The sequence below is a fragment of the Rathayibacter sp. AY1B5 genome (genome assembly GCF_002932795.1).
In the GTDB taxonomy this organism is placed as follows: Bacteria; Actinomycetota; Actinomycetes; order Actinomycetales; family Microbacteriaceae; genus Rathayibacter.
This window is the reverse complement of sequence record NZ_PSWM01000010.1, coordinates 57,119-111,574: the sequence shown is the minus strand read 5'-3', so window position 1 is coordinate 111,574 and position 54,456 is coordinate 57,119. Positions and strand designations below refer to the sequence as shown.

Sequence of the window (54,456 nt, the reverse complement as noted above, 5' to 3'; positions counted from 1 at the left end):
TGCCGGCGCAGCCGCACCCCCCCTCCCCCGTGCTCCAGAGTGGCGCGGGTGCTGGAGGGGGCAGTCGCAAGGCGGAGGAGGAAGCGATACCGGCGGTATCGCGCCCGACGACAACGCCGCGAATGCCCCCTCCAGCGCCCGCGCCTAGCGGCGGGTGGCGTCGTCGACTTCGCCGACGAGCTCCTCGATGATGTCCTCGAGGAACAGCACTCCCGTGGCGCGGCCCTGCTCGTCGAACGCCCGGGCGAGGTGGGCGCCGGTGCGCCGCATGATCGCGAGGGCGTCCTCGAGGTCGGTGGCCTCGAAGATCGAGGCGAGCTGGCGGATGCGCTTGGCGGGGACGGGGAGGCGGAACTTGGCGCCCTCCGTGTCGCCGTCGAGGTCGAGGACGTCCTTGAGGTGGATGTAGCCCTCGGGGGTGCCGTCCTCGCCGAGGATCACGTAGCGCGAGAAGCCGTGCTTGGCGACGGCGCGCTCGACGTCGGCGGGGGTCGCTCCGCTGGGGAGGCTGACGATCCCGTCGAGGGGCAGGGCCACGTCGTGGACCTTCTTCTCGGTGAACTCGAACGCGGCGAGGAGGGTCCCGGTCGAGTCGCGGAGGGTGCCCTCGCGGGTGGACTGGTCGACGATCGTCTGCACCTCCTCGAGCGTGAAGGTGCTGTTCGCCTCGTCCTTGGGCTCCACCTGGAAGAGGCGGAGCACGCCGTTCGAGATCGCGTTGAGGGCGACGATGATCGGGCGGAGGACCCGGGCGATGGCGACGAGCGGCGGCGCCAGGAGGAGCACGGCGCGGTCGGGCATCGAGAACGAGATGTTCTTGGGGACCATCTCGCCGAGCACCACGTGCAGGAACGACACGATCAGCAGCGTGATGACGAAGGCGACGGTGCCGGAGAGCTCGTCGGGGACGCCGACGGCGTGCAGCGGTACCTCGAGCAGGTGGTGGATCGCCGGCTCGCTCACGTTGAGGATCAGCAGCGAGCAGACGGTGATGCCCAGCTGCGTGGTCGCGAGCATCAGGGTGGCGTGCTCCATCGCGGCGAGCGCGGTGATCGCGCTGCGGCGTCCGCTCTCCGCGAGGGGCTCGATCTGGGAGCGGCGCGCGGAGATGACCGCGAACTCCGCTCCGACGAAGAAGGCGTTCGCGGCGAGGAGCACCACGAGCCAGGCGATTCCGGCCCAGTCACTCATCGTCGGACTCCTTCCGGCCGCGGTGTCCGCGGGCGACGTCGGCGAGCGGGTCGGGGATCCCGTCGGGATCCGCGTCGGGGTCGGGCGTGAAGCGGAGGCGGTCGATGCGGCGGCCGTCCAGGCGCTCGACGCGCAGCGAGCCGCCCTCGACGTCGACCCGGTCGCCGACGGCGGGGAGGCGGCCGAGCTCGCTCATCACGAATCCGGCGACCGTCTCGTAGGGGCCCTCCTCGGGGATGTGCACGCCGGCGCGGTCGAGGACCTCGTCGGGGCGGAGCATGCCGGGGAAGGTGGTGGAGCCGGGGAGCTTCACGACGTCGGCCCGGGAGCGGTCGTGCTCGTCGGCGACCTCGCCGACCAGCTCCTCGACCAGGTCCTCGAGCGTGGCGACGCCCGCCGTCCCGCCGTACTCGTCGACGACGACTGCGAGCTGGAAGCCGCGTCCGCGCAGCTCCGTGAGCAGCACGTCGAGCTTCATGGTCTCGGGGACGCGGAGCGGCTCGGAGCGCAGCGCCGTGACGGGCACATCGGACCTCTTGCCGCGGGGCACCGCGACGGCCTGCTTGACGTGCACGACTCCGACGATGTCGTCGATGTCGTCGTCCGTGATCGGGAAGCGCGAGAACCCGGTGGTGCGGGCGAGGTCGAGCACGTCCTGCGCGGTGCTCGCGCGCTCGACCGTCGACAGGCGCAGGCGCGGCGTCATCACGTCGCCCGCGGTGAGGGCGGAGAAGCGGAGGGTGCGCCCGAGCAGGTCGGCCGTGTCCTCCTCGAGCAGTCCGGCGCTGGCGGAGTGGCGCACGAGGCTCGAGAGCTCCTCGGCGCTGCGGGCGCCCGAGAGCTCCTCCTTCGGCTCGATGCCGACCAGGCGCAGCAGGGCGTTCGCGCTGCCGTTCAGCAGGGCGACGGCCGGGCGGAACACCGTCGTGAACGCGGTCTGCAGCGGCACGACGAGCTTCGCGGTCGCCCGCGGCAGGGCGAGGGCGAAGTTCTTGGGGACCAGCTCGCCGAGGATCATCGACAGCAGGGTCGCGATGACGATGGCGACCACCGTCATCACCGGCGCGAGCGCCTCCTCCGGGATTCCGAGTCCGCTGAACGGCTCCTGGAGCAGCGTCGAGAGGGCGGGCTCCATCGTGTAGCCGGTGAGCAGCGTCGTGAGGGTGATGCCCAGCTGCGCGCTCGAGAGGTGCGTGGAGGTGACGCGCAGGGCGGCGATCGTCATGCCCAGGCGCGTCTCGCCGCGGTCGCGACGGGCTTCGAGGTCGGCCCGGTCGAGGTTCACCAGCGCGAACTCGCTGGCGACGAAGACGCCGGTTCCCAGGGTCAGCAGCAGGCCGACCCCGAGGAGGAGCCACTCAGTTCCCACGGTGGGCGCCCCCGGTCACGAGAGGGAGGTGCGAGGAGGGCCGGACGGTGCGGGCCGGCGGAGCGGCGGCACCGGAGCGGCGAGCGGGAGTCCGAGGAGCACGGCAGCGAGCGGAACGGTCCGGATGCGCAGAGGGAGGGTCGTCCATTGTGGCGCCGAGTCTACTCGCCGCGGAGCCCTGTCGGGCGTGCTCCGACGCGGCGGCTCAGAGCCACTTCTTCCGCTTGAACACCGCGTAGAGCGCGAAGCCGAACAGCACCATCAGGCCCAGCGCCCAGGGGTAGCCGAGCCGCCAGTGCAGCTCCGGCATGTCGTCGAAGTTCATCCCGTAGATGCCGGCCACCAGCGTCGGAGCGAAGAGGATCGCCGCCCACGAGGAGATCTTGCGGACCACGTCGTTCTGGGCGAGCCCGGTCTCGGTCTGCCGGCGCGAGACGAGCGTCGAGTGCACCGTGAGCGCCTTGTCGAGGATCGCGCGCAGGGAGTCGACCGCCTCCGTCACGCGGATGGTGTGGTCGAGCACGTCCCGGAGGGAGCGGCGCAGCTCGATCCGCTCCGGCGAGGGCGAGGGATCCCCCTCCACGGGCGTCGACTCCTGCAGCAGCTCGTGCAGCAGGGCGGTCAGCGGCTGCACCGAGCGCTGGAAGTGGATGACTTCGCGCGAGAGCCGGTAGATGCGCTCCGAGAGCCCGTCGTCCGAGTCGTCGCCGAAGAGCTGGTCCTCGATCTCGTCCACGTCGCCCTGGACGCCGAACACCACCGGCGCGTACTCGTCGACGACCTGGTCGAGGATCGCGTAGAGCACCGCTTCGGGCCCCCGGGCGAGGAGGGCCGGATCCTCCTCCAGCCGGCGGCGCACGCGGGCCAGGTCCGGGGAGTCGGCGTGCCGGATGGTGACCACGAAGTCGGGGCCGACGAAGACGTGCAGCTCGCCGAAGACGACGGTCTCGGCGGCGTCCGCGTAGCGCGCCGGCCGCAGCACCACGAAGAGCCCGTCGTCGTAGCGCTCGAGCTTGGCCCGCTGGTGCCCGCTCAGCGCGTCCTCGACCGCGAGCGGGTGGAGTCCGAACTCCTCGGCGACCGCCTCGACCTCCTCGCGCGTCGGGCGGTAGAGGCCGATCCAGGCCATGCCGTGCTCGTCGCGCATCAGCTCGAAGGTGTCCTCGAGCGAGTCGGGGTTCCGGATGCGGCGGCCGTCGACGTACACGGCGTTGTCGACGATGGTCATGGGCTCGGTTCTAGCACGCGGCGCCCGCTCACCAGCTGACCGGCAGCGCCTTGCCCTCCTCGTAGCCCGCCGCCGACTGCAGGCCCACGTGCGCCCGCTCGTGGAAGTCGGCCACGCTCCGGGCGCCGGCGTAGGTGAAGGACGAGCGGACCCCCGAGGTGATCATGTCGAGCAGGTCCTCGACCGAGGGCCGCAGCGGGTCGAGGTAGATGGTGGAGGAGGAGATGCCCTCGGCGAAGAGGCGCTTGCGGGCCAGCTCGTAGGCGTCGAGGCGGTCGAACCGCTCCTGCACCGCCTTGGCCGAGGCCATGCCCCAGCTCTCCTTGTAGACCCGGCCGGCCGCGTCGCTGCGCAGCTCCCCCGGCGCCTCGATCGTGCCGGCGAACCAGGAGCCGATCATCACGGAGGCGGCGCCCGCGGCCAGCGCGAGGGCGACGTCGCGCGGGTAGCGCACGCCGCCGTCGGCCCAGACGTGGGCGCCCAGCTCGTGCGCGCGCTCGGCCGTCTCGAGGACGGCCGAGAACTGCGGGCGGCCGACCGCGGTCATCATCCGGGTGGTGCACATCGCGCCGGGGCCTACGCCGACCTTGAGGATGTCCGCTCCCGCGTCGACGAGGTCGTGCACCGCGTCGGCCGTGACGACGTTGCCCGCCGCGATCGGCACTCCGAGATCGAGCGCGGAGACCGTCCGCAGCGCCCGGAGCATCCCCTCCTGGTGGCCGTGCGCGGTGTCGAGGACGAGGACGTCGACGCCCGCGGAGACGAGCGCGCGCGCCTTCGCCTCGACGTCGCCGTTGATGCCGACCGCCGCCGCGACCCGCAGACGCCCGTCCGCGTCGAGCGCCGGGTCGTAGACGGTGGAGCGGAGGGCGCCGGTGCGCGACAGCGTGCCGACCAGGGCGCCGTGGTGCAGCACCGGGGCGAAGTCGAGGTCAGCGGCGACCATGAGGTCGAAGGCGGCCCGCCCGGTGGGCACGTCGTCGGCGTCGATCGAGGGGGTGGCGGAGTGCACCAGGTCGCCCAGGCGCGCGTCCGGCAGCGCGGTCGCCAGGCGCGACGCCGGGACGCAGCCGAGGATCGCGCCGCCCTCCTCCTGCACCACGAAGCCGTGGCCGGCGACGGCGGGCAGGATGCGCAGCGCCTCCTCCACGGTCGTCGCCGGAGAGGCGGTGAGGGCGCCGGAGAAGGCGACCGGCTGGCGCTTCACCCAGCGGATCGCGGCGTCCAGCGCCTGCAGGGGCATGTCCTGCGGGAGGACGCCGAGGCCGCCCCGGCGCGCGAGCGTCGCCGCGAGACGCTGACCGGTGACCGAGTTCATGTTGGAGGAGACGACGGGGATCGTCGCCCCGGTGCCGTCGCCCGGGGCGAGCGAGACGTCGAGGCGGCTCGTCACCGACGAGCGGCCGGGGACGAGGAAGACGTCCGAGTAGGTGAGGTCGCCTGAGGGTGTTCCACCGGAGAAACGCATGGGGGAGACGCTACTCCGGCGCGGCCCCGGGTCGGCCGTGCAGGGAACGGGGCTAGGCTTGGCGACCGGGACGGGACCAGGCGACGGCACCGGTTCCCGCTGGTGCGAGGACGGACTCCTCCGCCGCGGTGGCAGGCGCCGAGGGATGCGACGGGCCCGTCCGGATGATCGAGGACGAATCTACGGAGAGAGTGGGCGATCGGCTGTGTCGAGCCAGTTGACCGGAGCAGGAACAGAGCAGGGCGCGGAGGACTTCGGAGCCAACGAGTGGCTCGTGGAGGAGCTGTACGAGCAGTACAGCGCCGACCGCGCCTCGGTGGACGAGTCCTGGTGGCCCATCCTGGAGCGCTACGGCGCCCAGCTCGCGAACTCCGGCAAGGACGCTCCGGCTCCGGCCGCCGCCGCGGCCCCCGCGCCCGCCGCCTCGAAGCCCGCCGCTGCCGCCGAGCGCGTCTCGTCGAGCGGCGGAGGCGCCGTGACCCATCCCGCCGCGGCCTCCTCCTCCGAGTCGACCCCCGCCTCCCGCACCACGTCGAAGCAGCCGAAGGCGCAGCCGATCCCGGCCGACGCTCCGGTGAGCAGGCCCTCCGCCGAGGAGTCGACGCCGGACGAGGACGTCGTCACCCCGCTCCGCGGCATGGCGAAGAGCCTCGCGACCAACATGGACGCCAGCCTCAGCATCCCCACCGCGACGAGCGTCCGCACGATCCCGGCGAAGCTGATGATCGACAACCGCATCGTCATCAACAACCACCTGCGCCGCACCCGCGGCGGCAAGGTCTCGTTCACGCACCTGATCGGCTGGGCGCTCATCCGCGCGCTCAAGGACTTCCCGAGCCAGAACGTGTTCTACGACGAGGTCGACGGCAAGCCCGCCGTCGTCGCCCCGGCGCACGTCAACCTCGGCATCGCGATCGACATGCCCAAGCCCGACGGCACCCGCGCGCTGCTCGTGCCGAGCATCAAGCGCGCCGACACGCTGAGCTTCACCGCCTACCTCTCGGCCTACGAGGACCTGGTCAAGCGCGCGCGCGGCAACAAGCTGGTCGCCGGCGACTTCGCGGGCACCACTCTCTCGCTGACGAACCCCGGCGGGATCGGCACGGTCCACTCCGTCCCCCGCCTGATGAAGGGCCAGGGCTGCATCATCGGCGCCGGCGCCCTCGAGTACCCGGCGGAGTTCCAGGGCGCGTCCGAGAAGACGCTGGTCGAGCTGGGCATCGGCAAGACCATCACCCTGACCTCGACCTACGACCACCGCGTCATCCAGGGCGCCGGCTCGGGCGAGTTCCTCAAGATCGTGCACGAGCTCCTGCTCGGCGGCCGCGGCTTCTACGAGGACATCTTCGCCGCGCTGCGCATCCCCTACGACCCGATCCACTGGTCCACGGACATCGCCGTCGACCTCGCCGAGCGCGTCTCCAAGACCGCCCGCGTGCAGGAGCTCATCAACTCGTTCCGCGTCCGCGGGCATCTGATGGCCGACGTCGACCCGCTGGAGTACGTGCAGCGCTCGCACCCCGACCTCGCCATCGAGAGCCACGGACTCACCTTCTGGGACCTCGACCGCGAGTTCGTCACGGACGGCTTCGGCGGCAAGCGCCAGCTCAAGCTGCGCGACATCCTCGGGATCCTCCGCGACTCGTACTGCCGCACCGTCGGCGTCGAGTACATGCACATCCAGGACCCGGAGCAGCGCGCCTGGATGCAGCAGAAGCTCGAGCGCGGCTACGAGAAGCCGGGCCACGACGAGCAGCTGCGCATCCTCGGCAAGCTCAACGAGGCCGAGGCCTTCGAGACCTTCCTGCAGACCAAGTACGTGGGCCAGAAGCGCTTCTCGCTCGAGGGCGGGGAGTCGCTCATCGCGCTGCTCGACGCCGTCCTGCAGGGTGCGACCGACGAGCACCTCGACGAGGTCGCGATCGGCATGGCCCACCGCGGCCGCCTGAACGTGCTGACCAACATCGCCGGCAAGACCTACGGCCAGATCTTCCGCGAGTTCGAGGGCACCCAGGACCCGCGCACGGTCCAGGGCTCCGGAGACGTGAAGTACCACCTCGGCACCGAGGGCACGTTCCGCGGTGCTGCGGGCGAGGAGATCCCCGTCTACCTGGCGGCGAACCCCTCGCACCTCGAGGCCGTGAACGGCGTGCTCGAGGGCATCGTCCGCGCCAAGCAGGACCGCAAGCCCATCGGCACCTTCACCACGCTGCCGATCCTCGTCCACGGCGACGCCGCGATGGCGGGCCAGGGCGTGGTGGTCGAGACCCTGCAGATGTCGCAGCTGCGCGCGTACCGCACCGGCGGCACGATCCACATCAACATCAACAACCAGGTCGGATTCACGACTCCCCCTCACGAGGCCCGCACCTCGATCTACTCGACCGACATGGCGAAGACGATCCAGGCGCCGATCTTCCACGTGAACGGCGACGACCCCGAGGCCGTCGTGCACGTCGGCCAGCTCGCGTTCGAGTACCGCCAGCGGTTCAACCGCGACGTGGTCATCGACCTGATCTGCTATCGCCGGCGCGGGCACAACGAGGGCGACGACCCCTCGATGACCCAGCCGCTGATGTACAGCCTGATCGAGGCCAAGCGCTCGGTGCGCAAGCTGTACACCGAGGCGCTCGTCGGTCGCGGCGACATCACCGAGGAGGAGTACGACCGGGCGCACCAGGACTTCCAGGACCGCCTGGAGCGCGCCTTCGCCGAGACCCACGCGGCGCAGACGGGTGCGATCCCCGTGATCAGCGCCGACGGCGACTCCGTGGCCGACCTCGAGCTGCCCGATGCGCAGCAGGGCGAGGACTATCCGGGCGAGCCGGAGGCGACCGGAGTGAAGAACGAGGTCGTCACCCGCATCGGCGACGCGTTCACTACTCCGCCCGAGGGCTTCACCGTGCACCCCAAGCTCCAGCAGCTGCTGGCGAAGCGCCAGGAGATGAGCCGTTCCGGCTCCATCGACTGGGCCTTCGGCGAGCTGCTCGCGCTCGGCTCCCTCCTGCTCGAGGACACCCCGGTGCGCCTCGTCGGCCAGGACACGCGCCGCGGGACGTTCGTCCAGCGCCACGCGGTCCTCCACGACCGCGAGAACGGCCAGGAGTGGCTGCCGCTGATGAACCTGTCCGAGCAGCAGGCCCGGCTGTGGATCTACGACTCGCTGCTCTCGGAGTACGCGGCGATGGCGTTCGAGTACGGCTACTCGGTCGAGCGGCCCGACTCGCTTGTGCTGTGGGAGGCGCAGTTCGGCGACTTCGCGAACGGCGCCCAGATCGTGATCGACGAGTTCATCTCCTCCGCCGAGCAGAAGTGGGGCCAGCGCTCGTCGCTCGTGCTCCTGCTCCCGCACGGCTACGAGGGCCAGGGCCCCGACCACTCGTCGGCGCGGATCGAGCGCTACCTGCAGATGTGCGCGGAGCGGAACATGACCGTCGCGCGCCCGTCGACCCCGGCGTCCTACTTCCACCTGCTGCGCCGACAGGCCTACTCCCGGCCGCGCCGCCCGCTGATCGTCTTCACCCCGAAGGCGATGCTGCGCCTGCGCGGAGCCTCGAGCCCGGTCGATGACTTCACCTCGGGCCGCTTCGAGCCGGTGATCGACGACGCGCGGATCCAGGACGCCTCCGCCGTGAAGCGCGTCCTGCTCCACGCCGGCAAGGTCCACTACGACCTCAAGGCCGAGCTCGAGAAGAAGCCCGACGACGGCATCGCGCTGGTCCGGGTCGAGCAGTACTACCCGGCGCCGATCGAGGAGCTGCGCGGCATCGCCGAGCGCTACCCGGACGCGGAGCTCGTCTGGGTGCAGGACGAGCCCGAGAACCAGGGCGCCTGGCCGTTCATGGCCCTCGAGGTCGCTCCGAAGCTGGGCCGGTCCATGCGGGTCGTCTCGCGGCCGTCCGCGGCCTCCCCCGCGGCGGGCTCGGCCAAGCGGCACGCCTCCGAGCAGGCCGACCTGCTGTCGCGGGCGCTCACCCGCTGACCCGCGGTCCTCGCGACGCGGTCGGGCCCGTCGGAACCTCGTGTTCCGGCGGGCCCGACGCGTTGCGGGGGGACCGTGCCGGACCGCAGGCCTGCGGGAGCTGCAGCAGGGCTCCCGCTGTGCGCGTCGGCGGCCAGGAGGCCGCCGGACACGACGGAGCCCCGGCCCCTCGAGGGGCCCGCGGTGCGCGGGACTCCTCGTCGGGCCGGGGCTCCCCGGGTCGTGCTGCGCCTAGAGGCGGGCGGGCGTCTGGGAGTGCGCGGCGTGCTCGTCGCGGAGCATGCCGAGAACCTGGGCGCGGAGGTCCTCCGGCGCCGTCTCCTTGCACGCGCGCTGCACGGCGACCGTCAGCACCACGCCGACCTTCGCCTCGTCGGCGCAGTCCACGCATCCCGCCATGTGCTCGCGGATGTCGGCGGAATCCTCCTTGCACAGCTCGTTGTGGAGGTACTCCTCGAGCTCGGCCTTCGCCTTCGTGCAGCCGCTGTCGGTCATTTCGTGCTCCCGGAAGTGAATGCGGCGCGGAATCCGCGCTCGCGTGCGTAGTCGGTGAGTCGTTCGCGCAGCATGCGCCGGCCGCGGTGCAGCCGGCTCATGACGGTCCCGACGGGGGTCTTCATGATGTCCGCGATCTCCTGGTAGGAGAATCCTTCGACATCGGCGAAGTAGACGGCGAGCCGGAAGTCCTCCGGGATCGCCTGGAGCGCCTCCTTCACCGCGGTGTCGGGGAGGTGGTCGATCGCCTCCGCCTCGGCCGAGCGGCTGGAGGTGGCCGTGGTCGACTCGGCGCCGCCCAGCTGCCAGTCCTCGAGCTCGTCGATCGCGCTCTGGTAGGGCTCGCGCTGCTTCTTGCGGTACGAGTTGATGAACGTGTTCGTGAGGATGCGGTAGAGCCAGGCCTTCAGGTTGGTGCCCTGCTCGAACTGGCGGAACGCGCCGAAGGCCTTGGCGAACGTCTCCTGCACGAGGTCCTGCGCGTCGGAGGGGTTCTTCGTCATCCGCAGACCGGCAGCGTAGAGCTGGTCGATGAAGGGCAGCGCCTGCTGCTCGAAGAGGGAGCGGAGATCCACGGGAGCCTCGACCGGGGCGTCGTCCAGCGACTCCTCGACGGTCTCCACGATCGTCTGCTCCGCGTCGGCGGGCTCGGGAGCCTCGTCGGCGGGGGTGGTGCGGGGTTCGTCGTCGCGAGTCATCACGAGCGATTCTAGAGCGGCGGCGCGGCGGACGACCGGGGTTGCGGCCCGAGGGCGCCTCCGGGCGACGGGCCTGCTGCTGGGGAGGACCGGGGGTGCTGCCGTCATGCTCCGCCTCCGTCACGCTCCTGACGACGCCCTGCGCGCCGACTATCCTGACAACCGATGGTCTTCTCGCGTTATTCCGCTCCCGAGTTCGATCCGTACGGCGACGCCCGTGCGCTCCCCGGCGACGACGCCTGGCCCGCACCCCTCGCGGCCGGCGCTCTCGACGCCGAGGTCGGCCTGCCCGGCTCCAAATCGCTGACCAACCGCGAGCTCGTGCTCGCGGCTCTGGCCGACGGGCCCTCCACGCTGCGGGCGCCGCTGCACTCCCGCGACAGCGCCCTGATGATCGAGGCGCTGCGCTCGCTCGGCACCACGATCCGGGAGTCGGGCTCGACCGGCGGCTTCGGCGCCGACCTGGTCGTGGAGCCCGCGGAGGAGCTGCTCGGCTCGACCACGATCGACTGCGGGCTCGCGGGCACCGTGATGCGCTTCGTCCCGCCGCTGGCCGGCCTCGCGCTCGGCCCCACCACCTTCGACGGCGACGCGTACGCGGCGAAGCGGCCGATGGGGGCGACCATCGCCTCCCTCCGCGCGCTCGGCGTCGACGTCGCCGATGACGGGCGCGGCGCGCTCCCCTTCACCGTCCACGGCTCCGGATCCGTCCGGGGCGGCGACGTCGTCGTCGACGCCTCGCGGTCGAGCCAGTTCGTCTCGGCGCTCCTGCTGGCGGGCGCCCGCTTCGACGAGGGACTCCACCTGCGCCACGAGGGCAGCGCCGTCCCCTCCCGGCCCCACATCGACATGACCGTCGCCGCGCTGGCGGCCCGGGGCGTCGAGGTCGGCACGCCCGCCGACGGCGAGTGGACCGTCGCGCCGCAGCCCATCGCCGGCGCCGACGTCCTGATCGAGCCCGACCTCTCGAACGCCGCGCCGTTCCTCGCCGCGGCCCTCGTCACGGGCGGCCGGGTCCGGCTGCGCCACTGGCCGGCCGTCACCACGCAGGTCGGGGCGCACCTCGAGCGGATCCTGCCGCTGTTCGGCGCCCGCGTCGAGCGCGACGGCGAGGACCTCGTGGTCACCGGCGGCGACGAGATCCTCGGCGTGGACCTCGACCTGTCGGAGGGCGGCGAGCTCGCCCCCGCCCTCGCCGCCCTCGCCGCACTGGCCTCCACTCCCAGCACCCTGACCGGGATCGGCCACATCCGCCACCACGAGACGGACCGCCTCGCCGCCCTCGCCGCCGAGATCACCGGCCTCGGCGGCCGGGTCACCGAGCTCGAGGACGGTCTGCGCATCGAGCCCGCCGAGCTCCACGGCGGCCGCTGGCGCACCTACTCCGACCACCGCATGGCTCACGCCGGCGCTCTGATCGGCCTCGTGGTCCCCGGAGTGGTGATCGAGGACGTCGCGACCACCGCGAAGACCCTCCCGCAGTTCCCGGAGCTGTGGACGACCCTCGCCGGATCGGTCTGACCCGTGTCGTGGTGGACGGACAGCGGCCTCGACGCCGACGGTGCTCTCGACGACTTCGACGGCTACGACGAGTCGGACGCGCGGGTGCGCCCGAATCCGAAAGGCACGAAACCCCGGACCAAGAACCGGCCCGCCTACGAGGACGCCGAGATCGCGATGGTGCTCGGCGTCGATCGGGGGCGCTACACCGTGATGATCGGCGACGGGACGCCCGAGGAGCACGAGTTCACGGCCGCCCGGGCTCGCGAGTTGCGGCGCCAGGCGATCGTGGCCGGCGACCGCGTCGACGTGGTCGGGGACTCCAGCGGCGACGAGGGGACGCTCGCCCGCATCGTCCGCATCCGCGAGCGGTCGACCCTCCTCCGCCGCAGCGCCGACGACACCGACGCGATCGAGCGCGTGATCGTCGCCAACGCCGACCAGATGCTCTGCGTCGTGGCCGCCGCCGACCCCGAGCCCCGGACCCGGCTGGTCGACCGCTACCTGGTCGCCGCCTTCGACGCCGGGATCACGCCGATGCTCTGCATCACCAAGACCGACCTCGCGGACCCGGCCCCGTTCCTCCGCAACTTCGAGGGGCTCGACCTCCGCGTGTTCCTCTCGAGCCAGGACGAGCCGCCGGTCGACGAGATCGCCGACGCCCTCCTCGGCCACGAGACCGTGGTCGTCGGGCACTCCGGAGTCGGCAAGTCCACCCTCGTGAACAAGCTCGTCCCGGACGCGCACCGGGCGATCGGGCGCGTCAACACCGTGACGGGACGCGGACGGCACACCTCCTCCTCCACCGTCTCGCTGCGCGTCGAGCGAGGCGACCGGCACGGTTGGGTGATCGACACCCCCGGCGTCCGCTCCTTCGGACTCGGCCACGTGAACACCGACAACATCCTCGGTGCCTTCACGACCCTCGCGGTGATCGCTCAGGACTGCCCGCGCGGCTGCACGCACCTGCCCGACTCCCCCGACTGCGCGATCATCGAGGCCGTCTCCGGCGGCCTGCTGGGCGCCAGCGGACCGGAGCGCCTCGACTCGCTCCAGCGCCTCCTGACCACCTTCGCCACGACCGACGGAAGCAGACGATGACCGATCTCTCCCCCCTCCCCGCCGAGGCGCGCCTCGCCGCCGGCGACTCCGCTCCGGAGTTCACGCTGCCGAACCAGGACGGCGACCCCGTCTCGCTCGCGGAGTACCGCGGACGGCGCGTCATCCTGTTCTTCTACCCCGAGGCCGACACCCCCGGCTGCACCACGGAGGCCTGCGACTTCCGCGACAACGCGGCGTCCCTCCGCGACTCCGGCTACGAGGTCCTCGGGATCTCGCGGGACGCGCCGGAGGCTCTGCGCCGCTGGGCCGACGCCCAGGGCATCGCCTACCCGCTGCTGAGCGACCCCGACATGACCGTGCACCGCGCCTACGCGGTGTGGGGCGAGAAGAGCCTCTACGGCAAGACCGTCGTCGGCGTGCTGCGCTCGACGTTCGTCGTCGGAGCCGAGGGCGCGCTGGAGTTCGCGCAGTACGGCGTCCGGGCGACCGGGCACGTGCAGGCGCTCCGCAAGAAGCTGAAGCTCGTCTGACCCCGGGCGCGCGGTGCGGGTCATCGCGCGCCACCGGCTCTCCGGACACCGATCGTCTGCGAGCAGCTCTCATGTCGACATGAGCGGCACCACCGGTGCCCCGTCGCGACGAGAGGTGGTCAGGATGCGCTCGAATGCTCGCAGGACGACGGCCGGAGCGGCGATCGCGGTCGTGGCCGCCGCGCTGGCGGGCTGCACGCCGCCGGTTCCGGCGCTCACCGCCGCCAGGGTGCTGCAGTCGGTGTCCGTCGCCGTCTCGTCCGACGGGGGCGTCCGCGCGATCGAGGGGACGGCCCTCGGCGTCGGTGACGATCCCTCCCAGCGGATCCCCGGCACTCCTCGCCGTGCCGCCCCCGATCCGAGCTTCCGTCGGCTTCGAGGGGAGGCGTAGTGGAGACCGCTCGGGCGGATCAGCGGTGGCGCATCGATCAGAACCCCTCGTTGAACCGCGGTGCGTAGTCGGCGCCCAGCGCCTCCAGCTCGTCGGCGGTCAGCTCCACGTCCAGCGACGCGACCGCGTCGTCGAGGTGGTGGAGCTTCGTGGCTCCGACGATCGGAGCGGTGACCGCCTCCTGCTGCCGGACCCAGGCGAGCGCCACCTGCGCACGGGGCACGCCGCGCTGCTCGGCGATGCGTGCGACGGTCGCGACGGTCCGCCGGTCGGCCTCCTCCTGCTGGCGGTAGAGGGTGCCGCCGAAGACGTCGGTCTCGGTGCGCGCAGTGGTCTCGTCCCAGTCGCGGGTGAGCCGGCCCCGGGCGAGCGGCGACCACGGGATCACGCCGACTCCCTGGTCGACGCAGAAGGGGTGCAGCTCGCGCTCGTCCTCGCGCTGGATCAGGTTGTACTGGTCCTGCATCGAGACGAACCGCGTCCAGCCGCCCAGATCCGCGGTGTACTGCGCCTTCGCGAACTGCCACGCCCACATGCTCGAGGCGCCGATGTAGCGCGCCCTGCCCGAGCGGACGACGTCGTGGAGCGTCTCCATCGTCTCCTCGATCGGCGTCTCGGGGTCCCAGCGGTGGATCTGGTAGAGGTCGACGTAGTCCGTGCCGAGTCGCCGGAGGCTGTCGTCGATCGCGCTGAGGATGTGCCGCCGCGAGAGGCCGCCGCCGTTGGGGCCGCGGCGCATCCGCCCGTGGACCTTCGTGGCGATCACGACCTCCTCGCGGACCGCGAAGTCCGCGAGCGCCCGGCCGACGAACTCCTCGCTCGTGCCGTCGGAGTAGACGTCCGCCGTGTCGAACGTGGTGATGCCGAGCTCCAGCGCCCGCCGGAGGAAGGTCCGCGACTCCTCCTCGCCCGTGCTCCAGCCGTGGGCCCCGCGCTCGGGAGCGCCGAAGCTCATGCAGCCGAGGACGATCGAGGAGATCTGCAGGCCGCTGGAGCCGAGTCGGGTGGAGTCCATGCGCGTCGCTTCCGTGTCGAGGAGGGGGTCCCTCCAGCGTCGCACCCGCGAGCGGCGGCGCGCCAGCCGTCCGGCTACACGGCCGGATCGCGACGAGTGGCGGCGACCACGCTCGGGAGGAACAGCGCGACGACGGCCACCCCGGCCGGCGCCAGCAGCGCCCAGCCGATGTCGGGCACGGCGTACTGGCCCTGGAAGGCGCCGAGCGCCACGGCCGTCATCACCAGCTGGATCGTCAGCGCCGACGCGCGCATCCAGCCGCGCCGTCGCACGGCGCCGAGCGTCGTCGCGGCGGCCCAGCACACGGCGATCAGCGCGAGGACGACGATGGCGATCCCGCCGCCGACCGTATCGGCCCTAGTCGTCAGCAGCTCGAGCACGAGCCACGCCGCGACCCCGGCGACGGCGAGCGTCTCGAGGGCCAGGACCGCGATCAGCACCATCAGACCGAGCGGCCGGGAGGCGGTCGGGCGGGGTCCGCGAGACCGGTTCGCGTCAGCGGTCACAGGCACATCCCATCCAGGACTCTTGATTCGGGCTCATCCCCGTGACAGGCTAGTCCAGTTCGTTTCACCGCTCACAGGGTCGTGGGTTTCCGCCGATGTGAACATCCGATCCCGCCGCGCCGTCAGGCACGGGGGCGAGCCGGATGACCAGCACTGGAGCCGGGTGGCCGACGCAGTGCTCGCGCATCGCGTCGAGTGCACCGGCAAGAACCGAGCGTTCTCCCGTCCACCACCCCGATCCACCCCGCGCTCCAGCACGGGGCCTCGTGGCGTGCGCCGGTGAGGGCGCGGAGGTCGAGTACTGGTCGGGATCGTCGGCGTGGATCGATCATCCCACCCGAACACTGCGTGGTTCCTCCACGCACGCCTTCACACAAGGAGCACCCGCATGGACTGGCGCGACAAGGCCGCTTGCCTCACCGCAGACCCCGAGCTTTTCTTCCCGGTCGGCAACACCGGCCCGGCCGTGGACCAGATCGAGAAGGCGAAGTCGGTGTGCGCACGTTGCACCGTCACCGAGGTCTGCCTCCAGTACGCCCTCGAGACCGGCCAGGACTCGGGCGTGTGGGGCGGCCTCAGCGAGGACGAGCGCCGTGCCCTGAAGCGCCGCGCCGCCCGCGCACGCCGCGCCTCCTAGGCGCACCAGCCGCTCGGCGGCACGAACGATCCCGACCCCCGTCGCCTCTCGGCAGCGGGGGTCGCGTCGTCTCCGGGCTCAGGAGCGGGCGCGCTCCAGCCACCGCAGCGGCACCTCGATGGTGACCTCTGTGCCGCGCCCGACCAGCGTGTGCCAGTCGATCGTGCCGCCGAGCTCGCCCTGGATGAGCGTGCGCACGATCTGCGTGCCCAGGCCCGATCCCACCTTGCCCTCCGGCAGCCCGACGCCCGTGTCGCGCACCTTCACCGTGAGCTCGTCGTCGCTGCGCGAGGCGACGATCTCCACGTCGCCCTCGCGTCCGGCCAGGCCGTGCTCGACGGCGTTGGTGACCAGCTCGGTCAAGGCGAGGGCGAGCGGAGTCGCGTACTCGCTGGGCAGGTTGCCGAAGCTCCCCGTCAGCTTCGGGTGCACCGTGGTGTTGTGGGTCGAGGCGACCTCGGCGATCAGCAGCAGCACCCGGTCGAAGACCGCGTCGAAGTCGACGTTCTGGTTCAGCCCCTCCGAGAGGGTGTCGTGCACGACCGCGATGGCGGCGACGCGGCGCATCGCCTGCGTGAGCGCCTCCCGGGCGAGGTCGGAGTGGGTGCGCCTGGCCTGGATCCGCAGCAGCGAGGCCACGGTCTGCAGGTTGTTCTTGACGCGGTGGTGGATCTCGCGGATCGTCGCGTCCTTGGTGATGAGCTCCCGCTCCTGGTGGCGCAGCTCCGTCACGTCGCGGCACAGGACGACGGCGCCGACCCGCTCGCCGCGGTCGCGGATCGGGATCGCGCGCAGCGACACCGTCACTCCGCGGGCCTCGATGTCGGTGCGCCACGGCGCCCGGCCGGTCACGACCAGCGGGAGCGACTCGTCGATGACGACCTTGCCGGCGATCAGCTTCGTGGTGACCTCGGCGAGCGACTCCCCCTCGAGCTCGTCGGCGAACCCGATGCGGTTGAACGCCGAGAGGGCGTTGGGGCTCGCGAACGTGGTGACGCCGTCGACGTCCAGGCGGATCAGGCCGTCGGACGCGCGCGGTGCACCCCGGCGAGGACCGGTCGGCGCGCCCAGATCGGGGAAGTCGCCCGAGGCGATCATCGAGAAGAGGTCGTTCGCGCAGTCGTTGAACGTCAGCTCCTGCCGGCTCGGCGTGCGCGTCTCGCTGAGGTTGGTGTGGCGCGTGACGACCGCGATGGGGCGGTCGGTCGTCCCGCCGTCGGAGGCGCCCAGGCGGCGCAGGACGGGCACCGCGCGCACGCGGGTGGGCGTCTCCTCGAACCAGTCCGGGGCGGAGGTGTCGACGATCCGAGCGGTCTCGAACGCCTCGACGACCTGGGCGCGCCACTCCGACTTGATCCTCTGCCCGACGAAGTCGCGGTAGAAGAGCGTCGCCGCGCTGCTGGGGCGCGCGTGGGCGACGGCGACGAAGCTGTCGTCGGCCGTGGGCACCCAGAGCACGATGTCGGCGAAGGCCAGGTCGGCGAGCAGCTGCAGGTCGCCGACCAGCAGGTGCAGCCATTCGACGTCCGCTTCGTCGGATCGGCCGTGGGAGAGGACGAGGTCACTGAGGGTCGACACCCGCCAAGCCTAGGGCGCGCTCGGGCGGCGCACGCCGCACTCGCTGTCCACAGCTCGGGGCGGCCGACGATTATCCACAGACTGCGCGTCTGCGCTCCATGAGCATCTCTCGACTGCTTCGATGAGGTCGTCCTCGCGTGCCGACCCGGCGCGCCCCGCCCGTCGAGCAGAGAGGTGACCCGGACCCGTGAACAGCTCGTCCTGCCCCAGGAGATCGCCGCATGAGCCTTCCCCTCCACGCCTTCGACTACCGCACCCTCCCCCTCGACCCCGAGGCGGCCGTGGAGCCGCTCACTCTCGCGGAGTTCTTCGCCCCTCAGCCCGCGACCCGCGCGGAGCTGCCCGATCCGGAGCCCCTGCTCGCCCGCCTCACGCACCTCGTGATCGAGATCCTCGAGGGCTCGCGCGAGATCGACCAGATCGCGCGATGGCTGAGCGACGAGGTGTACCACCACCTGCAGAAGCGGGTCGTGCTCGCGGCCCGCGCCCGCAGCCTGCGGAAGCGGACGGCCCAGCGCGTCCCGTTCACGGTCGGACGAGTGATCGTCACCGAGCCTCGGGACGGCGTCGTCGAGGGAGTGGTCCTGGTGCATCACCGCGCACGGAGCCGAGCCGTCGCGATCCGGCTCGAGGGCACGGATGCGCGCTGGCGGGCCACCGCGATCACCGTGCTGTGAGGAGCGGATCAGCGCTCCCGGGCGGCGGGGCGTCGGTGACGAGAGAGTCGGCGCGACCGAGCTCCGCTACCTCCTCGGGGACGGCTTCGCAGTCGCCGACTACGACCGCGTCGGCGGACTCCCTCCCCAACCCGGGTCGGAAGCGGTCTGCGCAGCGGTGGAGTCGACGCTCGAGGCCTGCTGCGTCCCCGGGCTCGTCCTCGAGACGGACCGGCCGACGACGATCGGCCTCGGCGACACCTTCGCCGGCGGCTTCGTCTCGGCCCTCGCGCGCGGCGAGTCCTGACGGTGGGAGGGAAAGGGATCCGAAGCCTCCGCAGGAACGCCGACGGCCCCGGACCCCGCTGCTGCGGGGTCCGGGGCCGTCGGCGTCGTCCGGGAATACTCAGCGGCGCTTGGACTGCGCGCGGCGCTCCTCGCGGTTGGCGGGAGGGGCGTCCGAGCCGCCCGGCTTCTGGCCGAAGGCGCCGGTCGTCGGAGTCTCCTCCGCCTCGCCCTCGGGGAGCGCCTTGCGGGCCTCCTCGGCGCGGGCCTTCGCGGTGGCCGCCTGCTGCACCTGTCCGCGCTGGTTGCGGACCTCGACGCCGCCGGTGTCGCTCGGCGCCGAGTAGCTGAGCTTCTCGGCCGGAGCCACCGGCTGAGCGAGCCCCTTGGCCGCGACCCCGGCGACCTCGCCCTGCTTCTGGGTCACCTCGACCTCGAGGTTGAAGAGGAAGCCGACGGTCTCCTCGCGGATCTGCCCCATCATCTGCTGGAACAGGGCGAAGCCCTCGCGCTGGTACTCGACCAGCGGGTCGCGCTGGGCCATCGCGCGCAGGCCGATGCCGTCCTTGAGGTAGTCCATCTCGTAGAGGTGGTCGCGCCAGCGGCGGTCGATCACCGAGAGCACGACGCGGCGCTCGAGCTCGCGCATGGCGGGAGAGCCCAGCTGCTCCTCGCGGCGCTGGTAGGCGAGCTGCGCGTCCGAGAGGATCTCGCGGCGCATGAACTCCTTGTTGATGCGGCCGCGGCTGCCCGCCTCCTGCACCACCTCGTCGATGGTGAGGCTGATCGGGTACAGCGTCTTCAGCTCGGTCCAGAGGGCGTCGAAGTCCCAGTCGTCGCCGTTGCCGTCGCCGGTGTGCACCTCGAGGATCTCGTCGATCACGTCGACGAGGAACTTCTGGGTGCGCTCGTGCAGGTCGTCGCCCTCGAGGATGTGGCGGCGGTCCGAGTAGATCGCCTCGCGCTGGCGGTTGAGGACGTCGTCGTACTTGAGGACGTTCTTGCGGATCTCGGCGTTGCGGGCCTCGACCTGCGACTGGGCGCTGCGGATGGCGCGCGAGACGACCTTCGACTCGATGGCGATGTCGTCCGGGACGTTGCCCCGGCCCATGAGCGCCTCGGCGGCGCCGGAGTTGAACAGGCGCATCAGGTCGTCGGTGAGCGAGAGGTAGAAGCGGCTCTCCCCCGGGTCGCCCTGGCGGCCCGAGCGTCCGCGGAGCTGGTTGTCGATGCGGCGCGACTCGTGACGCTCGGTGCCGAGCACGTAGAGGCCTCCGGCGGCCTGGACCTTCTCGGCCTCCTCGCCCACCTTCTCCTTGACGGCCGCGAAGACCTCGTCCCATGCGGCCTCGTACTCCTCCGGGGTCTCGGAGGGGTTGAGGCCCTTCGCCGTCATCTCGGAGACCGCGAGGAACTCGGCGTTGCCGCCGAGCATGATGTCGGTGCCTCGACCGGCCATGTTGGTCGCGACGGTGACGGCGCCGAGGCGGCCGGCCTGGGCGACGATGGCCGCCTCCCGCGCGTGGTTCTTGGCGTTCAGGACCTCGTGGCGCACGCCCTTCTTGGCGAGCAGGCGCGAGAGGTACTCGCTCTTCTCGACGCTGGTCGTGCCGACGAGGACCGGCTGCCCGGCCGCGTGGCGCTCCGCGATGTCCTCGACGACCTGGGCGAACTTGACCTGCTCGTTCTTGTAGACGAGGTCGGCGTTGTCGATCCGCTGCATCTTGCGGTTCGTCGGGATCGGGACGACGCCGAGCTTGTAGGTCGACATGAACTCGGCGGCCTCGGTCTCGGCCGTTCCGGTCATGCCGGAGAGCTTCGCGTAGAGGCGGAAGTAGTTCTGGAGCGTGACGGTCGCCAGGGTCTGGTTCTCGGCCTTGACCTGCACGCCCTCCTTCGCCTCGATGGCCTGGTGGATGCCCTCGTTGTAGCGGCGTCCCGCCAGGATGCGGCCGGTGTGCTCGTCGACGATCAGGACCTCGCCGTTCAGCACGACGTAGTCCTTGTCCTTCTTGAACAGCGCGCGCGCCTTGATGGCGTTGTTGAGGAACGAGATCAGCGGCGTGTTCGCCGACTCGTAGAGGTTGTCGATGCCGAGGTAGTCCTCGACCTTCTCGATGCCGGGCTCGAGGACGCCGACGGTGCGCTTCTTCTCGTCGACCTCGAAGTCCTCGCCCTCGTCGAGGCGCTTCGCGAGGTTGGCGAACTCCGCGAACCAGCGGTTCGCCTCGCCCGAGGCCGGTCCGGAGATGATCAGCGGCGTGCGGGCCTCGTCGATGAGGATCGAGTCGACCTCGTCGACGATGGCGTAGAAGTGGCCGCGCTGGACCATGTCCTGCGCCTGCCACGCCATGTTGTCGCGGAGGTAGTCGAAGCCGAACTCGTTGTTCGTGCCGTAGGTGATGTCGGCCGCGTACTGCTCGCGGCGCTGCTCCGGGGTCTGGCCGGAGAGGATCACCCCGGTCGTCATGCCGAGGGCGCGGAACACGCGCCCCATCAGCTCGGACTGGTACGACGCGAGGAAGTCGTTCACCGTGACGATGTGCACGCCGCGACTGGCGATCGCGTTGAGATAGGCCGGGAGGGTGGCGACGAGCGTCTTGCCCTCTCCGGTCTTCATCTCGGCGATGTTGCCCAGGTGCAGGGCGGCGCCGCCCATGAGCTGCACGTCGAAGTGGCGGAGGCCGAGCGTCCTGCGCGAGGCCTCGCGGACGGCGGCGAACGCCTCCGGCAGCAGGTCGTCGAGGGACTCGCCGTTCGAGTAGCGCTCGCGCAGCTCGACGGTCTCGTTCTTCAGCTCCTCGTCGCTGAGGTGCGTGAAGTCCTCTTCGAGGGCGTTGACGGCCTTCGCGTAGTTCTCGAGGCGGCGGATGACCCGCCCCTCCCCGACGCGAAGGACCTTTTCGAGGACAGAGGCCACGGGGTACTCCAAAAAAGTAGAAGACAGGAGTCGCGCGCCGGAGCGCGGACCGCGACCAGCCTAGCCGGGGCGGGCGGTGAGCGGTCGGGGCGACGCGTCCGCCCTGGGCGGACTCCCTGCCTGGGCACGGGGAGGGCCCCGGAGCGGATACTCCGGGGCCCGGGGTCGGATCTCAGCCGGCGGCCTGCTCGGCGAGCTCGTCGGCCTCGTCGCCGAGGCCGATGACGCCGTAGTCCCAGCCCTTGCGGCGGTAGACCACGCTCGGGCGGTTCGTGTCGGAGTCGATGAAGAGGTAGAAGTCGTGTCCGACCAGCTCCATGTAGTCGACGGCGTCGTCGACGGTCATCGAGACGGAGGCGAAGACCTTCTTGCGGATGACGACGGGGCAGTACGGCTCCTCGGCCTCGTCCTCCACCGGCTCCGGCGCCTCCTGCACGGGGATCACACCCGTGCTCAACTGCTCCAGGACCGCGGCGTCGGCCGGCTGGATGGCGACGACGCTGAAGTCGTCGGCGGCCGCGTCGCGGAGCGAGGTCGGCCGATGCTGGCCCCGATGGACCTTCTTCCGATCCTTGGCCCGTCTCACCCGTTCGAGCAGCCGGCCGATGGCGACGTCGAACGCCGCGTACTTGTCGGCTCCGCTCGCCTCGGCCCGGACCACGGGCCCCTTGCCGATCAGCGTCAGCTCCACGCGGTCGCCGCCGGCCGAGCCCTTGCCCTCGGCGTGCCTGCTCGCCTTGATCTCGAGTGCGAGAGCACGATCGGCGAGGTGCGCCACCTTGTCCGACTTCTCCGTCGCGTACGCGCGGAAGCGATCGGTGATGTCGATGTTGCGTCCTGTGATGTCGATGTCCATGACAACCTCCCAGTCGAGTACGGCGTGCCGCCTTTCTCCGGGGCGGACCGTTCACGCCGTGCCCCCACCGTAGACCCCGGCCACCGGATCGTCACCGGGAGTTCGTCCGGATTCTGCTGGTACGTTCCCTCCTCGTTCCGCAGTGCCGGCGAGCGCTGCCGCCGCCCTGACGGTCCCGCCCGCCGCGCGCACGGCGCGCCGCAGCTCGAGCAGGGTCGCGCCCGAGGTGACCACGTCGTCGACGAGGACCACCGGCGGCCACGACGAGAGCGGCCGGCGGGCGCGGAACGCCCCGTCGAGATTGCCGCGCCGCTCGACGCGGCCGAGCCCGACCTGATCGCGGACCGTCCGCGACCGCCGGAGAGGACGCGCCGCCCGCCCTCCCGCCGCGGCGACCAGCTGCGCGACGGGATCGGCGCCCCGCCGCACGCGGCCGAGCCAGGAGCCGGGCGGGACGACCAGGATCGCGGGGCTGCCGGCGAGCGCCGCGCCGAGGGCCGGGCGCAGCAGCACGCCGAGCGGGGCGAGGCAGGCAGTGCGGCCCTCCTCCTTCAGCGCGACGACGAGACGGCGCACCGTGCCCTCGTACGGGGCCCCGGTGACGACGAGGAGCGGATCGTCCGGCGGCCCGACGACGCGGGTCAGCAGTGACGCCGAGGCGGCCGCGTCGGCCGAGCAGTCCGGGCAGGGCGCCCGGCTCGTCGGCTCTCCGCAGGCGGGGCACTCCAGCGGGAGGAGGACGGCGAGGGCGTCGAGCAGGTGATCGGAGAGCATTCCTCCACGCTCGCCGACCGGGCCGCGGCGCGGGGTGCGGATCCGTCGGACCGGGACGATCCGCCCGCTGGACGAACCTGGGGAGGAGCATCCGGAGCGCACCGCCGCCGTGGGTAGTCGCCGCCGGGGACAGGACCCGTCAGGACCCCATGCCGGTCTGCGCCGCGAGCAGCCGGATGTCCGTCGCGATCGTCTGCCAGGCCGAGCCCCGCTGCTGCCGGAGCTCCCCGCCCTCGGCGAGGATGCGGACCTGGGTCGAGGTGTTGCCCGCGGCGATCTGGACCGTGCCCGTCGTCGTGCCGAGCGCCGTGGCGCCTCCGCCGAGGAGGTTCATCGTGACCGCGTCCTCCCCCGTCGAGCCTCGGACGACCGAGACCACGTCGAGCTCGTCCGTCCAGGCCGCGGCGACCGCGGTCCCCAGGGTCGAGCGGAGGACGACCGGCTCGCCGACCGCCACCGGGTCGCCGTCGCGCGAGCGGGTGATGCCGGCCACCAGCACTGTCGCCTGCTGCCCGTCCTGGGCGAGCGCCAGCATCCGGGTGCCGTCGCGGGACACCGCGATCGAGGCGAGCGACTCGACCTCGCTCCAGGCCGTCGCGACCTGCATCGAGCGTGAGCCGTCCGCGGAGTACGCCACCAGCTGCCCGGGCGAGGCCGAGGGCACGGACCAGACGTACCCGAGCGGATCGATGGTCGGCGCGACGAGGCCCGAGCGCGCGTCGAGCAGGACGTCGCCGCCGTCCGGATCCACGAGGCTCACGCCCGCGGTGGTGAGCACGGCGGCGGCCGCGTCGGAGTCGGCCCCGCGCTGCTCGCCGAGCACCGCGGCCCGCGGCTGCAGCGCCTCGATCCGATCCGAGATCCCGAGGCCGGCCAGGCCGGAGGAGCCGAGGAAGCCGAAGGCGTCGTCGGTCAGCACGAGCGGCCGGGTGTCGACGCGGGGCGAGGTCGGCAGCCCGGTGACCTCGGAGGGGACGTCGATCGGGTTCTGCTCGACCGAGAGCGCGACGCCGGTGACGTTGGAGACGTTCGCGAGGCTCCGGTTCAGCTGCAGGGCCATCAGCCGCCACTGCGCCGGATCGGCCTCGAGCGCGGCCGGGTTCAGGTCGACCACGGCCCGCTGCGACTCGACCGGCACGGTCTCGGCCGCCAGCGTCGTCCCGGTCGGGAAGGCCGACACGACGGCGGCGGAGTCCCGCAGCCACGGTGTGGGGCCGCGCAGCAGCTCGGTGACGATCGTGGTGCTGGTGGAGCTGTCGGCGCGCGAGGCGAACCAGCGCAGGTCCGGCACGAGGTACTGGTATCCGGGGTCGAAGAAGTAGAGGGCGTGCGTCGAGAAGACCTGCTCGAACGTGGTGCGGTCGATCACGACACCGCTCGGCGGCGCGCTGATGCGCCACTCGCCGTTCTCCTGGACGAAGCCGTAGTCGAGGGTCAGGCCGGCCGTGGTGGCGAGGTCGGTGTAGACGCCGGTCGCGTCGACTTCGGCGACGGGCGTGATCGTCAGCGAGAGCGTGGAGCCCGACTGCGGCGAGGCGGAGCGCTGGCCCTCGTCGACCGTCACGTGCTCGCCCGGCGTCCAGTCGGCGCCGGTGGAGAGGAACTCCCGGGCGATCTTGTAGTTGCTCTGCGGGCTCGACGCGGCGTCGATGAAGCCGGTGAGGATGTCGCGCTGCGACGCACCGACGGCGGGTCCTGACGGGAGGAAGTCGTACTGGAGGTCCTGCGGCGCGGTGTCGGGCCGTCCGACTCCGACGTCGCCGTCCCTCGGGATGCCGGCGCACCCGGCCAGCCCGAGCGCGAGCAGCGCGGCGGCCGCGGCGGCACGGAGGACGCCGCGCCTCACGGGAGCACCCCCGCGGCCCCGACCGGAGGAGCCTGCAGCGGCGGGAGGACGATCGGCCCGCTGTAGGCCTGCTCGCCCGCGTCGACCGGGGGCAGCGGGAGCGGCGAGGCCTCGATCCGCTCGCCGCGGTGCCGGGGCACGGTGAGGCGGAAGCAGGCGCCGCGGTCCGGCACGGACCAGACCTGCAGCCAGCCGTGGTGCAGGGCCGTGTCCTCCTGCGCGATGGAGAGGCCGAGGCCGGTGCCGCCGAGCGTGCGGCGGCGGGACGGATCGGCGCGCCAGAAGCGGTCGAAGACGCGCACGACCTCCTCGCTGCTCATGCCGTGGCCGTAGTCGCGCACGGCGAGGGCGACCGCGCTGGCGTTGCTGTCGACGGTGACCACGACCTCGCGGCCGTCGCCGTGCTCGATCGCGTTGCCCAGCAGATTGCGGACGATCCGGCGGATGCGGCGCGGATCGAGGTCGGCGTCGAAGTAGCCGCCCGGGGCGGAGAGCGTGAGCCGGGAGCCGTTCGCCTCCGCGATCCCGCGCATCGCCTCGATCTCGTCACCGGCCAGCTTCACCAGGTTGACCGGCTCGAGCTCGAGCTCGGCCGACCCCGCGTCGTGGCGGGAGATCTCGAGCAGGTCGGCGAGGAGGCTCTCGAAGCGGTCGATCTGGCTGTGCAGCAGCTCGACCGTGCGCTCGGCGACCGGGGCGAAGTCCTCGCGCTGGTCGTAGAGCACGTCCCCGGCCAGCTTCATCGTCGTCAGCGGCGTGCGGAGCTCGTGCGAGACGTCCGAGACGAAGCGCTGCTGGACCCGGCTGAGCGTCGCGAGCTCGCTGATCCGGTCCTGCAGGCTGTCCGCCATGCCGTTGAAGGACCGGGCGAGGGTCGCGATCACGTCCTGGCCCCGCTCCGGGATCCGCACGTCGAAGTCGCCGGCGGCGAGGCGCTGGCTCGTCTCTGCCGCGACCCGCACCGGGGCGACGACGATCCGCACGACGACCCAGCTGACCGCTCCGATCAGCAGGATGAGCAGGATCCCCGCCACGTTGAGCACCTGCTGCACGAACTGGAGGGTGCGCTCCGCGTCCGCGAGGGAGTAGCCGATGTACAGCTCGTATCGCCCGGCCGAGCTCGGCAGCTCGAGGGTCGAGCCGACGAGGATGCCCGGCTGCTGCTGACCGGAGGCGTCGAGCGTCACCGACTGCCAGTACTGCCCGTCGGAGCCCGCCTGCACCCGCTCGCGCAGCGCGTCGCTGATCACGCCGTTCTGCAGCTCGCGGTTGTAGATGTCCTGGGGCGCCAGCGACGACGCCTCCTGGTCGGGCGAGCGCACGACGGCGATGAGCGCGGAGGAGGAGGCGTCCCGGACGGCGGTGCGCACCGAGCTCATCACCTCCTCCATGTCCTGGCGGGTGGAGACGGTGGCGGCGTCGAGGTAGCCCTGCGCGGCCCGGGTCGCGCGCGACGTGTCGCCCGTGACCTGCGTCAGCCGCGACTGGAACAGGTTGTCGCTGATGCTGTACGAGAGGTAGACGCCGGTCGAGCCGATGGCGATGCCGCTGAGCAGGACCGTGATCGCGACCGCGCGGAACTGCAGCGACGTGCGCCACACCCCGAGCACGCGGCGGGGCCACCGGCGCACGTCGGGAGCGGCGAGGCGGCGCACGGTCAGCTCGGGAGGACGGCGCCGGCGCGGTAGCCGACGCCGCGCACGGTCATCACGATGCGGGGGTCGTCCGGGTCCTTCTCGACCTTGGCGCGCAGGCGCTGGACGTGCACGTTCACGAGGCGGGTGTCGGCCTTGTAGTGGTAGCCCCAGACCTGCTCGAGCAGCATCTCGCGGGTGAAGACCTGCTGGGGCTTGGAGGCGAGGGCGAGGAGGAGGTCGAACTCGAGCGGGGTCAGGCCGATGCGCGTCTCGCCGCGGCGGACCTCGTGGCCGGCGACGTCGAGGCTCAGGTCGCCGACCTGCAGCACCGCGTTCGCGGCGGCGGTGGCGGGTCGCAGGCGCGTCTTGATCCGCGCGACGAGCTCCTTGGGGTCGAACGGCTTGACCATGTAGTCGTCGGCGCCGGACTCGAGGCCCTGCACCACGTCCGCCGTGTCGGACTTGGCCGTGAGCATGATGACGGGGACGCCGGACTCGCCGCGGATCGCGCGGCACACCTCGATCCCGTCGATCCCGGGCAGCATCAGGTCGAGCAGGACCAGGTCCGGCCGGGCCCGCCGGAAGGCCTCGAGGGCGCCGGAGCCGTCCGCGCAGAAGGAGACGTCGTACCCGTCGGCGCGCAGGACGATGCCGATCATCTCGGCCAGGGCGGCGTCGTCGTCGACCACCAGAATGCGCGCGCTCATCGGTCTGCTCTTCCTCGTCTCGGGTCGCGCCCGCCCACGGCGCGCACGGTGACCCCCCCCAGGCTAACCGACGCACCTCCCCGCGGGCGGGGAGCGGGCTCTGCGGGCGAAGGGGGTCCGCTCGGGGGAGGACCCGGCCCGCAGGCCTGTGACAGCATGGAGGGGATGACCGACGCAGCTCAGTGGCCCCCGCCCGCAGGGCGTCCGGACGACGCGGCCGTCCCGGCGCAGGACGGCGACCGGCGCACGCCGCCGCCCGCTCCCGTCGCCCCGTCCTGGTCGCCCGCGCCGCCGAGCGCAGGTCCCGTACCGCCCGGTCCCGCCGGAGGCTCCTGGACGGCCGGATCCGGCGCCGGCCCCTGGCCGCCCGGTCGCCCCGCTCCCGGCTGGACTCCCCCGCCCAGGCCCGGCCTCGTGCCGCTGCGCCCGCTCGGCTTCGGCACCCTGCTCGGCGCCCCGTTCCAGGTCCTCCGCCGCAGCCCCCGCACGACCCTGGGCGTCGCTCTGCTGGTGCAGGGCCTCGGGTCGGTGCTCGCCCTGGCGGTCTACGGCCTGATCGCGGTGCTCGCCGTCGGGCGCATCGCGCAGGCGGAGTCCGCCGACCGCGACGCCGTCGGCGCGGGGTCCCTCGCGGTCGTGGTCCTGGCCGCCCTCATCCCGCTCGCCGTCTCGCTCGCCAGCGGGGCCCTGGTGCAGGGCGTGGTCGTGCTCGAGGTCACCCGCGGCGTCCTCGGCGAGCGGGCGACCTTCCGACAGCTGCTCGCCCGGCTGCGGGGCCGCTTCTGGGCGCTGATCGGCTGGACGGTCCTGCAGGGCGTCGGCTACCTCCTCCTGGTTCTCCTCGCCGTGGCGCTGGCCGTGCCGCTGTTCGTCATCGGAGCGATGGACGGGACGTCGAGCGCGATCGTCGGCGGGGTCCTGGTGCTCGTCGGCTCCGGCCTGGTCGCCCTCGCGCTGGGCGTCTGGCTGTCGACGAAGCTCGCCCTGGTGCCGAGCCTGATCGTCGTCGAGCGGCTGCCGCTGCGCCGCGCGGTGGCGCGCTCCTGGCGGCTGGTGGCGGGCGGCTTCTGGCGCACCTTCGGCGCGCTCGCGCTGATGACCGTGATCATCCAGGTCGCGGGCCAGATCGTGGCCACACCCTTCAGCCTGCTCATCCCGATCGCCGGCGCCCTGATCGCCCCGACCGATCCGGATGCGCAGCTCGTCACCTCGCTGGTGGTCACGATCGCCTCCGTCGCCGTGGGCTTCGTGATCGGCGCCGTCGGAACGGTGCTCCAGTCGGCCGTGACGGGCCTGGTCTACCTCGACCGCAGGATGCGCCGCGAGGGCTTCGATCTGGTGCTGATGCGCCACGTCGAGGAGCGCGCGGCGGGACGCCCCTCCCCCGATCCCTTCCCCGTGCCGGAGCGCCCGTGATCCTCGCCGCGGCCCCTCTCGAGCCCGACGCGGAGCAGGCGCGCCGCCTCCTCCTCGAGGAGCTCGCCGACCCGCGCTACCGGGCGGCCGAGCCGACCCTCTTCGACCGGGTGGTGCAGGCGGTGCGCGACTGGTTCGCCTCCCTCACGCTGCAGGGCGACGGCCCGCCGGTGCCGATCGCCGCGGTGATCGGCGTGCTGGTCCTCGTGGCGCTCGTGGTCGCGGCGCTCGTCATCGCCGGACGGCCCCGCGCCGGGCGCCGCAGCACCGTCACGGGAGCCGTGCTCGCCGACGACGACACCCGCTCGGCCGCGACCCTCCGCTCGCTCGCCGAGGCCGCGGCCGCCCGCGGGGACTGGGACGAGGCCCTCGTCGAGCGCTTCCGCGCTCTGGTGCGCTCCCTCGACGAGCGGACCGTCCTGCGGGTCTCGCCCGGCACCACCGCGCTCGGCCTGGCGTCGCGCGCCTCCGCCGCCTTCCCCTCCTCCGCCGCCGCGCTGCGCCGCACAGCCGACGACTTCGACCGCGTGCGCTACCTCGGGCAGCCCTGCGGCCCGGCCGAGTACGAGCGGGTCGCGGCACTGGACCGCGAGCTCGCCGCGGCCTCGCCGGTCCTCGACGCCCTGGCGGCACCCCGGTGAGCGCCGACACGGTCTCCAGCCCGACCCTCGGCGCACTGCTGCGCCGCGGACGGGTGTGGGCGCTCCTCCTGGTGATCGTCGCGGTCGGCACTCTGCTGCTCACCGTCGCGACCGGGACCCGGGTGGCCGCTCCGGACCTCGACGTCGACAGCGCGACCCCGGACGGAGCCCGCGCGCTCGCCGAGGTGCTGCGCGATCAGGGCGTCGAGGTCGTCCGCGCCGACGACCTCGACTCCGCTCTCGCCGCTTCGTCCACCGACACGACACTGCTCGTCGACGACCCGGACGTCGCCCTCGACGAGGCCCAGTACCGCCGGCTCGCCCGCGCCTCCGCGTCGCTCGTCCTGGTGACCCCGGGGGGTGCCGCGCTGGACGCCCTGCTGCCGGCCGTCCGCTTCGCCGGCTCCCCGGCCGGCGACGGCCCCTTCCGCGCCGAGTGCCCGCTCCCCGCGGCCGAGCGCGCCGGGACGCTGCCCGCCGGAGGGAGCACCTACCGGATCCTCGACGACGGCGACGCCGTCGGCTGCTTCCCCTCGGGCGACGACGGCTTCCTGCTCGTGAGCACCGGGTTCCCGCAGGGGGCCGAGGTCACCGCGATCGGCGACGCCGACCTCCTCCGCAACGGCACCATCGGCCAGGACGGCCGCGCCGCCCTCGCGCTCGGACTGCTCGGCGGCGAGGACCGGCTGGTCTGGTACCGCGCCGGAGCCGCCGACGCGGCGAGCACCACTCCCGCACCCGCCGACCTCGCCCCCGGCTGGGTCACCCCGGCCCTCCTGCTGCTGGTGGCCGTCTTCGTCGCCTCCGCCATCTGGCGCGGCCGTCGGCTCGGCCCGCTCGCGGTCGAGCCGCTGCCGGTCGTCGTGCACGCCAGCGAGACGGCCCGTGGCCGCGCCCGGCTCTACGCTCGCGGAGCCCTGCGGCCCCGCGCCCTCGATGCGCTGCGCATCGGCACCCTCCGGCGCACGGCCGCGCTCCTGGGACTCGCTCCGGCGACCGGAGTCGACGAGATCGTCGCCGTCGCCGCCGAGCGCCTCGGCCGCGATCCGACCGCGCTGCGCCGGCTGCTCGTCGACGACCTGCCGGGCGACGACGCCGCCCTCGTCGCCGCCTCCGACGAGCTCCTCCGCTTCGAGAGCGCGCTCCGCGCCGCCCTCTCCCCGACGACCGCCCGACGACCGGAAGGCCCCTCCCGATGAGCGACACCACCCCCTCCGCCCGCGACGCAGCGCCGGTCTCCGACGACGACCTGCGTGCCGAGCTCGACCGGGTCCGCGCCGAGGTCGGCCGTGCGGTCGTCGGTCAGGACGGCGCCGTCTCCGGGCTCCTGATCGCCCTGCTCGCGGGCGGGCACGTCCTGCTCGAGGGCGTCCCCGGAGTCGCGAAGACTCTCCTCGTGCGCGCCCTGTCCGTCTCGCTCGGCCTCGACACCCGCCGGGTGCAATTCACGCCGGACCTGATGCCCGGCGACATCACCGGCTCCCTCGTCTACGACGCCTCCACCTCCGGCTTCGCCTTCCGCGAGGGCCCGGTCTTCACGAACCTCCTGCTGGCGGACGAGATCAACCGCACGCCGCCGAAGACCCAGGCCGCGCTCCTCGAGGCGATGGAGGAGCGCCAGGTCAGCGTCGACGGACGCACCCTGCCTCTGCCGGACCCGTTCCTCGTCGCCGCCACCCAGAACCCGGTGGAGTACGAGGGGACCTACGTGCTCCCGGAGGCCCAGCTGGACCGGTTCCTGCTCAAGCTCGTGCTCGACATCCCGCCGCGCGACGTCGAGGTGGAGGTGCTCTCGCGCCACGCCGCCGGGTTCGACCCGCGCGACCTCGACGCCGCGGGCGTGCGCCCTGTGCTCGACGCCGCCCGCCTTCGCGCCGCTCAGGCCTCGGCCCGGCGCGTCGGAGCCGGCCCCGACGTCCTCGGCTACATCGTCGACCTCGCCCGCGCCACCCGTGAGAGCCCGAGCGTCAAGCTCGGCACCAGTCCCCGCGGCTCGACCGCCCTGCTCGCGGCGTCCCGCGCCTGGGCGTGGCTCAACGGATACGGCTCGATCACCCCGGACCACGTGCAGGCGATGGTCCTGCCCGTGCTGCGCCACCGCATCCAGCTGGAGCCGGAGGCGGAGCTCGAGGGCGTCCGCACCGAGGCCGTCCTGGGCGGGATCCTGCAGCAGGTCCGCGTCCCGGTCTGAGCCGTGCACCTCACCGGACGCAGCGTCCTCGTCCTCCTCGTCGGCCTGGTGCCGGTCGTCCTGTTGGGCGGTCGCCCCGAGGTCGCCTTCGCCGTGCTCGGCCTCTGGCTCCTGGCCTGGGCGGCCCTCGTCGGGATCGACGTCGCGGTCGCGGGCTCGCCGCGTGCCGTCGTGCTCGAGCGGCGTGTGCCGGACCGGGTGCGGCTCGGCGAGCGGACCGAGGCGACCCTCCTGGTCACGAGCACCGGCCGCAGGAGGATCACGGGGGTCCTCCGCGACGCCTGGGAGCCCTCGGCCGGCGCCCTCGAGACCCGGTCGTCCCTGCGCCTGCCGCCGGGCGAGCGCCGCGCGGTGACCACGGTCCTGGAGCCGCTCCGCCGCGGCGAGCGCCGGGCGCTCCACGTCACCATCCGCTCCCGCGGGCCGCTCGGGCTGGCGGGCCGCCAGGCGACGCGGGCCGCGCCGGCCGTCGTCCGGGTGCTGCCCGCCTTCCGCTCCCGCCGCCACCTGCCCTCGCGCCTGGCGCGGCTGTGCGAGCTCGAGGGTCGGACCAGCGTGATGATCCGCGGCCAGGGGACGGAGTTCGACAGCCTGCGCGAGTACGTCCGCGGCGACGACGTCCGCTCGCTCGACTGGCGGGCGACCGCCCGGCGCCGGGAGCCGGTCGTCCGCACGTGGCGCCCGGAGCGCGACCGGCGGGTGATCGTCGTGCTCGACACGGGCCGCACCTCCGCCGCCCGGATCGAGGACGAGCCGCGCCTGGACACGGCGATCGAGGCCTCGCTCCTCCTGGCGGCCCTCGCCGCCTCGGCCGGCGACCGGGTCGACGTGCTCGCGTTCGACCGCACCCGGCGAGCCCGCGTGCACGGCGCCACCGGCACGGAGGTGCTGACCCGCGTGGTGGACGCCCTCGCCCCCGTGCAGCCCCAGCTCATCGAGACCGACTGGGCGGCGGTCCCCGCGCAGGTGCGCACCCTGGCCTCGCAGCGCTCGCTGGTGGTGCTGCTCACCGCGCTCGACTCGGTCGGCTCGGCGGAGGGGCTCCTCGCGGTGCTCCCGCAGCTCACCCGCGTGCACACGGTCGTGGTCGCCTGCGCGCTCGACCCCGAGCTGCAGCGGATGGCGGAGGACCGGAGCGACAGAGCCGCGGTCTACTCCGCCGCCGCCGCGGAGCGCTCGCTCGCGGACGTCGACCGGCTCTCGGCCGCCGTCCGCCGCCTCGGCGGGGACGTCGTGCTCGGCAGCCCCTCCGCCCTCCCGCCGGCCCTCGCGGACCGCTACCTCGCGCTCAAGGCGGCCGGACGGCTCTGACCTGCGCGAGCGGCCGTCGTCGGTCCCGAGCGCACCGCGACGACCCCGCTCCGACGAACGCGCTCGTCCGGCCGCGCTCAGCCGACTCCGCTCAGCCGGCCGCGATGCTCCGCGACCCGGCCTCGAACCGGTCGAGATCGCCCGTCTCCCCCGCCCGCACCGCGCGCCCGCCGACGACGATCATGTAGAAGAGGAACGCGCCGAGGGCGAGCGCCCCGATCCCGATCTTGAGCCACCAGGGCCAGGGCGCCGGAGTGACGAACCCCTCGATCACGCCCGAGACGAGCAGCACGAAGACCAGGCCGATCGCCACCGTGAACAGGCTCCGCGCGTCCTCGGCGAGCGCCTGGCCGCGGGTGCGCGCGCCGGGAGCGATCCAGGCCCAGAAGATCCGCAGGCCCGCGGCTGCGGCGACGAACACGGCCGTCAGCTCGAGCTGGCCGTGCGGCGCGATGTAGAGGAAGAACGTGTCGCCCTCCCCCACGTGGAACATCACCGCGATCGACGTGCCGAGGTTCTGCGCGTTCTGCAGCAGGATGTACGGCACGTAGACGCCGACGATCCCGAAGGCCACGCACTGCGCCGCGATCCAGGCGTTGTTGGTCCACACCTGCCCGGCGAACGAGGCGGCGGGGTTCTCGGAGTAGTAGTCGATGAAGTCGCCCCGGGCGAAGCGCCGCAGCTCCTCGTCGTCGCCCAGCGCGGCGAGCAGGCGCGGGTCGCCGAGGATCCAGAGCGCGTAGAGCGTCGCCACCAGAGCGGTCGCGAGGGCGACGGCGAGCGTCAGCCAGCGCAGCCGGTGCAGAGCGGCGGGGAGCGAGAGGACGACGAAGCGGGAGACCGCGGCGAGCGGCTCGTCGCGCGTTCCGGTCAGGCGTCCCCTGGCCCGTGAGAGCGAGACGGCCAGCCGCGTCCCGACGGCCGTCGATCCGGCGGTGGAGGAGATCGCGGCGAGGTCCGCCGAGGCCGCCTGGTAGCGCTCGATCAGCTCGTCCGCCTCGGCTCCGGTCAGGCGGCGCCTGCGCGAGAGCTCGTCGAGGCGGGTCCACTGCGCAGCGCGTGCGGCCGAGAGAGCGTCGATGTCCATCTCCTGACAGGATAGCCAGGCACGCCGCGAGGCCGAGCATCCGGGAGGAGCACCGTGGAGGAGCAGCGGACCGAGTTCGACGACGCCGACCTGGTCACCGGCGAGGCGATCGCGCTCGAGGTGCCCGTCACCTCCTTCGTGCTCCGCGCGGTCGGCGCGATCATCGACCTGATCGCGGAGCTCCTGCTCGCGCTGGGCCTGTTCCTGCTGGTCTCCTCCCTCTCCGGGGACGGCGGCCTCGACCCCGCCGCCTCGGCCGCCGTGGCGATCGCTGCCCTCGTCATCGCCGTGGTGATCGTGCCCGTCACCGTCGAGACGGCCAGTCGCGGCCGCTCGCTCGGGAAGCTGACCGTCGGTGCTCGCGTCGTCCGCGACGACGGCGGCTCCATCGGCTTCCGGCACGCCCTCGTCCGCGGCCTCACCGGCGTCCTCGAGATCCTGATGACCTTCGGCGGGCTCGCCGCCGTCGTCGGCCTCCTCTCGCGCCGGTCGCGCCGGCTCGGCGACGTCCTCGCGGGCACGCACAGCCAGCTCGAGCGCGTCCCCCGCGCGGAGCCGCTGGTCGTCGAGATCCCGGAGCCGCTGCGGGGCTGGGCCGTCACGGCGGACACCGCGCGCCTCCCCGACGCCCTGGCGCGCCGACTGGCGCAGTTCCTCCGCCAGCGCCACGGCATGACGGAGCCCTCGCGCTCGCAGCTCGCCGCCGCACTGGCCGACGAGACCGCCGTCCACGTCTCCCCGCTGCCCGCCGCGCCCGCGGAGGACTTCCTCCTCGCCGTGGCCGCCCTCCGCCGGGCACGGGAGGAGCGCGCCCTGCTCCTGTCCGACCAGCGCCTCGAGCGGCTGGCCCCCGTGCTCTCGAGCACACCGCGCGGCTTCCCCGAACGCCCCTGAGGCGCGCGGCAGCGGCCTAGGCGGGCCCCGCGCCGTAGCGGACGGTCTCCCAGCCGCGCGGGACGAGGAGCCGCCGGTCGTGCTCGGCGCAGAGGTCGTAGCCGTGCGGATCCGGCGCAGGACTCAGCGGCCCGACCGCCACCAGCGAGTCGCGGTAGTCGTAGGTCAGCGTGACGACGGCCTGCGCGCGGCAGCCCGTCCGCGAGCAGTGCCGTCCGGTCATCGCCGCCCACAGTAGCAATAGGCTGGAGCCATGCCCCGTGCTCGTCGTTCCGCCGCTCGCCCGACGAGCGGGTCGCGCGGAGGCTCCCGGGACCGGCACGGCCGCGGCGCACGAGGGCCGATCACCGGTCCGCACCTCCCGCTGCTGCAGACCCGCTCCGACTTCTTCGAGGCGACGATCGGCTCGGCCTTCGACTACCTCCGCGGCACCTGGCCGGAGGAGCTCGCCGGCATCCGGGTCGACGTCGCGGCGACTCCCGACGTCGATCCCGACCGGTTGCAGGGCACGGGCATCGCCCGGTGGCGCGTCGACCACGCCGCGCGCCGCATCACGCTCTACCGCGTGCCGATCGAGCGCCTGGCGAAGCTGCACCGCCGCGACGAGTGGCACCAGCGCATGCTGATCGAGAGCTACGTGTTCCGCGCCGTTGCGGAGCTGCTCGGCCGCGACCCGTGGGACATCTCCCCGGACCGCTACCGGCACCCCTGAGGCGCCGGCACCTTCGCGGCGCCGCCACCACTGGGGTGCCGCCGCCCCGCGTCTCAGTGCGAGTAGACGGTGATCGGCGAGGAGAGCGGTCCCGGCGGCACGATCGTGTACGAGGCGATCCGCCCGTCCCGCGCGATCGAGACCGAGGCCTGCACCGGCTGGGTGCTGCTGACGACCGCGCCGTCGCCGTCCAGCGGAGTCGCGAGAGCCGCGAACGGACCCAGCTCGAGCGTGCGGGTGCCGCCCGGCGACGCGATCTTGACCGAGGCGGTCGAGTCGCTGCCGTTGACCAGGTGCAGTCGCGCGTCGCCCTCGCCCGTGCCGGCGACGCCGAACGGCGTCGTGGTCGCGGTGCCGGAGGCGAACCAGGCGAAGTCCGTCCCGGCCGAGCCGGTCGAGGTCGTCCGCCCCGCCGCGACGATCGGCTGGTCGGCCCGCAGGACGATGCGGTAGGAGCCGTCCGCCAGGCCCGTGAGCGGGACCTCGCCGACGAGACCGGCCGGGACGACGACCTGGGTGGAGGCGCCGGACCCGCTCGGGTCCTCGTTGGTCACCTCGACCGAGACCGTGCTGTCGGCGTCGCCGGGGGTGAGGATGCGCAGCACGGGGCTGCCCGCGCCGCCGCTGCCGTCGTCGCTCGCGGTCTCCGCCGGAGGCGACGTGACGGTGAAGCCGGCGATCACGGCGAGCGTGTCCGGGCCGGCGGAGGGTCCGGTGGTCTCGACGCCCTCCGGGGTGAGGCCGGAGATGGCGCTGCTCTGCAGGCTCGCGGCGACCTCGCCGCCCCGGGCGGTCACGTGCACGACGGGCTGGACGACTCCGGGAGCGAGCCCCGCGAGCGGGAGCGCCCGGACCGCTCCGGCCGGAACGACGACGCCCGTGGCGCCGGTGGCCTGGACGGTGCCGGTCTCGGAGAAGAGCGTGAGGTCGACGGTGGAGGCGACCTCGCTCGGGTTCGCCAGGATCAGCACCGAGGTGCGCCCGACGTCGGTCGAGCCGGCCACGAGCCAGCTGTCGGCCGAGGGCTCGGCGCAGGCGCGGGCCGACAGTCCGGAGAGGGTGTCCGTCCCGATGGCCTGGACGGTGGCTCCGCCCGGGGCGGGGTCGGAGCCCGCGGGCACGCTCAGACCGGTGATGCCGGTGCCCGGTGCGGCGACGTCGTCCTCGTCGAGGACCGTGGGGTCGGAGGTGGAGCCCTCGGGCCGGACCGCGGTCGCCGCGCCGTCGAGGGCGCGCAGCTGCTCCGGCTCTCCGGCGTCGATCAGATCGCCGCCGCAGACCAGCGAGCTGTCGGCCGCGACGGGCGTCACGACGACGCCCTCCGCGGCGCTCGAGACCAGGGGGGACGGGAGGAGCTGGGGCACGACCACGGCGGCCGCGGCGATCACGACTCCGGCCGCGCCCACGGCGCCGCGCAGGGCCGTCCGGCGCCGACGGGCGGCCGACGGGGCGCGATCGGGGGCCGAGGCCGCGGCGCGGTCGGCGCGGAGCTCCGCGCGGGAACGGCGGGCGGAGGACTCGGGCATCTGCTTCTCCTGGTCGGCGGGGTCAGACATCGTCGTTCCCGTCGTCGAACTGGCCGGTGGCTTCGCCCGGCTCGTCGTCGATCCCGGCGACCGCGCCGCTGGAGCGGCCCCGCTCGAGGGAGAGCCCGGTGGGCACCGCCAGCAGGAGCGCGACGACGAAGACGAGGAGGAGGGCGATCGTGTAGGCGATCCCGAAGGGTCCGACCACGCCGGACGGAGCGGCCTCGGTGCGGGTCCCCTCCGTGTCGACGGCCGTCCAGAGGAGCCCGTAGCGGGTGTCGCCGACGGCCGAGAAGGCCGCGTTGCCGTCGAGGGAGACGGCCGCCCGCGCACGCACGGCGGCGGCCGCGTCACCGACCTGGGTGCCGGCCGGCTCGGTCAGCACGACGAAGCGCACGCCGAGGCTCTCGAGCGCAGCGGGGACGTCGTAGCCCGTCCGCGAGACGAGGTTGCCCGCCAGCTCGTCGATCGCGTCCGTGCTCTCGGCGCCGGTGTTCGCGAGGGTCGACTGCTGGTCGAGGGTCGCGCCCGCCCCTCGCTCCAGGCGGGCGAGGACGCCGCCGTCCGCCTGTGGAACGAGCACGATCGTGCCCACCCGCGGGTCGTTCTGGGCCTCGGCCGCCACATAGGCGGGAAGCGAGCGGTCCGACGTGGTCGACACGGAGGTGCCGGCACCGGTCGGGAAGGCCACAGCGAGCGGACCGACCAGTGCTGCTGCGGCGGCCGTGACGACGAGCGCCGGCACCACGCGCACCGAGCGCACGGCGGCGAGCGAGAGCGACGTGCCGATCACCAGGCCGAGCCAGTAGAGGCTGAGACCGGTGCCGCTCCAGACGGAGACCGCTTCGGAGCCGGTGGTCGCGACCTGTACGCCCTGGGCGAGCGAGGCGGTCACCAGACCGGCCGCCGCGACGCCGACTCCGCCGAGGGCCGAGAGGTTGTTCGGGAGGAGGAGGGCGGCCAGCGCCGCGACGACCAGCGGCACGACGAGCACGGCCGTGACCAGCGGGGCGGCGGAGGCACCGATCCCCAGGCCGCCGAGGAACGCGAGCCATCCGTCGGGCGGACCGGCCGGGAAGCCGGCGAGCAGCGCGACGAAGTCCGACTGCGCGGAGGGCAGCGGGACGCCCGGATCGGCGAGGACTCCGAGCCAGTCGCCTCGCGGTGCGCGGGCGACCACCAGCGGGAAGAGCAGGACCGCCGCAGGGATCGGCAGGCCGAGGAAACGGCCGATCCGCCGCCCCGAGGTCGCGACGACGACGAGCCAGATCACCAGGAGCGGCACGGCCAGCACCGGCGCGCACGCCACGACGGCCGCGGCCAGGATCGAGGCGCTCGCGGAGGCGGACCACGAGCGGTACGCGCCGAACCCGGCGAAGAAGAGCCAGGGCAGCAGCACGTGCACCAGCAGGGGGGCGGGGCGTCCGTCGGCCTGCGCGGCGAAGAAGGCCGGGGCGAGGACGTAGACGAGGGCTCCGGCGGCGCGGGCGGTCGCGCGCGGGGTGAGCCGCGCGATCATCAGCCAGGCGCCGAGGGCGGCAGCGGGGAGTGCGACGAGGTAGAGCAGCACCATCGAGTAGCTGGGCGACCAGAACGTCAGCGAGCCGAGCACCGCGAGGACGGCGGCGAACGGGTCCGCCGCGCCGATGAACCCGGATCCGAGATCGCGCCAGCCGTAGGCCGCGTTGCGCCACAGCTCGCCGGCGGTCGGCGAGAGCGTCAGCAGACCGCCGCCGCTGAGCGCGGGAGCGGCGAGGAGCGGCGTGTAGATCACCAGGCCGGCGAGCGCCGCGACGAGGACGACCCACACTCCCCCGCCCTGGAAGAAGTGCAGAGGATGGCGGTCCCGCCCGGCCTGCACGCGCACCGCGTCGTGGCGCACCGAGCGCAGCTGCCGCACCACGTCCAGCGGGATGCGCAGCGGCGCGACGGCCTTCCACCCCACGTTCTTCGACGAGCGCAGCACCGTGCGGGCCCGGAGCACCTTCGTCCCCCCGAAGGCGACGACGAGGGCTGCGAGCAGCTCTCCTCCGACCAGCCCCGGCTGTTTGCGCAGCAGGCGCACGACCGCGCGGCCGATCGCCAGGGGGACGAGCGAGAGCCAGTGCAGGAGGAGGAGCACGACGGGCGCGTAGGCGAGCCGGCGGTGCAGCTGCGCGGTGCGGTGCTGGCGCGTGCGGCGCCGCTCCCCGCTGTCGATGCGGCGGCCGTCGGGGCGCTGCAGCCCGATGCGGGCGGTGGTGACGCGGGCGTCCGGCACACGGCTGACCCGGTGCCCGGCGAGCCGGGTGCGGATCGAGAAGTCGAGGGCGTCGTCCACGACCGGCAGGCCGGGGTCGAAGCCGCCGAGCTCCTCCCAGAGGGAGTGGCGCACGAGCATGCCGCCGGCGGCGACGGCCAGGACGTCGGGCGTGGAGTCGTGCTGGCCCTGGTCGAGCTCGTCCTCGACGAGGTGGACGGTCGTGCCGTGCTTGGTGATCGACTCGCCGTAGCTGCGGATGTAGCCCGAGCGCGTCCAGTCCATGATCTTGGGGCCGGCGACCGCGACGGAGGGGGCGACCTCGACCGCTCCCAGCAGCGCCGCGAGGGCTCCGGGCTCGGGGGCGGAGTCCTGCGCGAGCAGCCACAGCCACTCGTCCTCTCCGGCCGGCGGCTGCATCACGCGGACCGCGCGCGCCACGGCCTGGCCGAAGGGGAGGTGCTCGGCGACCTGCACGAGCTGCGTCGGGCCCCAGGACGCGAGGAGCTCGTCGGTCGAGTCCTTCGAGCCGCCGTCGACGAACACCGTCGCGTCGGGCTGACGGGTCTGCGCCCGCAGGGCCGCGAGGGTTCGTTCCAGATAGGCCGCGCCGTTGCGCGCGACGAGGACGGCGGTGACTCGTGGATACATCGCGGACCACCCTAAGCGATGCCGCCGCGCCGCCCGCCTGCGGCTCGCCGCCCCGTCGAACGGGTCACGGCGAGGAGGTGACTACGCCCGGCGGCGCAGCTTCCGGCGCTCGCGCTCGGACAGGCCGCCCCAGATGCCGAAGCGCTCGTCGTTCTCGAGCGCGTACTCGAGGCACTGCGCCCGGACCTCGCACGACGTGCAGATCTTCTTGGCGTCGCGGGTCGAGCCGCCCTTCTCGGGGAAGAAGGCCTCGGGGTCGGTCTGCGCGCAGAGCGAGTCGACCTGCCAGGAGAGCGCACCCCCCGGCGCCTCGGTCGCGGTGTCGATTCCGGGTCGGACCCCGGGCACGCCCAGGCGGACCGGATCGACGAACCAGTCCTCGGGGACTCCGGAGTGCTGTTCCGGAAGCGTCATGCCGTCTCCTACCCCGCCTGCGAACCGATGATCGGCGGCCGCTCCTCCCGGAGCCGCTGCCTAGGTAATTACAGCGGTGTCATTCGCTCAGGTCAAGTCGCGGACCATAAACCCTCAACCCGCCGTGGAGGGTTCACGACACACCGGCGTGTCGCGAACGTGAGATCCGGTCAGGCGGTCGCGGCGCTCCGTGCGCGCCAGGCGCTCTCCACCATCTCGGCGACGGTGTGCCGCATCTCCCAGCCCAGGTCGCGGGCGGCCGTCTCGCCGGAGGCGACGATGCGGGGCGGATCGCCCGGCCGCCGCGGGACGACCTCGGGCGTGAAGGCGATGCCGGTGCTGTCGGCGATCGCGCGCATGATCTCGCCGACGGAGGCCCCGGATCCGCTGCCCAGGTTGTAGACCGGGTCGATCGGCTCCCCGGCGGCCAGGCGGCGCGCCGCGGCGACGTGCGCGAGCGCCAGGTCGGCGACGTGGATGTAGTCGCGGACGCAGGTGCCGTCCGGCGTCGGGTAGTCGTCGCCGTTGATCCTCGGCGTGCGGCCCTCCAGCAGCGCCTCGAAGACGAGGGGGAAGAGGTTGTGGGGGCTCGTGTCGTAGACGTCCGGGTAGCCGGACCCGACGACGTTGAAGTAGCGCAGGGAGGCGTGCCGGACGCCGTGCGCGCGCCCCGCGTCCGCGAGCAGCCACTCGCCGATCAGCTTCGACTCGCCGTAGGGCGACTCCGGACTCTTGGGGGTGTCCTCGGTGACGATCTCGACGTCGACCGCGCCGTAGACGGCAGCGCTCGAGGAGAAGACGATCGAGGAGACCCCGGCGCGCTCCATCGCCTCCAGCACGCGCAGGGTGCCGGTGACGTTCTGCTCGTAGGTGTGCAGGGGGCGCTGCACCGAGACGCCGGCGTACTTGAACCCGGCGACGTGGACGACGCCCTCGATGTCGTGCTCGGCGAGCACGCGGTCGAGCAGGGCCTCGTCGAGGATCGAGCCCTGATGGAACGGGACGCCCTCGGGCACGAACGACGCGTGCCCCGACGAGAGGTCGTCGAGGACGACGGGGTCGATGCCCTGCTCCGAGAACGCGCGCACCACGTGCGCCCCGATGTACCCGGCTCCCCCGGTGACCAGCCATGCCATGTGGATCCTCCTCGGTGCGGGCCCGCGACTGCGCGCGCCGGAAGACACCCTAGCGGCGGGGATCGACGGGACGGATCGGCCGGATCACGATGGGGAGCGATATCCTGCCGCCGTGCTCCGCTCCGTCGCCCTCCTCGCCCTGCCCGGCCTCGCGCCGTTCGAGTTCGGGGTCGTCTGCGAGGTGTTCGGGATCGATCGCGGCGCCGACGGAGGTCCCGCCCTCGACTTCCGGATCGCCACTCCCGATCCGGGCCCCGTCCGGACGAGCCTCGGGTTCGACCTGCTGATCGCCGATGGTCTCGACACGGCCCGGGACGCGGACCTGATCGCCGTCCCCGCCCACGGACGCGGGCCCGCCGACGAGCGGGTGCTCGACCTCCTCCGCGAGGCCCACGAGCGCGGCGCGTGGATCCTCAGCGTCTGCAGCGGGGCCTTCACGCTGGCGCAGGCGGGCCTGCTCGACGGCCGGCGCGCGACCACCCACTGGATGCACGCCGCAGAGCTCGCCCGGCGCTTCCCCTCCGTCACGGTGGACCCGGAGGTCCTCTACGTGCAGGAGGGGCGCATCGTGACGAGTGCGGGCACCGCGGCCGGGATCGACGCGGCGCTGCACGTGGTGCGCGAGGAGCTGGGCGCGACGGCGGCGGGCGTCGTCGCCCGGCGGATGGTCGTGCCCCCGCAGCGCCACGGCGGGCAGGCGCAGTTCCTGCGGACCCCCGTTCCCGAGGCGCGCGCGGACTCGCTGGCCGAGGTCACCGAGTGGATGCTGGAGCACCTCGACGAGGACCTCTCGATCGAGGCGCTCGCCCGTCGCGCCCTGATGGCTCCCCGCACCTTCGCGCGCCGCTTCCGCGCCGACCTCGGCACGACTCCGCTCGCCTGGCTCACCCGCCAGCGCCTCCTCCGGGCCCAGGTGCTGCTGGAGGAGACGGAGCTGACCCTCGAGGCGATCGCCGCGCAGGTCGGCTTCGGCACGGCCGCGGTGATGCGCCACCACTTCACGCGCATCCTGTCGACCACTCCCGCGGCCTACCGCCGCACGTTCGCCGCCTGAGCGGCCGGCACCGCGGTCGCGGGAGCGTCCGGGGTCAGACCGTCGCGACGAAGAGAGTGCCCCGTCCGGTGACGGCGAGTGCGCCCTCCGACGGGGTCACGAACACGCTGCCGCCGCGCTCGACGCGGACCGAGCCCTCGGCGCCCTCGAGCGAGAACGTGCCCTCGGTCGCGATCGCGATGGCGGGTCCGTGCAGGGCGACGCGGGCCGGCTCCTCCGACTCGGGCTGCACGACCGCGAGCACGAAGTCCGGGACGTCCGGGCGGTAGACGCGCACGCCCGGTCCGGCCTGCTCGGCCGGGAGGTAGGGCACGGGCAGCGGCGAGAACTCGAGCACGCTCACCAGCTCGGGGACGTCGATGTGCTTGGGCGTGAGCCCCCCGCGCAGCACGTTGTCGGAGGCGGCCATCAGCTCCACCCCCGTGCCCGCGAGGTACGCGTGGATGTTGCCGGCGGGCAGGTAGAGCACCTCGCCGCGGGCGAGGCGGACGCGGTTGAGCAGGAGCGAGAGCACGATGCCGGGGTCGCCCGGGTAGCTCTCGGCCAGGTCGCGGACCGTGGTCGTCTCGAGCCGGTCGTCGCCCGCGGAGGCCGCGACGACCGCGGACACCAGCGCCGCGACCTCCGCGCGGTCGCCGTCGGCGAGCAGCCAGGAGACGGCGCCGCGGAGGACCTCCGCGGGCTCGCCCTCGAGGGTCCGGGCGAACCGCGCGATCACGGCCGCCTCCTCCGCCGGGGCGCGTCCGGCCAGCTCGGCGAGCAGGGCCCGGGCGTCCGCCGGCTCGCGGAAGCCGCAGAGCGCGTCGAAGCTCTCGCTGAGCGCGTAGATCAGCTCGGGCTTGTGGAACGGGTCCTTGTAGTTGCGGTCGGCGGCGTCCCGCGGGATGCCGGCCTCCTCCTCCTCGACGAACCGGCGCCGGGCCCGCTCGGAGGAGGGGTGGGCCTGGAGCGACAGCGGCCCGCCCGCCGCGAGGATCTTGAGCAGGAACGGCAGACGGGGAGCGCCCGAGACCGGATCGACCGACCCCTCCACCCCGGCGAGCGCCGCCTCGGGGTGCCCGGCGATCCACTCGGCGAGCGTGCCGGCGCCGACGGAGGCGGGGTCGAGGATGCGAGCGGGCGATCCCGGGTGCGCACCGAGCCAGAGCTCGGCCTCGGGGGCGCCGGAGGGCGCGGTGCCGAGGGCCTCCGAGATGCCGGTGAGCGAGCCCCAGGCGTAGTCGCGGGGGGTGTTGCCGATCGGGATGAACACGGGAGCGCTGGCCTTCCGTCCGAGGGGTGGGTCCGAGCCGCTCAGCCGGACGCGCCGGGGCCGCTCCGCTGCGACGCTAGCAGGATCCACAACGCAGGCCCGGGAGGAGGGCCCGCCTGTTGGTGCTCTCCGCCAGAGGACGCGGCACTCGCAGGCGCGCTTCGTACGCTGGGAGGCGCAGCACTGCCGCCGTCGGAGCGGTCGCCGTGCCGCAACCGACGAGCGAGGGAGCACAGAGCATGGACGGCACGACCTTCGAGACCCTGGGGGCCGACTTCTACGGGTTCGAGGCGGCGCTCACGCCCGCCGAGAAGGAGCTGCTGGTCGGCGTCCGCGCGTTCCTCGAGGAGCAGGTGCGGCCGATCGCCGACGAGTACTGGGAGCGCGCGGAGTTCCCGCGGCAGCTGATCCCCGGGATCCACGCCACCGGCGTCATCGGCCTCTCCTGGCCCGAGACCCGCGCGATCGAGAACTCCGCCGTGTTCCGCGGGTGGGTGGCGCTCGAGCTGGGCCGGGTGGACGCGGGCATCGCGACCTACGTCGGCGTGCAGAACGGGCTGGTGATGGGCACGGTCGGCGTCGCCGGCTCCGAGGAGCAGCGCGCCGAGTGGCTGCCGAAGCTCGCCTCGGGCGAGGTCGTCGGCGCCTTCGGCCTCACCGAGCCGCACTCCGGCTCCGACTCCGCCCAGGGCCTGCGCACCACCGCCCGCCGGGACGGCGACGACTGGATCCTCGACGGCGAGAAGCGCTGGATCGGCAACGCGACCTTCAGCGACGTGACCGTGATCTGGGCGAAGGACGCGGAGGACGGCCAGGTGAAGGGCTTCCTCGTCCCCACCTCGACGCCCGGCTACCGCGCCACCGCCATAGCGCGCAAGCAGAGCCTGCGCACCGTGCAGAACGCCGACATCGTGCTCGAGGGCGTCCGCGTCCCGGAGTCGCTGCGCCTGCAGGGCGCGAACTCGTTCCGCGACACCGCGAAGGTGCTCCGGCTCACGCGCGCCGAGGTCGCCTGGCAGGCCATCGGCGTCGCGATCGGCGCCTACGACGCGGCGCTGCGCTACGCGAAGGAGCGCGTGCAGTTCGGCAAGCCGCTCGTCGGGCACCAGCTGGTGCAGGACCTCCTGGTCAAGAGCATCGGCAACATCACGGCCAGCATCGCCCTGGCGACCCGGGTGTCCGAGATGCTCGACGCCGGCGAGCAGCGCGACGAGCACTCCGCCCTCGCGAAGGCCTACGCGACGGCCCGGATGCGCGAGACCGTCGCCTGGTGCCGCGAGGTGATGGGCGGCAACGGCATCGTCCTCGACTACGGCGTCGCCCGCTTCTTCGCCGACGCGGAGGCCCTCTACTCCTACGAGGGCACCCGCGAGATGAACACGCTGATCGTCGGCCGCTCGATCACCGGCACCGCCGCGTTCGTCTGAGCCTCCCCGGCCGGGCCGTCTCCCCCGAGGGGGCGGCCCGGCCGGGGAGCGAGCGGCGGCGCGCCCGGCACGCCGCCGTGCCGCCCCCGCTCCCTAGACTGGTCGCCATGATCCGACGCGCCGCCCCCGCCGCTCCCCGAGCGCTCGCGGTGGCGGTGCTGGCCGTGCTGCTGGCCGGTCAGTCGCTGCGGAACCTCGCCGGATGGTGGGGCTGGGGCCTCGTCGTCGCCGTGCTCCTGGGCGCCTCGGTCGCCGTGCTCGTCCGCGCCCGCCCCCGCCTGCGCTGGGCCCGCACACCGAAGTCGCTGGTCCTCTTCCTCGGGCTCGCGGTGCTCTCGCTGGTGTGGTCCGCGTATCCGGGAGCGAGCGCGATCGGCGTCACGGCGCAGCTCGCGACGACGCTCGGCGGCGTCGTCCTCGCCGTCACGCTGACCAGCCGGGAGCTGCTCACGGCTCTCGGACGGGCCCTGCGCCTCTCCGTCGGCCTGTCGCTCCTCTTCGAGCTCGTGATCGCTGTCGTGGTGCGGCAGCCCGTCCTGCCGTTCGGCGTCGAGCCTCCCGCCGACGGACCGACGCCCGACGCCTTCTACTGGTCGCAGGCGGCCCTCCTCACCGGCGAGCCCGTCCAGGGGATCGTCGGCAACCGCAACCTCCTGGGCTTCCTCGCCCTGCTCGGCCTGATCGTGATCGCGATCGAGCTGGCCGCGCGCTCGGTCCGGCGGCGCTGGGGAGCGGTCTGGGTCGCCCTGTTCGTCGCGACCCTCCTGCTCACCCGCTCGGCGACCGTCCTGCTCTGCCTCGTCGCCGTCGTCCTCGCGGCCGCGTTCGCGCTCTGGGCGCGCCGGAGGGGCGAGTCCCGCCGCCGCCCCGTCTACCTGACCGCCGCGGGTCTGACGGTGGCGGCCGTCGCCGGAGGCGCCGCGGGCCGGGGCGCCCTCCTCGGCCTGCTCGGCAAGAGCGAGGACGCCACGGGCCGCCTCGACATCTGGGACTCGGTGATCGCGCTCACGCTGCAGCGCCCGGTCCTCGGCTGGGGCTGGGTCAGCTACTGGGCTCCCTGGGTCGCCCCGTTCGACACCCTCGCCGAGCGCAAGGGCGTGCTCTACCTGCAGGCGCACGACGCCTGGCTCGACGTCGCCCTGCAGCTCGGAGCGGTCGGCCTCGTCCTGTTCGCGGCGCTCGCCGTCTCGACCCTGTGGCGCTCCTGGTTCCGCGCCGTCGACCGCCCGCGGCGCGACGCGACCTCGACCCTCCCCTACACGGCCGTCAGCCTCGCTCCTCTGCTGATCGTCGTCGCCCTCCTCGCGCAGTCGCTGTTCGAGAGCCGGATCCTGATCGAGGGAGGCTGGCTGCTCCTCGTCCTCTTCGCGGTGCAGACCAAGCGGCCGGCGACCGACACGCCCGAGGTCCTCGCCGCGACCCCGCTCCCCCTCGCCGACGCCTCCCCGAGGCGATGAGGCCCCGCCGCCCCTCGCTCCCCGCCTCCGTCGCCGACGCGACGGCGTCCCCGCAGTTCGCGGCGGCCCTCGCCCAGACCACCCTCGTCACCGTCCTCTGCGCCCCGGCGGTCCGGGGGCTCATCGGCTGGCCCGGCTACATCGCCGCCGTCGCCACGCTCACCGCCCTCGCGGCGGTCATGCTCGTCCTGCGGCGCGGCCTGCTCGACTGGGAGGGCCTGCTGCCCACGAGCATCCTGGTGTTCCTCGGCTGGATCGCGCTCAGCGTGCTGTGGAGCGACTACACCTGGGCCACGGTCTCGAGCGTGGTCTACCAGTTCGCCCTGGCGTTCCTGGCGATCGCGATCGGCCTCACGCGCGACATCATCCAGATCATCCGCTCGGTGGGCGACGTGCTGCGGGTCGTGCTGATCGCCTCGCTCGCCGTGGAGGTGCTCTCGGGGGTGCTGATCGACCAGCCGCTGCGCTTCCTCGGCGTGGAGGGCCTGCTCGCGGTCGGCGGGCCGATCCAGGGACTGGTCGGAACGCGCAACCAGCTCGGGCTGGTCTGCCTGCTGGCGATCGTCACGTTCTCGGTGGAGCTGATGACCCGCTCCGTCGCCCGCTGGCCGGCCGTCGCCTCGATCGCCCTCGCCGCGGTCACCCTCCTCTTCACGCGCTCCGCCGTGAGCGCGGGCGTGCTCGCCGTCGCCGTCGTCGTCGCGCTCGCCCTGCGCTGGGTGCGTCACGGCGACGGCACCCAGCGCCGGCGGCGGCAGTTCGCGGTGCTCGGAGTCGCCGCAGCGGCCGCCCTCACCGTGTGGCTCCTGCGCTACCGGGTGATCGAGCTCCTGAACGCGGGCAGCGAGTTCGAGTTCCGGCTGCGGCTCTGGCAGCAGGTCTGGCGCTTCACGGACCTCGCGCCGATCGTCGGCTGGGGCTGGGTGGGCTACTGGCGACCCGACCTCTACCCCTTCACCGCCATCGACTACCTCTCGGGCCGCCCGCACTCGTCGAGCCTCAACGCGCTCTTCGACGTCGCCCTGCAGGTCGGGGCGGTCGGAGTGGTCCTGTTCGTCGTGCTGATCGGCCTCGCGCTCTGGCGCTCCTGGCTGATCGCCTCCGAGCGCAAGGCGGTCGTGCACGTCTGGCCGGTGCTGGTGCTGACGGTGCTGATGGTCACCGCGCTGGCCGAGAGCTCGATCCTGCTCGACGCCGGCTGGCTGCTCGTGGTGCTCTGCGCGATGCGCGCGGCGCAGGGGCTGAGCTGGCGCCGGCTCCTGCACCCGCGGGACTGACCGGCCTCCTCAGCGCCCGCGCCGCCGCGCCACCCGGCGGAGCACGGCGAGGTGCTCCTCCCGGCAGCGCTCCCAGCTGAAGGACCGGGCGCGCTCGACGCCGAGCGGGCCGAGCTCGCCGGTCCGCGCGATCGCCTCCAGGATCCCGTCCGCGATCGAGCGCGGCTCGAGCGGATCGACGTAGACCGCGGCGTCCCCGCAGATCTCCGGGAGCGAGCCCGCGTCGGAGGCGGCGACCGGGCAGCCCGACGCCATCGCCTCGATCGGCGGGAGCCCGAAGCCCTCGTAGAGGCTCGGGAACGCGAGCACCGCGGCCCGGCGGTAGAGGTCGGCGAGCTCCTCCGGAGTGACGTGGCCGCGCCACTCGACGAAGTCCGGCAGCGGGCCGAGGCGGTCCAGATCCCCTCCCGTCAGCACGAGCCGGAGGGAGTGCCCCTCCGCCCGCAGCAGGCGCACCGCCTCGAACAGGCGGGCGTGGTTCTTGTGCGGCCAGGCGCGCGCCGGGTAGAAGACGAAGTCCTCCCGTGTCCCCAGATTCGCGACGAAGCGCCCGGTGTCCACGCCGAGATGCGACACGTGGATCCGCTCCTCCGGGATGCCCAGCAGCTCGACGATCCGCCCCTTGGTGAAGGCGCTGATGGTGATGACCGCGTCGGCGCGGCGAGCGGTCGCCTCGTAGGCGAGGCGGCGGAAGACGCGCTCGACGCGGGGGAAGAGGTGCGGGAGGTCGCGGTGCTGCAGGTCGAACAGCATCTGCACGTGCCCCTGCCGCCGTGACGGCCACGGGAGCGGGACCGTGAAGGGGAAGTAGAGCACCGCGTCCCGGCCGACGCGCCGGCGCAGCCGCGGCGTGCGCAGGAGCGCCTGGAGCATCCCGACGGCCCGGCGGCGGTGGCCCGCACCGCTGACGACCCCCTCGGCCACGACCTCGGGCACGCCCTCGCTGAAGCCGCGCGCGTTCTCGGGCACGAGCACCTGCACGGCGGGCCCCTCCTCCCCCGGCCGCGGCGCCAGCAGGCGCGTGAGGGCGCGCGCGTAGGTCTCGCCGCCGCCCATCCCGCCCGGGTCGACGGTGAGCACGGCGAGCGTGACGGGGCGGAGTTCCGGCATGGCGTCCAATCGGTCCGAAGCCCGGCCAGGATACCCGCGGACCGCGCCGCGCCCGGCGGCCGGCCGGGCCCGTGGGTAGTATGTGACCCGCTGTCATCGACCCCGACGAATTGGACCACCACGTGCCCCGCGCTTTGATCACCGGAATCACCGGCCAGGACGGCCTCTACCTCGCCGAGCTCCTCCTCTCGAAGGGCTACGAGGTCTTCGGGCTCGTCCGCGGGCAGAACAACCCCAAGTACGAGCTGGTCCGCCGCACCGTCCCCGAGGTGACCCTGCTCACCGGCGACCTGACCGACGTCTCGAGCCTCGTTCGCGTGCTCGCCGCCGCTCAGCCCGACGAGGTCTACAACCTCGGCGCGATCTCGTTCGTGGCCTACTCGTGGGAGAACGCGTCGCTCACCACCGACGTGACCGGCAAGGGCGTGCTCAACATCCTCGAGGCGACCCGCCTCTACGCCGGCTCCGACATGTCGCGCGTGAAGTTCTACCAGGCCTCGTCCTCCGAGATGTTCGGCAAGGTCCAGCAGGTCCCGCAGAGCGAGGAGACGCTGCTCTGGCCGCGCTCGCCCTACGGTGTGGCCAAGGTCTTCGGCCACTACATGACCATCAACTACCGCGAGTCGTACGGCATGCACGCCTCCTCCGGCATCCTCTTCAACCACGAGTCGCCCCGCCGCGGCCCGGAGTTCGTCACCCGCAAGATCAGCCTCGCGGTCGCCCGCATCAAGCTCGGCCTCCAGGAGACGCTGGAGCTCGGCAACCTCGACGCGAAGCGCGACTGGGGCTTCGCCGGCGACTACGTCGACGCGATGTGGCGCATGCTGCAGCAGCCCGAGGGCGACGACTACGTGGTCGCGACCGGCGAGACCCACGAGATCCGCGAGTACCTCGACATCGCCTTCAACCACGTCGGCATCGAGGACTGGACCCCGTACGTGACCCAGAACCCCGCTTTCATGCGTCCCGCCGAGGTGGACCTCCTGATCGGCGACCCGGCGAAGGCGCGCGACGTCCTCGGCTGGGAGCCGAAGGTCTCGTTCCCCGAGCTCGTGGCGATGATGGTCGAGAACGACCTCGCCGAGCAGTCCGCGCTGATCAAGTAGTCATGCCTGCCGCTCTCGTCACCGGAGCGAGCGGTCAGGACGGGGGCTACCTCGTCGAGCGCCTGCTCGCCGACGGCTGGGAGGTCTCCGCGCTCGTGCGCGGGACCGACGACGCCGCTCTGCCCGCCGCCGTCCGGCCCTTCGAGGGCGACCTCCGCGACGCCTCCGGCCTCGGCCGCATCGTCGCGGAGGCGCAGCCGGACACGGTCTTCCACCTCGCCGGCCTCTCCTCCGTCGCGCTCTCGTGGAAGGAGCCCGTGCTCACGGCCGAGGTGACCGGCACCGCGGTCGCCGCGCTCCTGGAGGCCTCGCTGGCGCTCCAGGACTCGGCCGGCCGCGAGGTCCGCTTCGTCCAGGCCTCCTCCTCCGAGATCTTCGGGGCCGCGACCGAGAACCCGCAGACCGAGCGGACCCCGATCCGCCCCGTCTCCCCCTATGGCGCCGCGAAGGCGTTCGCGCACCACCTGGTCGCGGTCTACCGCGGCCGGGGGCTGCACGCCTCGTCCGGCATCCTCTACAACCACGAGTCGCCGCGGCGGCCGCTCGGCTTCGTCACCCGCAAGATCACCGCCGGAGTCGCGGCGATCGCGACGGGCGCCGAGTCGGAGCTCTCTCTCGGCAACCTCGACGCGCGCCGCGACTGGGGCTGGGCCCCCGACTACGTGGACGCCCTGGTGCGCGCCTCACGCGCCGAGGAGGCGGGCGACTACGTCGTGGCGACCGGAGTCGCGCACTCGGTCCGCGACTTCGTCCGCGCCGCGTTCACCGCGGCCGGCATCGACGACTGGGAGCACCGGGTCACGATCGACCCGCGCTTCGCCCGCCCCGTGGACGCCCCCGAGATGCGCGGGGACGCCTCCCGGGCCCGCGAGGTGCTCGGCTGGGCGCCCACTGTGGGCTTCGAGGAGATCGTCGCCCGTATGGTCGAGAACGACCTCGAGCTGGCGCGCCGCTCCGGCTGACCCGCTCCCGCGCACGCGGAAGGCCCCCGCTCCTCGAGCGGGGGCCTTCTCCGTGCGGGCGGCCGAGGACGCCTAGGCGGTCGCGTCCGACCGCTCGGCCCGGGCACGCTCGTCGACGCCCTCGCCCTCGACGAGGTACGACCAGACGCGCGCGGCGTACTCGTCCCACGTGCCGCCGTCGATCGCGAGCGCCTCCGCCGAGAGCCGCGCGTGCAGCTCGTCGTCGGTCAGCAGCCGCTCGAGGGCCGCGGCGATGTCGTGGTCGTCGTGCGGATCCACGAACAGCGCGCCGCCCGAGGCGGAGACCTCGTGCATGCTGCCGAACCCGGAGGTCACGACCGGCGTGCCGACCGAGATCGACTCCACGATCGGGAGACCGTAGCCCTCGTTGATCGAGGGGAACACCGTGCACCGGGCCAGGCGGTAGGCGCTCCAGAGCAGCGCATCGGTGATCTTGGAGAGCGAGCGGACCGGACGGCCCTGGCCCTCCAGGACCTCGAGGCGGTACTCGAACTCGGCGCTGCTCCAGGCGTTGCCGCCGATGAAGACCAGGCTGAAGCGCACGCCCCGGCGCCAGAGCAGCTCAGCCGCCTGGAGCACCGCCAGGTGGTTCTTCCGCGGCTCGTGGCTGCCGACGCAGACGACGAGCGGGAGGTCGCCGGTCACCAGCGAGCGCGCGGCGGTGGCCAGCTCCTCGTCCGAGACGCTCTCCGGCTGCGAGGGCAGCAGGATCGGGCGGATGTCCGGCCCCTGCATCCCGACGCTGCCGAGCATGTGGCGCCAGCCGGAGTACTCGGTCGCGGCCGCCTCGGAGATGGTCGCGATGCGGTCCATGTGCGACACGGCGACGAGAGTGCGCGAGAAGGCGGCGCTGATGCCGGTGCTCGCCGTCTCGGCGGTGGTGACCGGCACGCAGTCGAAGCCGATGGTGCCCGTGCGGTTGCCGCTGAACTCGGCGAGGGCGGAGACGCGCGACGTCCGCTCGTCCTCCACGGCGAGCTCGGGCAGGAGGTAGGTGCCCTCCCACGGCACGATCACGCGGGAGCGGTCCTCCGCGGCGTCGGGCACGTCGCCCGAGACGGCGTTCCGGCTCTGCTCCGGGGTGAGCATGACGAGCGACTCGTGGGTGGAGTCCCAGCCGGCGAGCAGGATCTCGTGGTCGCGCGTCCAGCGGACGAGGCTCTGGCGCACCACGCGCTGGATGCCCGTGGCCAGTCCCGTGCGCGCGGTGTGGTGCACGTCGACCACGACCGCGCCGACGACCACCTCGACCTCGGGGTGGTGGAAGCGGGCGAAGACCCGGTTCGAGGCGATGGTGGACGCGGCGTGGGTGAGCAGGCCGGCGGTGCCGTCCAGCCGGGCCCGGCGGCGGCCGTCGACGACGTCCTCCCGGCGCGGGAGCGTGCCGCGGAGGACGGCGAGCACCAGCCAGACCTCGCGGTCGGTGGGGGCGGGCAGCAGAACGCTCAGCTGGCCGGTGAGGGCGTCGACGCTGCCCAGCGGCTCCACGGAGGGGGCCAGGGTGCGCACTAGGGTGGCGAGACGGTCGACCAGGTACTGCTTAGAGCGCACGGGGCGCCTCCTCGTGCTCGATGAGGGCCGAGGGGCCGATCAGGGCGGCCCACAGCTCCCGGGCGTAGTCGTCCCAGGTGCGCTCGGGCCGCCCGGCCGCCTCGAGGCGGAGCTCGTCGACGAGCTCCGGCGACGTCAGCAGGCGGCGCATCCCGTCGGTGATCTCCTCGTCGGACTCCGGGTCGATCAGGACGCATCCGCCGTGCTCGGCGATCTGGGCCGTGCTGCCGTAGCGCGAGGTCAGCACGGGGAGCCCGATCGACAGCGCCTCGGCGACCGGCAGGCCGTACCCCTCGTGCAGCGACGGGAACGCCAGGAACAGCGCCTCCCGGTAGCTCGCGATCAGGACGTCGTCGTCGGCTCCGCGGAGCACCTCGACCGGGCGCCCGGCGGCGACCAGCTCGCGCACGCGGGGATCGAAGACCTGGTGCGCCCAGGGGTTGGCTCCGCCGATGAAGCGGACGCGGAACCGCAGGCCCTCGCGCCAGAGGACCTCGGCGGCGTGCAGCACCGCGAGGTGGTTCTTGCGCGGCTCCTGGCTGCCGACGCAGAGCACGAGCGGCAGCCCGGACGCGCCCCGGCCCTCGGAGCGCAGGCCGTCCGGGAGCTCCACGGGCAGCGGGACCGGGACGACGGTCGGGCCGGTGAGGCCCTGAGCGGGGAGCGCGCGCACGAAGCCCTCGAACTCCAGCGCGGCCGCGGCGCTCACCGTGGCGACGCGCTCGGCGTGCTTGACCACGGAGAGGAAGTTGACGAACCGCACCGTCTCCTCCGGCGGCACCGTGTCGGCGCTGACGACGGGGATGGCGTCGTGGCCGAGGACGACCACCTCGTTGCCGGAGTACTCGGCGAGGGCCGAGAGCGGCCCGCACTGGTTGTAGTCGGGGACCGAGGGGATGACGACGACGCTGCGGTAGGGCACGACGAACTCGATGCGCTCCGGATCGCCGTGCTCCCAGTCGCGCCGCCCGGCGGAGGACCAGTCGACGACGCGCTCGTGCTCGATCGCGCTCAGCCGTCGGAAGGACATCGAGCCGTGGACCCAGGCGACCGGGACGATCTCGTGCTCGGCGTCCCAGCGGGACACGGTCTGGCGCACGACCCGCTGGACTCCGGTGTTGTGCCCGTGCCGGGCGGGGAAGTCGACGTCGATCAGGACGGCCCCGGCGACGACCTCGACGCGGGCGTCCAGATCGGCGAACCCGGTCGCGGTGCGGGAGCCCGCCTCGAGGAAGATGCGCAGCGCCGCCTCCTCGGGCGCGAGCTCGAGGGCGCGGCGGAACCAGTCGAACAGCTCGCTCGTCGGGTACGCGGCCGTGAACGACACCAGCGCGACCCAGGTCAGCTCGTCGTCCTGGCGCGCGCGGATCTCGCGGGCCACCTCGTCGAGGTACGGGCCGGGCCCGCGGGTGCGCAGCGAGGCGCGCCGCTCCTCGTCGAAGAGGAGCGCGCCGACCTGCTCCAGCCGCTGCAGCATCGCCTCCGTGCGGTGGGCGCGCGCGGTGGCCGCACCGGCGGCGGAGACCTGCGACCGGTCGCTCATCGCGCCCGACCGGACAGGCGGCGCTTCACGAAGCGCGCGCTGTGGCCGACGGCGCCCGACAGCCCGAGCTGCTCGACGCGGATCTGGAAGGTGCGCACCAGGCGGAGCGGCTTCGTCACCCGCCAGGAGAGGGTGCGCTCGAAGCCG

The 54,456-nt window shown here is 73.3% G+C and carries 47 protein-coding genes (1 of these 47 running past the window's edge); 21 read left to right on the top strand and 26 right to left on the bottom strand.

Annotated features, from left to right (window positions below):
• Positions 1 to 144 precede the first annotated feature (144 nt).
• The 4 genes from C5D44_RS08735 to C5D44_RS08720 form a co-directional block, all read right to left on the bottom strand.
• On the bottom strand, positions 145 to 1,191 hold the full coding sequence (locus C5D44_RS08735) for a hemolysin family protein (protein ID WP_104275286.1): 1,047 nt from the start codon (positions 1,189 to 1,191) through the stop codon (positions 145 to 147).
• Positions 1,184 to 2,560 (bottom strand): hemolysin family protein, encoded by a 1,377-nt coding sequence (locus C5D44_RS08730; protein ID WP_104225499.1) that lies wholly within the window; start codon positions 2,558 to 2,560, stop codon positions 1,184 to 1,186. The genes C5D44_RS08735 and C5D44_RS08730 overlap by 8 nt, the downstream gene beginning before the upstream one ends.
• A 205-nt stretch (positions 2,561 to 2,765) precedes the next feature.
• Complete coding sequence (gene corA / locus C5D44_RS08725) at positions 2,766 to 3,788, bottom strand: magnesium/cobalt transporter CorA (protein ID WP_104281413.1); 1,023 nt, start codon at positions 3,786 to 3,788, stop codon at positions 2,766 to 2,768.
• Between the two features lie 28 nt (positions 3,789 to 3,816).
• Positions 3,817 to 5,256, bottom strand: coding sequence for a GuaB1 family IMP dehydrogenase-related protein (locus C5D44_RS08720; protein WP_104281412.1), 1,440 nt, complete (start codon positions 5,254 to 5,256; stop codon positions 3,817 to 3,819).
• Between the two features lie 205 nt (positions 5,257 to 5,461).
• Between C5D44_RS08720 and C5D44_RS08715 the strand changes: the two genes are divergently transcribed.
• Positions 5,462 to 9,238, top strand: a complete 3,777-nt coding sequence (locus C5D44_RS08715) for a multifunctional oxoglutarate decarboxylase/oxoglutarate dehydrogenase thiamine pyrophosphate-binding subunit/dihydrolipoyllysine-residue succinyltransferase subunit (RefSeq protein WP_181118473.1) — start codon at positions 5,462 to 5,464, stop codon at positions 9,236 to 9,238.
• Positions 9,239 to 9,469: 231 nt separating this feature from the next.
• On the opposite strand, the gene C5D44_RS08710 is transcribed toward C5D44_RS08715, so the two are convergent.
• Together C5D44_RS08710 and C5D44_RS08705 are read right to left on the bottom strand one after the other, a co-directional pair.
• On the bottom strand, positions 9,470 to 9,733 hold the full coding sequence (locus C5D44_RS08710) for a zf-HC2 domain-containing protein (RefSeq protein ID WP_104275289.1): 264 nt from the start codon (positions 9,731 to 9,733) through the stop codon (positions 9,470 to 9,472).
• Positions 9,730 to 10,431 carry a sigma-70 family RNA polymerase sigma factor gene (locus tag C5D44_RS08705; protein ID WP_104224117.1) on the bottom strand — a complete coding sequence of 234 codons (702 nt, stop codon included), beginning with the start codon at positions 10,429 to 10,431 and terminating at the stop codon, positions 9,730 to 9,732. The genes C5D44_RS08710 and C5D44_RS08705 overlap by 4 nt, the downstream gene beginning before the upstream one ends.
• A gap of 165 nt (positions 10,432 to 10,596) precedes the next feature.
• Here C5D44_RS08705 and aroA point away from each other — a divergent pair, with 165 nt between their 5' ends.
• The 4 genes from aroA to C5D44_RS08685 all read left to right on the top strand — a co-directional run bounded on the left by aroA (position 10,597) and on the right by C5D44_RS08685 (position 13,914).
• On the top strand, positions 10,597 to 11,952 hold the full coding sequence (gene aroA / locus C5D44_RS08700; RefSeq protein ID WP_104275290.1) for a 3-phosphoshikimate 1-carboxyvinyltransferase: 1,356 nt from the start codon (positions 10,597 to 10,599) through the stop codon (positions 11,950 to 11,952).
• Between the two features lie 3 nt (positions 11,953 to 11,955).
• Entirely contained in the window at positions 11,956 to 13,032 is a 1,077-nt protein-coding gene (gene rsgA, locus C5D44_RS08695; RefSeq protein ID WP_104281410.1) for a ribosome small subunit-dependent GTPase A, read from the top strand.
• Positions 13,029 to 13,523 carry a thioredoxin-dependent thiol peroxidase gene (bcp, locus tag C5D44_RS08690; protein WP_104275292.1) on the top strand — a complete coding sequence of 165 codons (495 nt, stop codon included), beginning with the start codon at positions 13,029 to 13,031 and terminating at the stop codon, positions 13,521 to 13,523. Before rsgA ends, bcp begins: the two co-directional genes overlap by 4 nt.
• A 79-nt stretch (positions 13,524 to 13,602) precedes the next feature.
• Positions 13,603 to 13,914 carry a hypothetical protein gene (locus C5D44_RS08685; protein ID WP_146088012.1) on the top strand — a complete coding sequence of 104 codons (312 nt, stop codon included), beginning with the start codon at positions 13,603 to 13,605 and terminating at the stop codon, positions 13,912 to 13,914.
• 37 nt (positions 13,915 to 13,951) lie between these two features.
• On the opposite strand, the gene C5D44_RS08680 is transcribed toward C5D44_RS08685, so the two are convergent.
• Entirely contained in the window at positions 13,952 to 14,929 is a 978-nt protein-coding gene (locus tag C5D44_RS08680) for an aldo/keto reductase (RefSeq protein ID WP_104281408.1), read from the bottom strand.
• Between the two features lie 74 nt (positions 14,930 to 15,003).
• Positions 15,004 to 15,435, bottom strand: a complete 432-nt coding sequence (locus tag C5D44_RS08675; protein WP_104281407.1) for a hypothetical protein — start codon at positions 15,433 to 15,435, stop codon at positions 15,004 to 15,006.
• A 388-nt stretch (positions 15,436 to 15,823) separates the two neighbouring features.
• Here C5D44_RS08675 and C5D44_RS08670 point away from each other — a divergent pair, with 388 nt between their 5' ends.
• Positions 15,824 to 16,072, top strand: a complete 249-nt coding sequence (locus tag C5D44_RS08670) for a WhiB family transcriptional regulator (RefSeq protein ID WP_055788231.1) — start codon at positions 15,824 to 15,826, stop codon at positions 16,070 to 16,072.
• 78 nt (positions 16,073 to 16,150) lie between these two features.
• On the opposite strand, the gene C5D44_RS08665 is transcribed toward C5D44_RS08670, so the two are convergent.
• Positions 16,151 to 17,650: a sensor histidine kinase gene (locus C5D44_RS08665; protein ID WP_104224128.1), complete on the bottom strand. Its 1,500-nt coding sequence runs from the start codon at positions 17,648 to 17,650 to the stop codon at positions 16,151 to 16,153.
• Between the two features lie 221 nt (positions 17,651 to 17,871).
• Here C5D44_RS08665 and C5D44_RS08660 point away from each other — a divergent pair, with 221 nt between their 5' ends.
• On the top strand, positions 17,872 to 18,327 hold the full coding sequence (locus tag C5D44_RS08660; protein WP_219812826.1) for an Rv3235 family protein: 456 nt from the start codon (positions 17,872 to 17,874) through the stop codon (positions 18,325 to 18,327).
• A gap of 157 nt (positions 18,328 to 18,484) precedes the next feature.
• Positions 18,485 to 18,613 carry a carbohydrate kinase family protein gene (locus tag C5D44_RS18300; protein ID WP_146088011.1) on the top strand — a complete coding sequence of 43 codons (129 nt, stop codon included), beginning with the start codon at positions 18,485 to 18,487 and terminating at the stop codon, positions 18,611 to 18,613.
• 99 nt (positions 18,614 to 18,712) lie between these two features.
• Here the strand turns inward: C5D44_RS18300 and secA are convergent, their stop codons facing one another.
• The 6 genes from secA to mtrA all read right to left on the bottom strand — a co-directional run bounded on the left by secA (position 18,713) and on the right by mtrA (position 27,331).
• Complete coding sequence (gene secA, locus C5D44_RS08655; protein ID WP_104275298.1) at positions 18,713 to 21,511, bottom strand: preprotein translocase subunit SecA; 2,799 nt, start codon at positions 21,509 to 21,511, stop codon at positions 18,713 to 18,715.
• A 172-nt stretch (positions 21,512 to 21,683) separates the two neighbouring features.
• Positions 21,684 to 22,367: a ribosome hibernation-promoting factor, HPF/YfiA family gene (gene hpf / locus C5D44_RS08650; protein ID WP_104275299.1), complete on the bottom strand. Its 684-nt coding sequence runs from the start codon at positions 22,365 to 22,367 to the stop codon at positions 21,684 to 21,686.
• A gap of 51 nt (positions 22,368 to 22,418) precedes the next feature.
• Complete coding sequence (locus C5D44_RS08645; RefSeq protein ID WP_104281406.1) at positions 22,419 to 23,141, bottom strand: ComF family protein; 723 nt, start codon at positions 23,139 to 23,141, stop codon at positions 22,419 to 22,421.
• A 139-nt stretch (positions 23,142 to 23,280) separates the two neighbouring features.
• The gene (locus C5D44_RS08640) at positions 23,281 to 24,987 is read right to left on the bottom strand and encodes an LpqB family beta-propeller domain-containing protein (protein ID WP_104275301.1); all 1,707 of its coding nucleotides are present in this window, start codon (positions 24,985 to 24,987) and stop codon (positions 23,281 to 23,283) included.
• Positions 24,984 to 26,642, bottom strand: a complete 1,659-nt coding sequence (gene mtrB / locus C5D44_RS08635) for an MtrAB system histidine kinase MtrB (RefSeq protein ID WP_258067922.1) — start codon at positions 26,640 to 26,642, stop codon at positions 24,984 to 24,986. The genes C5D44_RS08640 and mtrB overlap by 4 nt, the downstream gene beginning before the upstream one ends.
• Positions 26,643 to 26,644: 2 nt before the next feature.
• Complete coding sequence (gene mtrA / locus C5D44_RS08630) at positions 26,645 to 27,331, bottom strand: MtrAB system response regulator MtrA (protein ID WP_104275302.1); 687 nt, start codon at positions 27,329 to 27,331, stop codon at positions 26,645 to 26,647.
• A 165-nt stretch (positions 27,332 to 27,496) separates the two neighbouring features.
• On the opposite strand from mtrA, the gene C5D44_RS08625 reads away from it, so the two are divergent.
• The 5 genes from C5D44_RS08625 to C5D44_RS08605 are packed head-to-tail and all read left to right on the top strand — an operon-like array spanning position 27,497 to position 32,890.
• Complete coding sequence (locus C5D44_RS08625) at positions 27,497 to 28,747, top strand: hypothetical protein (protein ID WP_146088010.1); 1,251 nt, start codon at positions 27,497 to 27,499, stop codon at positions 28,745 to 28,747.
• Positions 28,744 to 29,388: a DUF4129 domain-containing protein gene (locus C5D44_RS08620; protein WP_104255252.1), complete on the top strand. Its 645-nt coding sequence runs from the start codon at positions 28,744 to 28,746 to the stop codon at positions 29,386 to 29,388. Before C5D44_RS08625 ends, C5D44_RS08620 begins: the two co-directional genes overlap by 4 nt.
• Positions 29,385 to 30,587 (top strand): DUF4350 domain-containing protein, encoded by a 1,203-nt coding sequence (locus tag C5D44_RS08615; protein WP_104281404.1) that lies wholly within the window; start codon positions 29,385 to 29,387, stop codon positions 30,585 to 30,587. Before C5D44_RS08620 ends, C5D44_RS08615 begins: the two co-directional genes overlap by 4 nt.
• Entirely contained in the window at positions 30,584 to 31,579 is a 996-nt protein-coding gene (locus C5D44_RS08610; RefSeq protein ID WP_104275305.1) for a MoxR family ATPase, read from the top strand. The genes C5D44_RS08615 and C5D44_RS08610 overlap by 4 nt, the downstream gene beginning before the upstream one ends.
• Before the next feature lie 3 nt (positions 31,580 to 31,582).
• Positions 31,583 to 32,890, top strand: coding sequence for a DUF58 domain-containing protein (locus tag C5D44_RS08605; protein WP_104281403.1), 1,308 nt, complete (start codon positions 31,583 to 31,585; stop codon positions 32,888 to 32,890).
• A gap of 91 nt (positions 32,891 to 32,981) precedes the next feature.
• On the opposite strand, the gene C5D44_RS08600 is transcribed toward C5D44_RS08605, so the two are convergent.
• Positions 32,982 to 33,977 carry a stage II sporulation protein M gene (locus C5D44_RS08600; RefSeq protein ID WP_104275307.1) on the bottom strand — a complete coding sequence of 332 codons (996 nt, stop codon included), beginning with the start codon at positions 33,975 to 33,977 and terminating at the stop codon, positions 32,982 to 32,984.
• Positions 33,978 to 34,031: 54 nt separating this feature from the next.
• Here C5D44_RS08600 and C5D44_RS08595 point away from each other — a divergent pair, with 54 nt between their 5' ends.
• Positions 34,032 to 34,871 (top strand): RDD family protein, encoded by an 840-nt coding sequence (locus C5D44_RS08595; RefSeq protein ID WP_104224140.1) that lies wholly within the window; start codon positions 34,032 to 34,034, stop codon positions 34,869 to 34,871.
• A gap of 16 nt (positions 34,872 to 34,887) precedes the next feature.
• On the opposite strand, the gene C5D44_RS08590 is transcribed toward C5D44_RS08595, so the two are convergent.
• Positions 34,888 to 35,094 (bottom strand): DUF3499 family protein, encoded by a 207-nt coding sequence (locus C5D44_RS08590; RefSeq protein WP_104224141.1) that lies wholly within the window; start codon positions 35,092 to 35,094, stop codon positions 34,888 to 34,890.
• Positions 35,095 to 35,124: 30 nt separating this feature from the next.
• Between C5D44_RS08590 and C5D44_RS08585 the strand changes: the two genes are divergently transcribed.
• A complete protein-coding gene (locus C5D44_RS08585) occupies positions 35,125 to 35,583 on the top strand; it encodes a metallopeptidase family protein (protein WP_104224142.1) in 459 nt (152 codons plus the stop codon).
• A 53-nt stretch (positions 35,584 to 35,636) separates the two neighbouring features.
• Here the strand turns inward: C5D44_RS08585 and C5D44_RS08580 are convergent, their stop codons facing one another.
• The 4 genes from C5D44_RS08580 to galE all read right to left on the bottom strand — a co-directional run bounded on the left by C5D44_RS08580 (position 35,637) and on the right by galE (position 41,549).
• Positions 35,637 to 37,139 (bottom strand): DUF5719 family protein, encoded by a 1,503-nt coding sequence (locus tag C5D44_RS08580; protein ID WP_146088009.1) that lies wholly within the window; start codon positions 37,137 to 37,139, stop codon positions 35,637 to 35,639.
• Positions 37,132 to 39,999, bottom strand: a complete 2,868-nt coding sequence (locus tag C5D44_RS08575; protein WP_104281401.1) for a glycosyltransferase family 2 protein — start codon at positions 39,997 to 39,999, stop codon at positions 37,132 to 37,134. Before C5D44_RS08575 ends, C5D44_RS08580 begins: the two co-directional genes overlap by 8 nt.
• An 81-nt stretch (positions 40,000 to 40,080) precedes the next feature.
• Positions 40,081 to 40,413 carry a WhiB family transcriptional regulator gene (locus tag C5D44_RS08570; protein WP_104224145.1) on the bottom strand — a complete coding sequence of 111 codons (333 nt, stop codon included), beginning with the start codon at positions 40,411 to 40,413 and terminating at the stop codon, positions 40,081 to 40,083.
• 170 nt (positions 40,414 to 40,583) lie between these two features.
• Positions 40,584 to 41,549: a UDP-glucose 4-epimerase GalE gene (gene galE, locus C5D44_RS08565; RefSeq protein WP_104281400.1), complete on the bottom strand. Its 966-nt coding sequence runs from the start codon at positions 41,547 to 41,549 to the stop codon at positions 40,584 to 40,586.
• A 112-nt stretch (positions 41,550 to 41,661) separates the two neighbouring features.
• Between galE and C5D44_RS08560 the strand changes: the two genes are divergently transcribed.
• Positions 41,662 to 42,603, top strand: a complete 942-nt coding sequence (locus C5D44_RS08560) for a GlxA family transcriptional regulator (protein ID WP_104281399.1) — start codon at positions 41,662 to 41,664, stop codon at positions 42,601 to 42,603.
• Positions 42,604 to 42,637: 34 nt separating this feature from the next.
• On the opposite strand, the gene manA is transcribed toward C5D44_RS08560, so the two are convergent.
• Positions 42,638 to 43,855, bottom strand: a complete 1,218-nt coding sequence (gene manA / locus C5D44_RS08555) for a mannose-6-phosphate isomerase, class I (RefSeq protein ID WP_104281398.1) — start codon at positions 43,853 to 43,855, stop codon at positions 42,638 to 42,640.
• A 239-nt stretch (positions 43,856 to 44,094) separates the two neighbouring features.
• Here manA and C5D44_RS08550 point away from each other — a divergent pair, with 239 nt between their 5' ends.
• From C5D44_RS08550 to C5D44_RS08540, 3 genes are all read left to right on the top strand, one after another.
• Positions 44,095 to 45,282, top strand: a complete 1,188-nt coding sequence (locus tag C5D44_RS08550) for an acyl-CoA dehydrogenase family protein (RefSeq protein ID WP_104275313.1) — start codon at positions 44,095 to 44,097, stop codon at positions 45,280 to 45,282.
• Between the two features lie 107 nt (positions 45,283 to 45,389).
• Positions 45,390 to 46,739: an O-antigen ligase gene (locus tag C5D44_RS08545; RefSeq protein WP_104281397.1), complete on the top strand. Its 1,350-nt coding sequence runs from the start codon at positions 45,390 to 45,392 to the stop codon at positions 46,737 to 46,739.
• On the top strand, positions 46,736 to 48,016 hold the full coding sequence (locus tag C5D44_RS08540; protein ID WP_104281396.1) for an O-antigen ligase: 1,281 nt from the start codon (positions 46,736 to 46,738) through the stop codon (positions 48,014 to 48,016). The genes C5D44_RS08545 and C5D44_RS08540 overlap by 4 nt, the downstream gene beginning before the upstream one ends.
• A gap of 9 nt (positions 48,017 to 48,025) precedes the next feature.
• Here the strand turns inward: C5D44_RS08540 and C5D44_RS08535 are convergent, their stop codons facing one another.
• On the bottom strand, positions 48,026 to 49,126 hold the full coding sequence (locus C5D44_RS08535) for a glycosyltransferase family 1 protein (protein ID WP_104281395.1): 1,101 nt from the start codon (positions 49,124 to 49,126) through the stop codon (positions 48,026 to 48,028).
• A gap of 122 nt (positions 49,127 to 49,248) precedes the next feature.
• On the opposite strand from C5D44_RS08535, the gene C5D44_RS08530 reads away from it, so the two are divergent.
• Positions 49,249 to 50,232 (top strand): GDP-mannose 4,6-dehydratase, encoded by a 984-nt coding sequence (locus C5D44_RS08530; RefSeq protein ID WP_104275317.1) that lies wholly within the window; start codon positions 49,249 to 49,251, stop codon positions 50,230 to 50,232.
• Between the two features lie 2 nt (positions 50,233 to 50,234).
• Positions 50,235 to 51,194, top strand: a complete 960-nt coding sequence (locus C5D44_RS08525) for a GDP-mannose 4,6-dehydratase (RefSeq protein ID WP_104275318.1) — start codon at positions 50,235 to 50,237, stop codon at positions 51,192 to 51,194.
• Positions 51,195 to 51,266: 72 nt separating this feature from the next.
• Here C5D44_RS08525 and C5D44_RS08520 read toward each other — a convergent pair whose 3' ends face one another.
• The 3 genes in view from C5D44_RS08520 to C5D44_RS08510 are tightly spaced (each overlapping or abutting the next) and all read right to left on the bottom strand, a layout consistent with a single transcriptional unit that may run on beyond the window.
• Entirely contained in the window at positions 51,267 to 52,766 is a 1,500-nt protein-coding gene (locus C5D44_RS08520; RefSeq protein WP_104281394.1) for a glycosyltransferase family 1 protein, read from the bottom strand.
• A complete protein-coding gene (locus tag C5D44_RS08515; protein ID WP_104281393.1) occupies positions 52,756 to 54,309 on the bottom strand; it encodes a glycosyltransferase in 1,554 nt (517 codons plus the stop codon). Before C5D44_RS08515 ends, C5D44_RS08520 begins: the two co-directional genes overlap by 11 nt.
• Positions 54,306 to 54,456, bottom strand: the 3' end of a protein-coding gene (locus C5D44_RS08510) for a hypothetical protein (RefSeq protein ID WP_104281392.1). It continues 320 nt past the right edge of the window; only the last 151 of its 471 coding nucleotides appear in the window; its start codon lies off the right edge, out of view; the stop codon is at positions 54,306 to 54,308. The genes C5D44_RS08515 and C5D44_RS08510 overlap by 4 nt, the downstream gene beginning before the upstream one ends.

Excerpts from the sequence above, each read along its gene's own strand:
- C5D44_RS08525 (WP_104275318.1), top strand. The coding sequence starts at position 50,235 with ATGCCTGCCGCTCTCGTCACCGGAGCGAGCGGTCAGGACGGGGGCTAC.
- C5D44_RS08545 (WP_104281397.1), top strand. The coding sequence starts at position 45,390 with ATGATCCGACGCGCCGCCCCCGCCGCTCCCCGAGCGCTCGCGGTGGCG.
- C5D44_RS08710 (WP_104275289.1), bottom strand. The coding sequence starts at position 9,733 with ATGACCGACAGCGGCTGCACGAAGGCGAAGGCCGAGCTCGAGGAGTAC.
- mtrA (WP_104275302.1), bottom strand. The coding sequence starts at position 27,331 with ATGAGCGCGCGCATTCTGGTGGTCGACGACGACGCCGCCCTGGCCGAG.
- C5D44_RS08550 (WP_104275313.1), top strand. The coding sequence starts at position 44,095 with ATGGACGGCACGACCTTCGAGACCCTGGGGGCCGACTTCTACGGGTTC.
- C5D44_RS08660 (WP_219812826.1), top strand. The coding sequence starts at position 17,872 with ATGAGCCTTCCCCTCCACGCCTTCGACTACCGCACCCTCCCCCTCGAC.
- C5D44_RS08580 (WP_146088009.1), bottom strand. The coding sequence starts at position 37,139 with ATGTCTGACCCCGCCGACCAGGAGAAGCAGATGCCCGAGTCCTCCGCC.
- C5D44_RS08585 (WP_104224142.1), top strand. The coding sequence starts at position 35,125 with ATGCCCCGTGCTCGTCGTTCCGCCGCTCGCCCGACGAGCGGGTCGCGC.
- C5D44_RS08535 (WP_104281395.1), bottom strand. The coding sequence starts at position 49,126 with ATGCCGGAACTCCGCCCCGTCACGCTCGCCGTGCTCACCGTCGACCCG.
- C5D44_RS08575 (WP_104281401.1), bottom strand. The coding sequence starts at position 39,999 with ATGTATCCACGAGTCACCGCCGTCCTCGTCGCGCGCAACGGCGCGGCC.
- C5D44_RS08590 (WP_104224141.1), bottom strand. The coding sequence starts at position 35,094 with ATGACCGGACGGCACTGCTCGCGGACGGGCTGCCGCGCGCAGGCCGTC.
- C5D44_RS08685 (WP_146088012.1), top strand. The coding sequence starts at position 13,603 with ATGAGCGGCACCACCGGTGCCCCGTCGCGACGAGAGGTGGTCAGGATG.
- C5D44_RS08625 (WP_146088010.1), top strand. The coding sequence starts at position 27,497 with ATGACCGACGCAGCTCAGTGGCCCCCGCCCGCAGGGCGTCCGGACGAC.
- aroA (WP_104275290.1), top strand. The coding sequence starts at position 10,597 with ATGGTCTTCTCGCGTTATTCCGCTCCCGAGTTCGATCCGTACGGCGAC.
- corA (WP_104281413.1), bottom strand. The coding sequence starts at position 3,788 with ATGACCATCGTCGACAACGCCGTGTACGTCGACGGCCGCCGCATCCGG.
- C5D44_RS08670 (WP_055788231.1), top strand. The coding sequence starts at position 15,824 with ATGGACTGGCGCGACAAGGCCGCTTGCCTCACCGCAGACCCCGAGCTT.
- C5D44_RS08705 (WP_104224117.1), bottom strand. The coding sequence starts at position 10,431 with ATGACTCGCGACGACGAACCCCGCACCACCCCCGCCGACGAGGCTCCC.
- C5D44_RS08720 (WP_104281412.1), bottom strand. The coding sequence starts at position 5,256 with ATGCGTTTCTCCGGTGGAACACCCTCAGGCGACCTCACCTACTCGGAC.
- C5D44_RS08610 (WP_104275305.1), top strand. The coding sequence starts at position 30,584 with ATGAGCGACACCACCCCCTCCGCCCGCGACGCAGCGCCGGTCTCCGAC.
- bcp (WP_104275292.1), top strand. The coding sequence starts at position 13,029 with ATGACCGATCTCTCCCCCCTCCCCGCCGAGGCGCGCCTCGCCGCCGGC.
- galE (WP_104281400.1), bottom strand. The coding sequence starts at position 41,549 with ATGGCATGGCTGGTCACCGGGGGAGCCGGGTACATCGGGGCGCACGTG.
- C5D44_RS08570 (WP_104224145.1), bottom strand. The coding sequence starts at position 40,413 with ATGACGCTTCCGGAACAGCACTCCGGAGTCCCCGAGGACTGGTTCGTC.
- C5D44_RS08645 (WP_104281406.1), bottom strand. The coding sequence starts at position 23,141 with ATGCTCTCCGATCACCTGCTCGACGCCCTCGCCGTCCTCCTCCCGCTG.
- C5D44_RS08515 (WP_104281393.1), bottom strand. The coding sequence starts at position 54,309 with ATGAGCGACCGGTCGCAGGTCTCCGCCGCCGGTGCGGCCACCGCGCGC.
- hpf (WP_104275299.1), bottom strand. The coding sequence starts at position 22,367 with ATGGACATCGACATCACAGGACGCAACATCGACATCACCGATCGCTTC.
- C5D44_RS08600 (WP_104275307.1), bottom strand. The coding sequence starts at position 33,977 with ATGGACATCGACGCTCTCTCGGCCGCACGCGCTGCGCAGTGGACCCGC.
- C5D44_RS08735 (WP_104275286.1), bottom strand. The coding sequence starts at position 1,191 with ATGAGTGACTGGGCCGGAATCGCCTGGCTCGTGGTGCTCCTCGCCGCG.
- C5D44_RS08680 (WP_104281408.1), bottom strand. The coding sequence starts at position 14,929 with ATGGACTCCACCCGACTCGGCTCCAGCGGCCTGCAGATCTCCTCGATC.
- C5D44_RS08540 (WP_104281396.1), top strand. The coding sequence starts at position 46,736 with ATGAGGCCCCGCCGCCCCTCGCTCCCCGCCTCCGTCGCCGACGCGACG.